Raw genomic sequence first — 54,553 nt, 5'->3', positions numbered from 1 at the left:
AGAAGTTGCCGTGGGTGAGGGCGCAGCCCTTGGGGCGGCCCGTCGTGCCCGAGGTGTAGACGAGGGTGGCGAGGGTGTCGGGGCCCAGGACGCCGCGGCGTACGTCCACCTCCTGGTCCGGGACGTGCGCGCCGGCCTCCGCGAGCCGCTCGACGTGGTCCTTCTCGACGATCCACACGTGCCGCAGGTCGGGCAGGTGGGGGAACTCGGGGCCGAGCGCGGCGGCCTGCGCCGCGGTCTCCGTGATCAGGGCGACCGCGCCCGAGTCGTGCAGGATCCAGCGGGCCTGGTAGACGGAGGAGGTGGGGTAGACGGGCACGGTGACGAGTCCGGCGGCCCACGCGGCGAAGTCGAGGACCGTCCACTCGTAGATCGTGCGGGCCATGACGGCGATCCGGTCGCCCGGCATCAGGCCCTCGGCGATCATCCCCTTCGCCACGGCCATGACCTCCGCGGCGAACTCGGCGGCCGTCACGTCCCGCCAGCCGCCGTCCGCCGTCCTCCGGCCGAGGACCACCGCGTCCCCGGCCGCGCCCGCGTTGTCGAACGGCAGGTCGGCGAGCGATCCGTGCCGCACCGGCTTGGCGAACGGCGGTACGGACACCTCCCGTACGACTCCGTCCAGCCGCCGGATCTCGGGTTCGACCAGGACGGGTGCGCCGTAGACGTCGTCGTCGAGGTCGGAGGAATACGCGGCGGAGGGATGCGCGGCGGACACGGGCGGCTCCTGGGGCGTGCAGGGGAACTGCTTGTTGCCGATGACGTACGGGCCTCGCACGCCGAGGCGCTCACCGGCGGCGCCCGGGAGAGGGGTCGTCGTCGGCCGGTCCCGGGATCGTACGGCTCTGACGTGGGGGGTCTGTGCGGGTACGGGGAGGAACCGGGGACGGGTGTGTGCAGTGTCGGGGGTTACGTGAGGGTCACTCACGTAACCCCCGCGTCGTTCACGCGCGTTCGAGGATCGCCGTCACGCCCTGTCCGCCCGCCGCGCAGATCGAGATCAGTCCCCGGGCGGGGGCGTCCCGTTCGGCGAGGAGTTTCGCCAGGGTCGCCACGATGCGGGCGCCGGTGGCGGCGAAGGGGTGGCCGGTGGCCAGGGACGAGCCCGCCACGTTCAGGCGGGCGCGGTCGACGGGGGCCAGCCCGCGCTTCTCCCAGGCCGCCAGCGTCGCCAGCACCTGGGAGGCGAACGCCTCGTGGACCTCGATCAGGTCGAAGTCCTCCATGCCCAGTCCGGCGCGCTCCAGCATGCGCGGGACCGCGTACGCCGGGGCCATCAGCAGGCCGTCCTCGCCGCCCGCCACGTCGCCGTGCACGAAGTCCACGGCGGCCGTCTCGTACGCGGTCAGGTACGCCAGGGGTTCCAGTCCCCGCGCCGACGCCCACTCCTCGCTCGCCAGCAGCACCACCGCGGCGCCGTCCGTGAGCGGGGTCGAGTTGCCCGCCGTCATGGTGGGGCCGGGGTGGTCGAGGCCGAACACCGGCTTCAGCGCCGCGAGTTTCTCCACCGTCGAGCCCGGGCGCAGGTTCTGGTCGCGGGCCAGGCCGCGGAAGGGCACCACCAGGTCCTGGAACAGGCCGCGTTCGTAGGCCGCCGCCAGCCGCTGGTGGCTGGTGGCGGCGAGTTCGTCCTGGGCCTCGCGGGTGATGCCCCAGGCGCGCGCGGTGACGGCGGCGTGCTCGCCCATGGAGAGGTGGGTGCGCGGTTCGGCGTTGCGCGGGATGTCGGGCACGAGGTGGCCCGGGCGCACCTTCGCGAGGGCCTTGAGGCGGGCGCCGAGGGACTTCGCGCGCCGTGCCTCCAGCAGCACCTTGCGCAGGTCGTCGTTGACGCCGAGGGGCGCGTCGCTCGCGGTGTCGGCGCCGCCCGCGACCGCGGCCTCGGTCTGGCCGAGGGCGATCTTGTTGGCGGCGGCGACGACCGCCTGGAGGCCGGTGCCGCAGGCCTGCTGGACGTCGTACGCGGGGGTGCGGGGGTCCAGGCGCGAGCCGAGGACCGTCTCCCGGGCGAGGTTGAAGTCGCGGCTGTGCTTGAGGACCGCGCCGGCCACGAACTCGCCCACCGCGCCGGGCCCCTGGAGTCCGTACCGCTCGACGAGGCCGTCCAGGGCGGCGGTGAGCATCTCCTGGTTGGAGGCGGTGGCGTAGGGGCCGTCGGAGCGGGCGAACGGCACGCGGCTGCCGCCGACGACCGCGACGCGCCGCACGGCGGCCGGCTTCAGGGGGCTCATCTCGACCTGCTCCTCACCGGTGACATAGGCTTACCTCCGGTAACCTTACTTCAGAGTAAGCGACGGGGTAAGCACCGCAGCGAGTCCCGAGCACGTCCAGAGCGAGCCCTCCACCCCCGCTGGGAGTCCTTCATGGCCGACCGCTACCTGAGCTTCACCGGCACCGCGCCCGGCCGCTTCCTGACGCGCCGCCTGGGACTCCCCCAGCCCGCGGCGCTCCGGCGCTGGTCGCCCGAGCGGCCGGAGCTGGACGGCGGACTGCTCCACCTCACCGCGGGCACCTCCGGCCTCGATCTCGCCCCCGTCCTCGCCCGCGCCGGACGCGGCACGGACGACACCGCCGGCCGGCCCGCCGCCGTCGTCCTGGACGCCAGCGGGATACGGGACGTCGAAGGGCTCGCCGAGGTGCACGCGGCCCTGCACCCCGTCGTCCGGTCGGTCGCCGCGAGCGGCCGGATCGTGGTGCTGGGCGCCCCGCTCGACGCCGCCGACCATCACCAGGCCGCCGCCCAGCAGGCGCTGGAGGGCTTCACCCGCTCCCTCGGCAAGGAGATCGGCCGGGGCAGGACCGTGAACCTGGTCCGCCTCACCGACGCCGCCGCCGCCGAGTCCACCCTCCGCTTCCTGCTCTCCCCCAAGTCCGCCTACGTCAGCGGCCAGGTGATCGAGGTCGGCCCGCACGGTCCCGTCGCCCCCCACGACGGGGAGCGCCCCCTCGCCGGCCGCACCGCCCTGGTCACCGGCGCCGCGCGGGGCATCGGGGAGGCGGTCGCCGAGACGCTGGCCCGGGACGGCGCCGAGGTGGTCGTCCTCGACGTGCCGCAGGCCGAACAGGACGCACGGCGCGTCGCCGAACGGCTCGGCGGCGTCGCGCTCCCGCTCGACATCACCGCCGCCGACGCGGGCGCCCGGATCGCCGACGCCCTCCCCGGCGGCCTGGACGTGCTCGTCCACAACGCCGGCGTCACCCGTGACCGGCGGCTGGTCAACATGCCCGCCGAGCGCTGGACCTCGGTGCTGGAGGTGAACCTGGGAAGCGTGCTGCGCACGACCGACGCGCTGCTCGCCGCCGGGACGCTGAAGCGGGGCGGCCGGATCGTCGCCACGGCCTCCATCGCGGGGATCGCCGGGAACGCCGGGCAGACCAACTACGGGGCGAGCAAGGCGGGCGTCGTCGGCCTGGTCCGCGCCCTCGCGCCGCGCGCGCTCGCCGAGCACGGGGTGACCGTGAACGCGGTCGCGCCCGGGTTCATCGAGACGAGGATGACGGCCGCCGTGCCGCTGTTCATCCGCGAGGCGGGCCGCCGGATGAACTCCCTCGCGCAGGGCGGCCTGCCGGTCGACGTCGCCGAGACCACCGCCTGGCTCGCCCACCCGGCCTCGGCCGCGGTGAACGGCCAGGTCGTACGGGTCTGCGGCCAGAGCCTGCTGGGAGCGTGACCGCCGTGGCACCCGCCGACCCCGCGCCCTCGACGCCCCCCGCCGCCCCGGCGCCCCCCGTCGTGCTCACCGCACCCCCCGCCCTGGCCCCGCTGCTCGCCCGGGGCGCCCTGCTGTCGCCCTTCAGACGGCCCCGCCCCGACGCCGCCTTCCCGCGCACCCGGCTGGTGCTGCCCGGGCTGCGGATCGACCCCGCGCGGCTGGCCGCGTACGAGAGGGTGTGCGGCTTCCCGACCGGGGCGGAGGCGCTGCCGCCGACGTATCCGCACGTGCTGGGCTTCCCGCTGGCCATGCGGCTGATGAGCGGCCGGGACTTCCCGCTGCCGCTGCTCGGGCTGGTCCACACGTCGATCGGGATCACCCGCCACCGGCCGCTGCCGGCCACCGGCACGTACGAGCTGTCGGTGCGGGTCGAGGCGCTGGCGCCGCACCGGCGGGGCACCGAGGCCGCCGTGGTCACCGAGGTGCGGGACGGCGGGGACGTGGTGTGGGAGTCGCGGAGCACGTACCTGGCCCGGCACCGGACCTCCGGGCGGCCCGCCGCGCACCGGGAGGAGCGCGCGCCGCACGAGCCGCTGCCCGCCGTGGCCGAGTGGCGGCCGGCCGGGGACGTCGGACGCCGGTACGGCGCCGTCTCCGGCGACCGCAACCCCATCCACCTGCACCCGCTCACCGCGCGCCTCTTCGGCTTCCCCCGCACCGTCGCGCACGGCATGTGGACCGTGGCCCGCTGCCTCGCCGCGCACGGCACCCCGGACGCGGCGGTGGTGCGGGCGGACTTCAGGGCACCGGTCCTGCTGCCGGGGACGGTGACGTACGCGGCGCGCGGCGGGCGCTTCGAGCTGCGGGGGGCCGGCGGCCGGGTTCACCTGACGGGGGACGTCCGCCCGGTGTGATCCGCCCGGGCGCGGGGCCCGTCCGCGCCGCCGTCCCTGTCGTCCGTGTCGTCCGTGTCGTCCCTGTCGTCCGTGTCGTCCGTGCCGTCGTCGGGCGGTGACCAGCGGCGTCCCGCCATCAGGTCGCCCAGCCCCGCCCAGGCGAAGTTCATCAGCGTGGCCGCGGACTGCCGGGCCGTGACGCCGGGGGTGGCGTTGGCCCAGTCGGCGAGCGACTCGGCGGCGCCGACCAGGGCCTCCGCGAGCCCGGAGACCTCGTGCTCGGGCAGGTCCGGGTCACGGTGGGCCTCGCGGGCCGCGGCGAGGATGAGCTGCGTCACGAACGCCACGATCTCCGCGCGCATCGCGGCGACCTCGGCGGCGAAGACCTCGCCGTGCGTGCGGGCCCGGAGGTGCAGCACGGACCAGCCGTCGGGGTGGAGCGCGGTGTGCGTGAAGAACGCCGTCAGGCCCGACCAGAGTTGGCGGTCGGCGGGCAGGCCCGGGCGGGCACCGGCGCGCACCGCCTCGGTGAGGGCCTTCGCCTCACGGCGGATGCAGGCGGTGAAGAGGTCTTCCTTGGAGTTCAGGTACAGGTAGACCAAGGGCTTGGACACGCCCGCCAGTTCGGCGATCTCGTCCATCGACGCGGCCGTGTACCCCCGCTGGCCGAAGGTCTGTACGGCGGCGTCCAGCATCTGCTGTTCACGGACCGCACGCGGCATCCGCTTGGTCTTCACGGCACCCATGCGGATTAGCGTACGGGCCCGCGGCCGTCCCCCCGTCCGGCGACGGCGCTCGTCGGACACCCGCGGGGGCGCGCCGCGCCCGCCGGTCACGGCAGCGCCCCGTGGACGGACGTCCGCCCGCGGCAGCCGTGCGTCGGGCTGCCGCGGGCGGACGTCGGGGTGGTGCGGAGGGGAGGCGTGGGAGCCGGGGCGGTCAGGCCGCCGCGGGGACCCGCCCGGTCTCGTCGGCCGGGGCCGCGTCGATCGGGGCCTCGTCGATCGGCGAGGCGTGGACCGCGTCGTAGGCGTCGCGGTCCAGCAGGCCCTCGCGGGCGGAGACGACGACCGGCACCAGGGCCTGTCCGGCGACGTTGGTCGCGGTGCGGATCATGTCCAGGATCGGGTCGATCGCGAGCAGCAGGCCGACGCCCTCCATGGGCAGGCCGAGCGTGGAGAGGGTGAGGGTCAGCATGACCGTCGCGCCGGTGAGTCCGGCCGTGGCGGCGGAGCCGACCACCGAGACGAACGCGATCAGCAGGTAGTCGCCGACGCCGAGCTGGATGTCGAAGATCTGGGCGACGAAGATCGCGGCGATGGCCGGGTAGATCGCGGCGCAGCCGTCCATCTTCGTCGTGGCCCCGAACGGGACCGCGAAGGACGCGTACTCCCTGGGCACGCCCAGGCGCTCGGTGACCTTCTGGGTCAGCGGCATGGTGCCGACCGAGGAGCGGGAGACGAAGGCCAGCTGGATCGCGGGCCAGGCACCCTTGAAGAACTGCACCGGGTTGACCTTGGCGACGGTCGCGAGCAGCGCCGGGTAGACGCCGAAGAGGACGATCGCGCAGCCGACGTAGATGTCGGCGGTGAAGGTGGCGTACTTGCCGATCAGGTCCCAGCCGTAGGTGGCGATCGCGTTGCCGATGAGGCCGACGGTGCCGAGCGGGGCGAGGCGGATGACCCACCACAGGGCCTTCTGGAGGAGTTCGAGGACGGACTCGCTCAGGGTGAGGATCGGCTGGGCCTTCTCGCCGAGCTGGAGTGCGGCGATGCCGGCGACGGCGGCCATGAAGACGATCTGCAGCACGTTCAGCTCGGTGAACGGCGTGATCACGTCGGTCGGCACGATGCCGGTGAGGAAGTCGATCCAGGAGCCGGTCTTCTCCGGATCGCCGCCGTCCGCCGGGGTGAGGCCGGTGCCCGCGCCGGGGTTGGTGACCAGGCCGATGACGAGGCCGATGGCCACCGCGATCAGCGAGGTGATCATGAACCAGAGGAGGGTCCGCGAGGCCAGGCGGGCCGCGTTGTTGACCTTCCGCAGGTTGGTGATGGAGACCAGGATCGCGAAGAAGACGAGCGGGGCGACGGCCAGCTTCAGCAGGCCGATGAAGGTCCCGCCGACCTTCTCGAGGGTGGTGACGAGCCAGGAGAGGTCCTGGCTGCGGGCGAGCCAGCCGAGCAGGACGCCCAGGACGAGGCCGGCGAGTATCTGAGCCCAGAAGGGTGCCCGGAAGGACAGCGAGGGCTTCGTGTTCGTGGACACGGACATGCTCCGATGAAGGGGACGCGTGAGGAAGGTGACGTGGGGCGCGGGTCGCGGGACGCCGGGGGACGGCGGTTCGCGAAGGCCTCAGGGGCGACAGTTCGCGGAGGTGACCCGGCAGAGGTCCACGTGCAGGCGCGCCACGAGCGGAACTCTCCGGGGCGTGGGGAACACGGCTGCTGACTTCACCCGAAGACCGTAACACCTGAACTTTGAGACACCCAAAGCCTTGCTTTGACAGGCGCGGGGAGAAAAGTACCCGCACAACGCAAAGCGCCCTGGTTTCCAGGGGATTTCGGAAACCGGGGCGCCGTGGAGGTGACGCGAGGTGTGACGGAGCTTACGAAGCCTGGCCCTGCGCCTGGCCCCGCGTGCGGGCGGCGTCGTCGGCGACGTCCTCCTGGTTGCGGTTGGCCTCCAGGTTGGCCTTGGCCCGGTCCATCCGCTGCACGATCCGCTCGGAGGCCCGGTCCCGCTCCTTGCGGAGCGCGACGAAGCTGATCGGGGCCGAGATCACCAGCGCGAGCAGGACGACCCACAGGCCGTTGGAGTCGCCGAGGCCGCGCGGGGCGAGGCCGGAGTAGACGAGGCCCCAGACGGCCACGAGGCAACCCACGAAGATCCCGAGGCGCATCAGCGTGTAGCGGAGCATCTCATCCACTCTTCCTACGTCCGGCCGGAACACCCCCCAGACCGTCCCAAAGGGACACGGGGGCAGCCTCCAGTGAAACACGCCCGGACCGCCGGCCCTCCAGGGGGGTGCGGCCCGGGGCCGCCTCAGGTCAGCGGCAGCAGCATGATGACGTCGTCCCGCTCGTCGCCGGGGGCCACCCGGATCGCGCCGGGGACGCGGCCGACCTCCTTGTAGCCGCAGGAGGCGTAGAAGCGCTCCAGGCCGAGGCCGCCGCGGCAGGTGAGGCGTATCGCCCGGATGCCGTCGAACCCGCGGGCGGCGCGCTCGGCGGCGGCCAGCAGGTCACGGCCGTGGCCCCGGCCCTGGTGGCGGGGGTGGAGCATCACCGTGTAGAGCCAGATCCAGTGGGTCATCAGGCGGTGGGTGTTGAAGGTGAGGAACGCCGTCGCGGCCACCCGCCCCTCCTCGTCGCGCCCGACGAGGAGGCGGGAACGCCCCTCCGCCATCGCCGCGAACTGCCGCACCAGCTCGGGCCGGATCTCCTCGCGCGTCACCGGCGGCACGAAGCCGACGGCTCCGCCCGCGTTGGAGACGTCGGTCCAGAGGTCGAGGATGCCGTCGCGCAGTTCACGGGTGACGGCGGGATCGAGCGTGAAGGTAAGGGGCATGCAAGGATGCTAACCCTTACCCAAGGGCCTGTGCCGCGATTTTCAGGTCCGCGACCAGCCCCCGGTACGCCGCCTCCCGGTCGTCCGCCCGCAGCACCGCCGACGGGTGCACGGTGGGCACCAGCCGCTCGCGGCGGCCGTGGACCTCCTCCTCCAGCACCGTGCCGCGCACCTGCGTCACCCGGAACGACGGGCCGAGCAGCGCCTTCCCCGCGGTCGCGCCCAGCACGACGATCAGCTCCGGCTCGACGACCGCCAGCTCGGCGGCGAGCCACGGCCCGCACGCCGTCATCTCGCGCCGGCCGGGCGTCTTGTGGATCCGGCGCCCCCGCTCCCCGGTCCGCGTGAACTTGAAGTGCTTGACCGCGTTGGTGACGTACGCCTCGCCGGGATCGATGCCCGCCTCGGCCAGCGCCCGGTCGAGCAGCTTGCCGGCGGGCCCGACGAACGGCTTGCCCTGCCGGTCCTCCTGGTCGCCGGGCTGCTCGCCGACGAGCATGACGCGGGCGTCGGCGGTCCCGGCGCCGAAGACGGTGCGGGTGGCGTCGCGGTGCAGGGGGCAGCCCCGGCAGCCGGCGGCGGCCTCGCGCAGGGCGGTCAGACCACCGCGGTCCGGGACGAAGGGTTCGGCGGTGTAGGCGTCCTCGGGCGCCCGGGTGACGGCCATGCCGGGCGGGTACCCGCCCGGCCACCGGCCTCACGCCCCGGCCCCGGCCCGCGCCGGGCGCGGCGGCGCCTCCCCGCGTCCCGGGTCAGACCCGCATCGGCTGCGGGGACTCCCGGCGTGCCGGGTCGGGGCCGTCGTACTCGCGGATGATCTCGTAGCGCGTGTTGCGCTCCACCGGGCGGAAGCCGGCGTCGCGGATCAGGTCCAGCAGGTCCTCGCGGGTCAGCTTGTCCGGGGTGCCGTAGTTGTCGGCGTCGTGCGTGATCTTGTACTCGACCACCGAGCCGTCCATGTCGTCCGCGCCGTGCTGCAGCGCCAGCTGCGCGGTCTGCACGCCGTGCATCACCCAGAAGACCTTGACGTGCGGCACGTTGTCGAACAGCAGCCGGGAGACGGCGAACGTCTTCAGCGCCTCCGCGCCGGTGGCCATCCGGGTGCGCGCCTGCAGCCGGTTGCGGACCTTGCCGTCCTTCACGTCCACGAAGTCGTGCTGGTAGCGCAGCGGGATGAACACCTGGAAGCCGCCGGTCTCGTCCTGCAGCTCACGCAGCCGCAGCACGTGGTCCACCCGGTGGCGGGGTTCCTCGATGTGGCCGTAGAGCATGGTGCACGGGGTCTTCAGCCCCTTCTGGTGCGCCAGCCGGTGGATGCGCGACCAGTCCTCCCAGTGGGTGCGGTGGTCGACGATGTGCTGCCGCACCTCCCAGTCGAAGATCTCCGCGCCGCCGCCGGTCAGCGACTCCAGGCCCGCGTCGATCAGCTCGTCGAGGATCTGCGAGGCGGACAGCCCGGAGATGGTCTCGAAGTGGTGGATCTCGGTGGCGGTGAACGCCTTCAGCGACACCCCCGGCAGGGCGGCCTTCAGCTCGCGCAGGGAACGCGGGTAGTAGCGCCACGGCAGGTTCGGGTGCAGCCCGTTGACGATGTGCAGCTCGGTGAGGTTCTCCGGCTCCATCGCCTTGGCCAGCCGCACCGCCTCCTCGATGCGCATCGTGTACGCGTCCTTCTCCCCCGGCTTGCGCTGGAAGGAGCAGTACGCGCAGGAGGCGGTGCACACGTTCGTCATGTTGAGGTGGCGGTTGACGTTGAAGTGCACCACGTCGCCGTTCAGCCGCGTCCGCACCTCGTGCGCCAGCCCGCCCAGCCAGGCCAGGTCGTCCGACTCGTACAGCGCGATGCCGTCCTCACGGGTCAGGCGCACGCCCGCCCTGACCTTGTCCTCCAGCTCGCGCTTGAGCCCGACGTCCATGCCGATCCCTCTTTTCCTCAGACAGACTCCGCCCACCGTACGCCCCGGCTAGCGGACCTCTTCGGGCAGCTCACCGACGCGGTTCTCCCACTTCGTGGAGAGCACGATGGTGGTACGGGTCCGGGAGACGCCCTTGGTGCCGGACAGCCGGCGGATGATCTTCTCCAGTCCGTCCACGTCGTTCGCCCGCACCTTGAGCATGAAGGAGTCGTCGCCGGCGATGAACCAGCAGTCCTCGATCTCCCTCAGGTCCTTCAGCCGCTGCGCCACGTCCTCGTGGTCGGCGGCGTCCGAGAGCGAGATGCCGATCAGGGCGGTCACGCCGAGGCCGAGCGAGGCGGCGTCCACGGTGGCGCGGTAGCCGGTGATGACACCGGCCGCCTCCAGCCGGTTGATGCGGTCGGTGACGCTGGGGCCCGACAGTCCGACGAGGCGCCCCAGCTCCGCGTAGGAGGCCCGGCCGTTCTCCCTCAGGGCCTGGATGAGCTGCCTGTCCACCGCGTCCATCGAATCGAAGCCTTCCACTGAAGAGGGATGAAAGTTCCTGAGAGGGTGGTGCGTTGCCGTGCCGTTGCGGCGTGTGCTCAGTCGGAGCGGGATCCGCCGCCGAGTTCGCCCTCCCAGCGGCGGTAGAGGCGGTGCTCGACGCCCGCCGCGTCGAGCACGCGTCCGGCGACGAAGTCCACCAGGTCCTGGATGTGCGTCGCGCCCGCGTAGAAGGCCGGTGAGGCGGGCACCACGGCCGCGCCCGCGTCGTCGAGGGCGACCAGGTGCCGCAGGGTCTGGCCGTTCAGCGGGGTCTCCCGCACGGCCACGACCAGCTTGCGTCCCTCTTTCAGGGTCACGCTCGCCGCCCGCTGCAACAGGTCCTTGGACAGCCCGAGCGCCACCCCGGCCACGCAGGCCGTGGAGGCGGGCACGATCAGCATGCCCTTGCTCGGGTACGACCCCGAGGACGGCCCGGCCGCGAGGTCACCGGCGGCCCAGTGCCGTACGCCGTCGAGGTCCACGGCGAAGGTGTCCGGCTTGCCGTCCGCGCCCCGGGACAGCCATCGGCACAGGTCGTCCCGCCAATGGGCGTCCCGGTAGGAGAGGCCGGTCTCGTCGAGCAGGGTGAGCCGCGAGGCCCGGCTGACGACGAGGTCGACGCTCTCCCCCGCCGCGAGAAGCGCACGCAGCACAGCGGCTGCGTAGGGCGTCCCGGACGCCCCGGACACCCCCACGATCCAAGGCTTGCGCCCCGTTTCTCCTGCGTTCACGCCTTGAGCCTACCGGCGGGCGGAGGGCGGCGGCGCTCAGGACCGGTCGGGGACCTCCGGAAGCGGCTACAGTGCGCGCACGGGCGACGAAGGGGGAACGATGGCCAAGGTGAACATCAGCCTCGACGCGGAACTCGTGGTGGAGGTGATGGTCCTGGCGGGGGTCGGCTCGCCTCAGGACGCGGTCGAGGCGGTCGTGCGGGACTACATCGCCCGCGGCCACCGCACCGAGGCCCGCACCGAACTCAGGGACCAGGGGCTGCGCGAGGTCGACGCCAGGCCGCAGGAGCCGCAGGGCTGAGCCCCGGCCGGCCGCGTGCCGGCGGCCGGACTGCCGGGGCAGGCGCCCAGGGGTTCATCGCGCGGACTTGCCGGACGGCGGGCACGGGACAGCCCGTGAGGACTCCCGGTCGTCGGCCACCCGGGCTCAGGACACCGCCCCGCCACCGGCAGGTCGCACGCCACCGAGGCGTGCGACCGCGAGCGCCGTACTTTCCCGGGGTTTCCCCGCAGGGCGATCCGCAGGGTGCCGGTGAGAACCCGGGCCGGCGCCCGGCGCACCGACTTCTACAGGGTCAGACCGCGCACCAGCAGGTCCAGCAGCGCGCACACGAACAGGGCGATCCCGATGAAGCCGTTGACGCTGAAGAACGCCCTGTTCAGGCGGGACAGGTCGGTCGGGCGGACGATGGTGTGCTCGTAGACGAAGGCGCCGGCGACGATCAGCAGGCCCAGCCAGAAGAAGGCGCCGGCGCCGGTGAGGAGCGCGTACCAGACGAACAGCGCCGTCGTCACGGCGTGGCAGGCGCGGGCGCCCCGGATGGCGGCCGGGACGCCGAAGCGGGCCGGGACGGACTTCACGCCGGTCTCGCGGTCGGTGTCGACGTCCTGGCAGGCGTAGATCAGGTCGAAGCCGCCGATCCAGACACCGACCGCGAGACCGAGGACGACCGCCTCCCAGGACCAGCTGCCGGTGACGGCCAGCCAGCCGCCGACCGGGCCCATCGCCTGGGCGAGGCCGAGGATGGCCTGCGGGAAGTTCGTGAACCGCTTGCCGTACGGATACACCACCATCGGGATCACGGCGACGGGCGCGAGGGCCAGGCAGAGCGGGTTGAGCAGCGCCGCCGCGCCCAGGAAGACGACGAGGGCGACGAGCGCGCCCGTCCAGGCGTGCCTCACCGACATCGCGCCGGTGACCAGCTCGCGGTGCGCGGTGCGCGGATTGCGGGCGTCGATCTCGCGGTCGATGATCCGGTTGGCGGCCATCGCGAAGGTCCGCAGCCCGACCATGGCGAGGGTGACCAGCAGCAGTCGGCCCCAGTGGATGTTCGCGTCCCACTGGTACATCGCGGTGAGCGCGGCGATGTAGGCGAAGGGGAGGGCGAAGACCGAGTGCTCGATCATCACCAGGCGCAGGAACGCCTTCACCCTCCCGGCCGGCCGCGGTGCCGGACCCGGGCCCACGACTCCGTCGGCGGTGGTCATCATGCGAGGCTCCCGAGGAACGTGTCGAGGTCGGCCAGCAGTCCGGCGACGGGCAGCGGACCCGTCTCCACGGTCAGGGGTGTCCCCGCGTCCTCGGGCGGGGTGACGTGCGCCGTGAAGGCGTACGCGTCCGCGCCGGACGGACGGGCGTCCAGCCGCAGCACCGCGCCGCCGTCGACCGTGAACGGCCCGCTCGCCGCGGCGAGCCCGTCGCGCAGCAGCCGGGCGAAGCCGGCGGGTTCCGCGTCGCGCACACCGGGCAGTTCGAAGCCGTCGCCCTCGCCGCCGTGCTCGAAGAGCACCGCCCAGGTGTCGCCGGGACCCGCGAGCTCCTCCGGCGTGACACCCGCCTCGTCGGCGACCCGGCGGACCCCCGGGTCGGCCGGGTCCAGCTCGGGCCGCACCAGGGCCACGTAGTCGGTGCCGGTGCCGATGAAGAGCGCCGGACCGCCCACGGCGAGGGGACTCACAGTCCGTACTCCTTCCAGCGGCGGTCGACCAGGGCGGCGGTGTCCGGGTCGGACTCGACCATGTCGGGCCAGCCCCCGTCGCGCGTGTACCCCTCCTCGGGCCACTTCTTCGTCGCGTCGATGCCCGCCTTGCCGCCCCAGAACTGCTGGTAGGAGGAGTGGTCGAGGTGGTCGACGGGGCCCTCGACGACGGTGAGGTCACGGGCGTAGTCGGTGTTGCCGAGGGCCCGCCAGGCGACCTCGTGCAGGTCGTGCACGTCGCAGTCGGAGTCGACGACCACGATCAGCTTGGTCAGCGACATCATGTGGGCGCCCCAGATGGCGTGCATGACCTTCTGCGCGTGCTTGGGGTACTTCTTGTCGATCGAGACGATCGCGCAGTTGTGGAAGCCGCCGGCCTCGGGGAGGTGGTAGTCCACGATGTCCGGGACGATGATCTTGAGCAGCGGCAGGAAGAAGCGTTCCGTCGCGCGGCCGAGCGGGCCGTCCTCCGTCGGCGGGCGGCCGACGACGATCGACTGGAGCAGCGGGCGCTTGCGCATGGTCACGCAGTCGATGGTCAGCGCCGGGAAGGGCTCCTGCGGGGTGTAGAAGCCGGTGTGGTCGCCGAAGGGGCCCTCGGGCAGCATCTCGCCCGGCTCCAGCCAGCCCTCCAGGACGACCTCCGCCTGGGCCGGGACCTGGAGCGGGACCGTCTTGCAGTCGACCATCTCGATCCGCTTGCCCTGCAGGAACCCGGCGAACAGGTACTCGTCGATGTCGCCGGGGAGCGGGGCGGTGGAGGCGTACGTCACCGCCGGCGGGCAGCCGAAGGCGATGGCGACCGGCAGCCGCTCGCCGCGCCGGGCGGCGACCTGGTAGTGGTTGCGGCTGTCCTTGTGGATCTGCCAGTGCATGCCGATGGTGCGCCGGTCGTGGCGCTGGAGGCGGTACAGGCCCAGGTTGCGGACGCCCGTCTCGGGGTCCTTGGTGTGGGTCAGGCCCAGGTTGAAGAAGGAGCCGCCGTCCTTGGGCCAGGTGAACAGGGCGGGGAGCCGTTCGAGGTCCACGTCGTCGCCGCGCAGGACGACCTCCTGCACCGGCGCGTCCTTCACCTTCTTCGGCGGCACGTGCGTCATCGCGCCGAGCTTGCCGAAGGCCTCGCGCACGCCGACGAAGCCGTGCGGCAGCTCGGGCCTGAGCAGGCCGCCGATCTTCTCGGAGATCTCCGCGTACGACTTCAGGCCGAGCGCCTTCAGCAGGCGGCGGTCGGTGCCGTACACGTTCATCGCGAGGGGCATGCTCGAGCCGCGCACGTTCTCGAAGAGCAGCGCGGGACCGCCGGCCTTCTGCACCCGGTCGACGATCTCACCGACCTCCAGGTGCGGGTCGACCTCGGCCTTGATGCGCTTGAGGTCACCCTCGCGCTCCAGCGCCCTGAGCAGGGAGCGAAGATCGTCGTAAGCCATGCGGTCAAGTATCCCCGAGCGGCTACCCTGGCCCTGTACCTGGGGGCTGTGCCGACGGCCCCGACCCCCTTCCCTCTGGAGAGGTCCCATGCTCCGGGTGCTGATGTTCCTCGTGCCTCTGGCGCTGAGCGTCTACGCGTTCATCGACTGCATCAGCACGGAGGAGGAGGACATCCGTCACATGCCCAAGCCGCTGTGGGCGATCCTCGTGCTGCTGTTCCCGCTCGTCGGCTCGATCTCGTGGATCATCGCCGGCAAGAAGCGGCACCCCGCGGGCGCGGGCGGCGCCGTCGGGTCCGCCTGGAGCCGGGGCGGCCGGCAGCAGTGGGTGGCGCCCGACGACAACCCCGAGTTCCTGAAGTCGCTGGGCGACGACAGGCCCGGGACCCGGGACGGGGACGGGGACAAGGACGTGAGCAGGGACCGGGACGAGGACGGCGACAAGGACGGCGACAAGCGCGACCGGGGCGAGTGACCGGAGCGGGTCGACCGGGGGGCGCCGGTTCCCGCCGCGGGCTACACCTTCGTCCAGCGCTGGGACGCCGTCCCCGGCGCGCAGTTCTGGGTCGCGAGGCCGGAACCGAAGGCCAGGTCGAGGCAGCCGCCGTTGGAGACGCTGCTGAGCGTGTCGCCGGAGCCCCGGCGCCACAGCACCGAGGTGCCGCCCTGGGCGCAGTCCGCGGTGAAGACGGCCTGGCCCTTCATGTTCGCCTTCAGGCAGGAGCCGCTGTCCCCGTTGACGACCTCGACCGCGCCGCCCGCCCCGCTCGCGAACGTCCAGTGGGCGGCCGAGTCGGTGCAGAAGCCCGTGTCGGTGGAGTTGATGACCTCGACGAGGCACTTTGCGGTCCTCGCCGTTCATGAGGCCGAAGTGACCGGAGGCCGGGGCCCCGGTGTCACCGGACCCGCCGTCCGGACCGTCCGGACCGCCCGGACCGCCGGAACCGCCTGACCCCGTGGAGCCCGTGGAGCCCGCGGAGGCGCCCGTACCCCCCGGCGCGCCCGGGTCGTCCGGGCCGCCGGAGCCGCCGTCGCCGCTCCCGCCCGGGCCGTCGCCCGCCGGACCGCCGCCTGCCGCGCGGGCGTCGTCCCCGCCCCCGGAGGGTGACGGGGACGGCGACTTCCGCGGTTCCTCCTTCGCCCGCGGTGAGGAGGACGGCACGGGGTCGAGCGACGCCGGGGCGGAGGCGGACGGTGTGGCACGGGCCTCGGCGCCGGGGCCGGACGTGTGCGGCACGGGCTGGATCGCGATCGTCGTCCCCGCGGCCACGACGACCACCGGAACGACGGCGAACACCACGCGGGTGCGCCGCCGGCGTTCGGGCTTCCCCGACCGCGCGGGAGTGACGACGGGAGCGGCGGGTCCGGCGGGGGTGACGGGCCCGGCGGGTTCCGGCAGTTCGTCGGCGCGGGGCGTCCTCGCGGCGAAGGCGGCCCGCTCGGCCAGCCGCTCCGTGACGGCCCGCGGCCACAGCGGCGGGGTGAACGGGCCGTGCCGCTCGGCGTGTTCGACCAGTTCGGCGGCGGTCGGCCGCCCCTCGTGGTCCTTGTCCAGACAGGCCGCGACCACCTCGGCGAGTTCGGGGTCGAGCGCGCGCACGGCGTCGAGGCCGGGTTCCTCGTGCACGATCCGGTACAGCACGCCGGGTCCCGACTCGTCGCCGAAGGGCGGCCGGCCGCTCGCCGCGTACGCGAGGACCGACCCGAGGGCGAACACGTCGACGGCGCCGGTCGACCGCCGTGCCCCCGAGGCCTGTTCGGGGGACATGTAGGCGGGCGTGCCCACCACCATGCCGGTGCGGGTGAGCCGGCTCTGCTCGGCGGCGCGGGCCACGCCGAAGTCGATGAGGGTGAGGCCGTCGAGGGTGAGCATGACGTTGGACGGCTTCAGGTCCCGGTGCACCATGTCCAGCGCGTGCACCGCCGCCAGGCCCGAGGCCGCCTCGCGCAGCAGCAGCCACAGGGCGTCGGCGGGCAGGGGGCCTCCGTGGACCTCGAGGGCCTCGTGCAGGGTGAGCCCGGGGACGTAGGCGGTGGCGAACCACGGGGGCCGGGCGGTGCGGTCGCCCACGAGGAGCGGGGCGGTCGCCTCCTCGGGTAAGCGCGCGAGGTTGTCCAGCTCGTGCCCGAAGCGGCGCAGGAAGTCATTGTCCTCACCGACGACCGAGGGCAGCAGCTGCTTGACCGCCGCGTAGCGCCCCTCGTGCACGCCGAGGTAGACCCGGCCCATCCCGCCGGCCCCGAGGCGTCCCAGCAGCGGGATCGCCCCGATCCGGCGCGGGTCGTCGTCCTCCAGCGGTTCGGCACCGCTCGACCGACGGCGGCCCGCCCGTTCCCCCGCACCTCACGGGCGGACACGCACGCCGGCTGGGACCAGTCTGAATCAGCCCGGGCTAGGATTGGAAGAGGATTCTAGAAATTCATTCCAGAAGGGGACGACGACCCTGCGATGAGCCCCAAGCAGCACCGCGGCGAGGTCACCGCCGAGCAGCTCCTGGACGCGGCCCTGCGCGTCTACGGGGAGTCGGGCGAGCAGGGACTCACCGTCAGCGCGGTCACCCGGGCCAGCGGGGTCAGCCTGGGCAGCCTCTACCACCACTTCGGCAGCATCGACGGGCTGTACGAGGCACTCACCCAGCGCTGGCTGGGCCGGCTGCTGGGCGAACTGGCCACGGCCCTGGTGTCGGCCCGCACGGCCCGCGAGGGCGTGGACGTCCTCACCCGCACCTATCTGACGTTCGTTCGGGAGAACCGGGCCGCCGCGCTGCTCGTGCACTCCTCGCGGGCGGACCGGGTCGGCATGGAGCGGGGCAGGGAGCTGCGCGACACCCAGGAGGCCAGGGTCTCGGCGTTCGCACAGTGGCTGCGGCCCCGGATCGAGGCCGGCGAGGTGGCTCCGCTCCCGATCCCCCTGATCGAGTCCCTGGTGCTCGGCCCGGTCGTCGGCACGGCACGGCGCTGGCTCGCCGACTTCGGCGACGTCGACCTGGACGAGGCCGCACGCCTCCTGCCGGAACGGATCTGGCGTTCGATCAGCGCGGAGTAGCCTCGCACCGATGTCCGGACAACGCCGCCTGCGCTCCGTCGACCTGGCCCGGCTGGCCGGGGTCTCGACGCAGCAGATCCGCAACTACGAGGAGAGCGGCGTCCTGCCGCCCGCGACGCGGACCCCCTCCGGCCACCGGGTCTTCGGCGAGGCGCACCGGCGGGCGCTGCTGGCCTACCGGGCCCTGCTCGGGGGGTACGGGCCGGTGACGGCGACCCCGGTGATGCGGACCGTGCACGACGGCGACGTGCCGGCCGCGCTCGCCCTGGTCGACGCCGCGCACGCCGCGCTGCACGAGGAGCGGGCCTCCCTGCGCGCGGCGCGCGAGGCGCTGGAGGCACTGGGGGCGCCGGCCGGGGAGGAGCCCGCTCCGGTGCCCCGCGCGGGGCTGCGGATCGGGGAGGTGGCCGCGCTGCTGGGCGTACGGACGTCGGCGCTGCGGGTGTGGGAGGCGGCCGGGCTGCTGGCCCCGCGGCGCGAACGCGGCACGCGGTACCGCGTGTACGGCCCGGCGGAGGTGCGCGACGCCCGGATCGTCCACACGCTGCGCCGCAGCCATCACCTCTTCGACCAGATCCGCCCGGTGCTGGAGGGGATGCGCCGCGAGGGCGGCAGCGAGGCGCTGCGGGCGGCGATCGGCGCGCGGGGCGAGGCGCTCACCGCCCGCACGAGGGCCATGCTGGAGGGCGCGGGCGCCCTCCACGGATACCTGGAGTACCTCAGCGCAGCCGCGACGACGACAGGATCGACAGCAGATGGGCCGGGACCATCACCCACGTGATGACGGCCAGCGCGCCCAGCGCCCAGCGCGTCGGCTCGATGCCGCCGGTCGCCGCGTCGGCGACGGCCGCGGCCAGCAGGACGAGGGAGGCCTCGATGCCGTTGGTCACCCGGTGGATCCTGAACGCGGCGGCGATCCGGCGCACGGTGGCCACACCCTGGGAGCGCGGGCGGGTGGACTCGTCGTCGGCGACGGCCAGTCCGCGCCGGGCGCGGGCCACGTCCACCAGGTCGGTGGACGCCTTGAGCAGGACGACGCCGAGGGCGGTGGCGATGCCGACCGACAGCCAGCCGCCGGCGCCCGACTCGGCCGCCCGGTAGCCGGCGCCCGCCATCAGCGCGGCGTCGGCGAGGTACGCGCCGAGCCGGTCGACGTAGATGCCGGCCGCGCTGTTCTGGCCCTTCCAGCGGGCGACCTCGCCGTCCACGCAGTCGAAGAGCAGGAACAGCTGCATGAGGACCACGGCGAGGACCGCGCCGGTCAGGCCGGGGATCATCAGCGCGGCGCCGGCGGCGACCCCGCAGACCACCATGGTCCAGGTCAGCTGGTCCGGGGTGACCGGGGTGCGCACCAGGTGGCGGGTGGTGCGCAGGGAGATCCTGCGCATGTAGAGCCGGCCGGCCCAGTGCTCGCCGTTGCGGCTCGCCAGCTTGGCCTGCGGCTGGCAGACCTCCCGCAGCTCCTCAAGTACCGGTGCGGCACCCATGACTTCCTCCCACCCGGGGCCAACTGCCGACCATGCGGCGATGATCGGGCCAGGGTACAGAGCGGGTCCGGCGGTCCCGACGCGGGCCCGGCACGGACCGGCGTCCCCGGGGACCGCCCGCTCCGCGCCGGTCCGGGCCGCAGGGAACCGATGGGTCCGGTGACCGTCCGCGCAAAGGCCCGTGCCGGTCCCGCCGGGAGCGACGCCCCCGTCCGGCGCCGGCCGGCCCTGCCCGGGCAGGGCCGGCCACGGCGTGGGGATCGTGCCGCTGGACGGTCCGGAGCGCACCGCGAGGACGCGGGGATCCACCGCGCGTCGTCCACAGCTGTGGAGCGAGGACGCCGGACGTGAGGGGGCGGCCGGTTACGGCCGTCGGCCCGCCTCGTCCACGACCGCGCGGCGGAGCACGGCCGTGTTGCTGGTGACCGTGCCCTTCTCCACGTCCGCGTGGTCCTCGACCGCCACACTGCGCTCCCCGAGGAACTCGAAGGTCCTCCTGTCGAAGATCCACTCATCACGGGTGGGGTTGTCCGGGTCCTCCCGGGTGATCGCGACGCCCTTGCGTCCGACGGCGTCGACCGCGTTCTCGACGAGCGTCACGCCCGGGATCCTCGCGACGGCCCGGTAGAGCGCGGCGCTCTGCTCCGGCGGCACGAGGGCGTCCCGGACCAGGTCGGCGACCAGCACGAACATGGCCTGCTCGGTCTCCTGCCCGCTGTACTTCGACGCCGTGCTCCGCAGCCACTCGTACATCGCGTCCGGGTCGGTGGGGAGCGTGGAGAGGTGGCGGTAGTTGGTGGTGACCTCGTAACCGGGTTCCCCGGGCTGCGCGTCGGGTTCACCGGTCCACTCGCCCCGGCCCGTCTCGCGCACCAGTCCCGCGCGGGTGCCGTCCACCGCGTGCCAGGTCTCCAGCCGGTGCAGCGGCTGGATCTTCGTCTTCGTCCCCTCACCGGTCTGCGAGAAGGACACCTTGCTGTCGATGTACACGTACTGGTCGTCCCTGACGGCGCCGTGGTCCGGCCGGCGCTCGGCCGCGAGGGCGATGTCCTCCAGCAGCGCGACCGTCGCCCTGCCGGGTGGCTGCGCACTCGCTCCGCCGTCACCGGACGGGAGGACCACGAGGGTGACGGCGGCGGCGGTCGCGACGGCCGCCGCGGCGAGCGCGGGCCGGAGCCACTTGCTCCGTCCGGGGGCCGGTGCCGGGTCCTCGCGCCGGATCTCGGTCATCAGATGCTCCTTGAGGAGTCGGTGACGGGCCGGCGGAAGGTCTCTCTCCGGAAGCTCCGGGAGCTCGGGGAGCCGGTTCATCGGTTTTCCTCCCTCAGGGGCCCGACCGCGGTGGTGCGGTCACCTTTCCCCTGTCCGCGGTGTGCGGGGGGTTCCGTTTCTTCGAGGTGTTTCGCGAGCTTCGTCCGGGCGCGGGAGAGGCGGGACCGGACGGTGCCGACGGGCACGCCGAGGGCCCGGGCCGCGGCGGCGTAGTCCAGTCCGGACCACACGCACAGCGCCAGCACCTCGCGTTCGGGGCGGCGCAGCTTCGCCAGCGCGGTCCGCACGAGGGCCAGTTGCGCCGTGTCGTCCACGCGTCCCGCGACCTCGTCGGCGAAGTCGCGCACGGCCCCGTCGCGCGGCAGGCGGGCCACGGCGGCCGCGTGTCTCCGGGCGGCGCGGCGGGTGTTGCGCGTGACGTTGGTCGCGATGCCGAGCAGCCAGGGCCGGGGCGAACCGCCCTCCTCGTCGAGCTTGGCGCGCAGCCGCCAGGCGTCCAGGAAGGTCAGGGAGACGACGTCCTCGGCGCTCGCCCAGTCGCCGGTGAGCCGGAAGGCATGGTTGTAGACGGAGCGCGCGTACGCGTCGAAGAGGTCGCCGAAGGCGTCGTGGTCCCCCGCGCGGATGCGTCTCCGCAGATTCGTGTCCACGCTCCTTGCCTGTCCGCACGGCGAAGGCCGGTTCCCGTGACGTGGGTCACGGGAACCGGCCTCGGCGGTGGGCGGTGCGTCAGAAGCCGGCGGCCTGGAGCACGCCCAGGCCGACGTCGGCGTAGGAGTGCTTGCCGGAGACGAAGATGTTCACGCCGTAGTAGTTGAACAGCCAGCAGCCGAAGGCGAGCAGGGCCAGGTAGGCGGCCTTGCGGCCCTTCCAGCCGGCGGTGGCGCGGGCGTGCAGGTAGCAGGCGTAGGCGACCCAGGTGATGAAGGACCAGACCTCCTTGGGGTCCCAGCCCCAGTAGCGGCCCCAGGCGTCGCCGGCCCAGATGGCGCCCGCGATGATCGTGAACGTCCACAGCGGGAAGACGGCCGCGTTGACCCGGTAGGCGAACTTGTCCAGCGAGGCGGAGGCGGGCAGCCGCTCCAGGACCGAGGTCGCGAAGGTGCCGGGCCTGCCGCCGTTCGCCAGCTTGTTCTCGTAGGAGTCCTTGAACAGGTACATGATCGCGGCGAACGCGCCGACGTAGAACACCGCGCCGCACAGGATCGCCGTGGAGACGTGGATGTACAGCCAGTACGAGTGGAGCGCGGGGACCAGCTGGTCGCTCTCGGTGTACAGGACGGTGACGGCGAGACCGAGGTCGAGGAGGACCGACGTGGTCAGGAACAGCCCGAGCCAGCGCACGTTCTTCTTCAGCACCAGCAGCAGGAGGTACACGCCGACGGCGGTGGTGGAGAAGGTGATGTTGAACTCGTACATGTTGCCCCACGGCGCCCGCTCCACGGACAGCGCGCGGGTGAGCACCCCGCCGAACGCGAGCAGGAACGCGAGCACGGTGAGGGAGACCGCGATCCGCCCGTAGAGGTCGCCCTGCTCGTCCCCGCCGTGCGCCCCGGGCCCGTCGGGCACGTCCCGCGAGCCGGCCGCGGCCCGCACGACGACCTTCGGCCGCTCCAGTACGGCGGTGCCGCCGGCCCTGTCGGTGGTGACCGCCGGCGCCTTCCTCGCCTGCGCGCCGGGGGTGAGCGCGGCGGCGGTGCGGGCGACCTTGCTGCGGCTGCCGAAGATCCACTCGGCGATGTACGCGAAGAACGCCAGGGTGTAGACGGCCATCGCGGAGTAGATGAGCACGTTGCTCATCTCCGCCAGGCTCTCGTTGGTCGCGGCGGCGAGAGTCACTGCTGCTCAGCCCCTTCGGCAGGTGCGGCTTGGGGATCGGTGGGATCGGAGGTGTCCGGGGAGGCGTCCTCCGGGTCGGGGGCGCCGGGGGCCCGGTCGTAGAGGATCGCGGCGAGGTCGCCGAGTTCCTCGGGCACCTTGGCGGACTCGCTGCGGCCGAGCCCGGCCATCTCCACGACGGTGACGCCGTCGGGGCCCTCGACCGCGCGCACCCAGACGCGGCGGCGCTGGATGAACAGGGAGGCGGCGAGGCCGCCGATCGCGGCGACGGCACCGCCCAGGGCCCAGCCGCCGCCCGGCTCCTGGACGACCTGGAAGCCGGCCCACTCCTTGACGTCCTTCTCGAAGGTGACCGAGCCGGCGCCGTTCGGGAGCTTCATGGTCTCGCCGGGCATGAGCAGCTTCTTGAACAGCTCGCCGTCGGCGTCCTTGAACTCCTTCATCTTGCTCTTGTCCATCTGGTACACGCTCTGCGGGATGCCCGAGTCCGCCCTGAGGTCGCCGTGGTAGGCGGACAGCGCGAGCACCGGGTAGTCCAGCGCCGGGAACTGGGAGAGCATCGTGCCGGTGGCCGAGCCGCCGAAGGTGGGCACGAAGAAGGCGTTGAAGCCGAGCTGCTCCTTCTCGCCCTCGGGGTTGCGGTAGCCGTCGAGGACCTTGACCACGCCGGAGGAGGTGACGTTGGCGTCCAGCGGCAGCAGCGGCACGGCGTCCTGGAAGACGATCTTCCCCTTGCCGTCGCGGACGGTGACGACGGGCGCGTAGCCGTGGCTGACGAGGTAGACCTTGGCGTCGCCGATCTCCAGCGGCTTGTTGACCTTGACGGTGGTCTTCTTCTCCTCGCCGTAGGCGCCCTCGCTGTAGGTGAGGCCGGCCTCGTAGGTGCGCGGCGTCCCCTTGTTGGGGCCGCTGCGCTCGTACGTGCCCGTGAACTCCTTCACCGTGAAGCTGAACGGCTCCAGGTCACCGGCGTCGAAGAGACTGCCGGACTTGAAGTCGTCGTACTGCGGGAGCGTGTTGGAGAAGCCGTCGCCCTCGACGATCAGCTTGTTGCCCTCGGACTTGAACAGCTGGCCCCAGCCGAAGGCGATCAGCATCACGATCAGCGCGATGTGGAAGACCAGGTTGCCGGCCTCGCGCAGGTAGCCCTTCTCGGCGGCGACGGCGTCACCGACGACGTGGGCGCGGAAGCGGCGCTTCTTCAGCAGGGCGAGCGCGGCCTCGCGGACCTCCTCGGGCGCGGTCCCGGTGCGCCAGGTGGTGTGCGCGGGCAGCCGGGTCAGCCGCCGCGGGGCGCCCGGCGGACGGCCGCGCAGCTGGTCCACGAACTGCCAGGTGCGGGGCACGATGCAGCCGATGAGGGAGACGAACAGCAGGAGGTAGATCGCCGAGAACCACACCGAGCTGTAGACGTTGAACAGCCCGAGCTTGTCGTAGATCGGCGCGAGGGTCTCGTGCCGCTCGCGGAAGTCGGCGACCCGCGTCTCGTCGATCCCGGTCTGCGGGATGAGCGAGCCGGGGATGGCGCCGAGCGACAGCAGCAGGAGCAGCAGCAGCGCGACCCGCATGGAGGTGAGCTGCCGCCAGAACCAGCGGGCCCAGCCGATGACGCCCAGGGAGGGCAGGTTCGGCGGCTCCTCCTCGGGGGCGGTGGACAGCTGGGAGCCGGCGGCGCCGAGGTCCTGGTCCTGGTCGCGGAGGTCGGTGCCGCCAGGGGTCTCGTCGGTTGTCGTCTTGCTCATCGCGTCAGATCCCCACAGTGAAGCCGTTGGACCAGGTCTGCATCTGTGCCACGAGGCTGTCCCACGCGCCGGTCAGCAGCAGCACACCGGTCACGATCATCATCGTGCCGCCGATGCGCATGACCCAGACGTAGTGCCGCTTGACCCAGCCGAAGGCGCCGAGCGCCTTGCGGAAGGCGACGGCGGCGAGTACGAAGGGCACGCCCAGCCCCAGACAGTACGCGACGGTCAGGACGGCGCCGCGCCCGGCGCTCTCCTGCTGGGCGGAGAGGGTCAGCACGGAGGCGAGGGTGGGGCCGATGCAGGGGGTCCAGCCGATGCCGAACAGGGCGCCGAGGACGGGGGCGCCGACCAGCCCGGTGGCCGGCCGCTTGTGGAAGCGGAACTCGCGCTGGGTGAGCCAGGGCATCAGGCCCATGAAGAAGACGCCCATGAGGACCATGAAGACGCCGAGCACCTTGGACAGGACGCCCGACTGCTCCTGCAGCGTCTGCCCGAAGTAGCCGAAGAAGGCTCCGCCGGAGACGAACACGACGGTGAAGCCGAGCACGAACAGGGAGGCGCCGGCGACCATGCGTCCGCGCCGGGCCTCGGCCAGGTCGGTGCCGGAGACGCCGGTGACGTAGGAGAGGTAGCCGGGGACCAGCGGCAGCACGCAGGGCGAGAAGAAGGAGACGAGCCCGCCGAGCAGGGCGATGGGCAGGGCGACCAGCAGGGCGCCGTTGAGCACGGTGTCGTTGTAACCCGGGCCGGCGGCCAGCGTGTGCAGGGCCGTCACGTCACTTCTCCGCGAGGACCGGCTTGAGCATCTTCAGCAGCCGTACGTCGTCGAGCTGGGACAGCGAGCGGGCCGCGATCTTCCCGTCCCGGTCCAGGACCAGGGTGGAGGGGATCGCCTGCGGGTTGAGCGTGCCCTTCTCGAAGCGGAGCATCAGCTTGCCCGTCGGGTCGTACAGGCTCGGGTAGGTGATGCCGAACTCCTCCTCGAACGCGAGGGCGGAGCGGGTGCTGCCGTCCCGGGTGTTGATGCCGACGAACTGCACGCCCCGGTCGGCGTACTCCTTCGAGACCTGCGCGAAGTACTTGGCCTCCGCGCGGCACGGGTTGCACCAGGAGCCCCAGACGTTGAGGACGACGACCTTGCCCCGGTAGTCGGCGACGTCGAGCTGCTCGCCCTCGAGGGTCTTGCCGGACAGGTCGGGCGCGGCGTCGCGCTTGCCCTCGGCGACCGTGGAGATGCCGTCGGTGCCGGTGACGAAGCCGGTGTCGCCTCCCCCGCCGGACGTTCCGCCGGAGCTGCACGCGGAGACGAGCAGTGCGACCGCGGCGGCACCGGCGGTCAGGGCGGCGCGGCGGCGGACGCGGGTGGCGCGGTTCGAGCGCTGGGGGGCGCGGCTGGCGGCACTCATGTGAAAAGTTTCGCATGCCCGTTCTGGGGATCTTGCGCACCCCCCGTGCCGGTGGAAACCCGCACATCAGGCGGCGTTCCGGTCTCCCGTCCCGGCGGTGGCGCCCGTCCCGGCGGTGGCGCCGCCGGCGTCCTTCAGGAAGTCCTTCCAGCCGCCGGCCGGCTCCTCGCCGACCTCCAGGGTGCGGAGCCGGTCGAGGACCTCCGGCTTCTGCGCGTCCAGCCAGTCGACGAACTGCCGGAAGGAGACCAGGCGCACGTCGCCGCCCTTCTCCCGCTCGCGCGCGATGTGCTTGAGCGCCTCCTCCACGGCGTCCATGTAGATGCCGCCGTTCCACTGCTCGAAGTGGTTGCCCACGAAGAAGGGCGCCCGGTTCGTCTCGTACGCCCGCCTGAAGCCGGATATGTACGCCTCGGTCGCCTGCTCCCGCCAGCGCGGGTGGTTGTGGGCGGGCGCGTTGGTCGAGTTGAGCGACTGGTTGGCGAGGATGTTGTAGTCCATCGACAGGACCTCGAAGGAACGTCCGGGGAAAGGTATCTGCTGGAGGGGGAGGTCCCACATGCCCTGCTTCTTCGCCGGCCAGACCTGACGCCCGCCGGGCGAGGAGGCGTCGTAGCGCCAGCCGAGCTCCCTGGCGGTGGGCAGCAGGTTGTCCTGGCCGAGCAGACAGGGCGTACGGCCGCCGACGAGCTCCTTGTCGTAGTCGAAGGGCAGCGGCTCCAGGTCGGTCCAGCCGGAGTTGGTCCGCCACTGCTTCACGAAGGACTTGGCCTGCTCGATCTCGCTGCGCCACTGCCGCGGCGTCCAGGTGCCGACGCTGCCGGGGCCGGCGCAGAAGTGGCCGTTGAAGTGGGTGCCGATCTCGTGCCCCTCGAGCCAGGCACGGCGCAGGTTCCTCAGCGTGTCCTTGATGTGGCCGTCGGTGAGGTAGCCGATGTCGGAGGCGCCGCGCGGGTTGTTCGGCGGGTCGTAGAGCCGCTTCTTCGACTCGGGGAGCAGGTACAGGCCCGAGAGGAAGAAGGTCATGTGCGCGCCGTGCTCCTCGGCGAGGTCCAGGAAGCGCGGGAAGAGCCCGTTGCCGACCTCGCCGGCCCCGTCCCAGGAGAAGACGACGAACTGCGGCGGGGCCTGACCCGGCTCCAGCGGCACCGGGCGGGCGGGCTGGCGGGGCTGTCCGCCGGTGAAGGAGGTGGAGCCGTCGCCGATCGGGCGGGCCGTCCTCGTCGGCCCCGGCCCCGGCTTCCCGGGCCGGTCGCCGCTCCCCCCGGGACGGGAACCGCCGGCGGGGCCCGCACCGTCCGACCCCGTGTGGCTGCCGCAGCCGGCCAGCGGGACGGCGGCCGCGGCACCCGCGCCGAGCCCGAGCATCCCCCTGCGAGTGAGAGCGCGCATGACATCCCCGATCGTCACGTCCTGAAAGTGGTCACCCACTCAGAGGACGTGACGCAGACGGAGGTTCCCGTCGACTGCGGAGGTTTCGCAACGAACGCGGCGACGGTGTGCGGACGGCGTGGGCTACGCCCCGTAGGCCTTGCCCTTCCCCTTCACCGGCTTGGCGCCGGCGAGCAGATGGGCGGGGACGAGGTCGCGGGCCGGCTCGCTGTAGCCGACGGAGACGATCCGGTCGCCCCGGTAGGTGAAGGTGGTCAGCGAGGCGAGCGTGCACTGCCGCCTGCGCGGGTCGTGCCACAGCCGCCGCTTCTCGACGTAGGACCGCACGATCCAGATCGGCAGCTGGTGGCTGACCAGCACCGCCTCGTGGCCGCGCGCCGCGTCCCTGGCCGCGTTCAGCGCGCCCATCATGCGGATGACCTGGTCGACGTACGGCTCGCCCCAGGACGGCTTGAACGGGTTGACGACGTGCCTCCAGTTGGCCGGGCGGCGCAGCGCCCCGTCACCGATGCCGAAGGTCTTGCCCTGGAAGACGTTCTCGGCCTCGATCAGCCGCTCGTCGGTGGCGATGTCCAGCCCGTGCGCCTTGGCGATCGGCTCGGCCGTCTCCTGCGCCCGCTCCAGCGGGGAGGCGGCGACGTGGACGACGTCGCGGGGGGCGAGGTGCTCGGCGACCCGGTCGGCCATGCGCCGGCCCAGCTCGGAGAGGTGGTAGCCGGCCAGGCGGCCGTAGAGGATCCCGTCCGGGTTCTCGACCTCGCCGTGCCGCATGAGGTGGACGACGGTGACGTCACCGTCCCGGTTCTTCTCCCGCGCGCTCACGCCGTCGCCTCCGCCGCGGCCCGGGCCGCCGCCGGCAGGGCGTCGGCGATCCGCTGCACGGCCCGCTCGTCGTGCGCGGTGGACACGAACCAGGACTCGAAGGAGGACGGCGGCAGGTAGACGCCGTGTTCGAGGAGGGAGTGGAAGAAGGCGGTGAAGCGGAACGACTCCTGCGCCTTGGCGTCCTCGTAGTCGCGCACCGGGCGGTCGGTGAAGAACACGGAGAACATGTTGGAGGCGTTCTGCAGCGTGTGCGCCACGCCCTCCTTGGTCAGCGCCTCGGTGACCAGGGACTGGATCTGCGCGGAGACGGCGTCGACCTTCTCGTACGCGGCGTCGTCGAGCAGCCGCAGCTGGGCGAGGCCCGCGGCGGTGGCGACCGGGTTCCCGGAGAGGGTGCCGGCCTGGTAGACGGGCCCGGCCGGGGCGAGGTGCGCCATGACGTCGGCCCGCCCGCCGAAGGCCGCGGCCGGGAAGCCGCCGCCCATCACCTTGCCGAAGGTCATCAGGTCCGGACGGACGCCGTCGACGCCGTACCACCCGGCACGGCTGGTCCTGAACCCCGTCATCACCTCGTCGGAGATGTACAGCGCGCCGTTCGCGGCGCACGCGTCCTTCAGACCCTGGTTGAACCCGGGCAGCGGCGGCACGACGCCCATGTTGCCCGGCGACGCCTCGGTGATCACGCAGGCGATCTCGCCGGGGTGCGCGGCGAAGGCCGCGTGCACGGCGTCGAGGTCGTTGTACGGCAGCACGATGGTGTCGCCGGCCTGGGCGCCGGTGACGCCGGGGGTGTCGGGCAGCGCGAACGTGGCGACACCGGAGCCGGCGGAGGCGAGCAGCGAGTCGACGTGGCCGTGGTAGCACCCGGCGAACTTGATCACCTTGGTGCGCCGCGTGAAGCCGCGGGCGAGCCGGATCGCCGACATGGTGGCCTCGGTCCCGCTGGACACGAGCCGCACCTGCTCCAGCGGCTCGATCCGGGCGACCATCTCCTCGGCGAGCGCCACCTCGCCCTCACCGGGCGTACCGAAGGACGTACCGCGCGCGACGGCCTCCTGCACGGCGGCGATCACCTCGGGGTGCGCGTGCCCGAGGATCATCGGCCCCCAGGAGCACACGAGGTCGACGTACTCCCGCCCGTCGGCGTCGGTCAGGTACGGCCCGCTGCCGGACACCATGAACCGGGGCGTGCCGCCGACCGCGCGGAAGGCGCGCACCGGCGAGTTCACACCGCCCGGCGTGACGGCCGCGGCACGGTCGAACAGCGCCTGCGAGGCTTGGGCTTCGTATGGGTATGGCAGTTCGCTCATGACCTGCGACTTCTCCGACCTTCTCCGACTTCTCGGGTTTCCCGGGCTCCGGGTGCGAGGACCTGTCCAGGGTAGGCCAGGGGCGGTGCGCGCCCACGGAGCGAGCCCCCCGCCCCCGGGCATCCGGCCCCGGAACCGCCGTGATCTGCGAAACTGGCCTCCGCTACACAGCCCACACGGCCCGGGCCGGCCGGAGGCTGCGAAGTTCCCGCGGGCAGATGTTTCACCGCACGTTTCGGCGGGCGGCCGTGGGGGAGGTCACTGACACGATGATCGGGTTGCGCGGCGGGGGCCGCGCGCCTTAGAAAAGCAGTCGGGTGGAGATATGCATCGCGGTGGCGGACTGGGCGAGGGGACCGATGACCTGGGTCCTCGACGTGCCCGGCGGGGAAGGCACCGACGCGAGGCGGAGAACGCGGAGAAAACGGAGAACACGGACGAGGCGCGCCGGACACGCGGTGTACCGGGTGAGCCCAGGCGGATCGACAGACGTATCGAAGAACGGTTCGACGGACGGACCGGCCCGCTGAGGGCGGGAAGCGGGAATGGTGGTCGGGTGGGGGTGACGTACAAGTACTTCGGCGCGCCGGACGGCGCCACCGCGGCCCGCGTCCCGATCTCGATGCGCCCCGAGGAACTCGGCGGCGACGAGCTCGGCATGAACGGCATGTTCACCAAGATCAAGCCGGAGACCATGGCCGCCATGGTCCTCACCGGCATCGAGGGCGTCCCCCTGCACAAGGTCCCGCCCCTGGAACTGGTCGTCCTGCACCCCGACTACGCGGTCGTGAAGCTCCCCATGACGGTCGTCGACCCCCTGCGCGACATAGGCGAGGAGGCGGTGGGCGCGGCGGCGTTCATCTGGTCGACGGTCCCGGACCGGGGCGGACCGCGGGACGCGTTCAACGTGTACCAGCTGCTGCACGAGTGGCAGGACTTCTCGCACCGGCTGCACGAGGCGGGGCACCAGGCGTACTGCCTGGTGTGGCCCTGACCCGGGGTTTCGGTGCTCGTGGGCGGGGCCTTCGGGCCTCGCCCTCTTCCGTGCCCGGGAGGAGCCGTCGAACGGCCGGGGCGCACCGGTTCTGCCGGGAGGTGCCGATGTGCCCTGAGCGGCGGGCGGCCGCCGTCGTCCGCCGCTGACCGCCGTGCCGTCCGGTGAGGCGGGACATGCTCGCCGATGAGCACGGTGTCCGCCCGCCCGGTTGACCCACAGAGGGGAACCGCGCGGCCCGCGGGTGTGAGCGGTGGCTGGAAAGCACCCGTCGTGAACAGACTGAGGACCACGTCCGTGCTCGTCGCCTGAAACGGGGTACCCCAGCGGCGCGCGAGTCCCCCCCTCGTCCTCAGGAGGCACGCCTTATGACGTTCAATCCCCTGGAGCAGCGGGGCATCCCGCTGGACCGGCAGCTGCGCAGCTGGCGTGAGCTGAACGTGGACCCGATCGACCCGGACCACTGCGACCCGTACACCCGCTGCCGGATCATCACGATGAACGGGATCGAGGTGGAGGCGATCCTCTTCAGCCACCAGCTCGCCCGCCACACCGCCGACCCCGAGGTCAAGCGGCAGCTGGCGCGGGTGCGCTACGTCGAGGCCCAGCAGCAGAAGGTCGTGAACTGGCTGCTGCCCGGTGTGTCGTCGGTGCTGGAGACGACGATCGCCTACGAGCAGGTCGCGGTGGACCTGACGGCGTGGGTGGCGCGGATGGAGCCGGACCCGTACCTGAAGCAGGCGTACCAGTTCGGGGTGCTGGAGGACTTCGACCACCTGTACCGGTACGCGAACCTGTACGAGATGATCGAGCACCGCAAGGCCGAGTCGATCGTCGACAACCTGACCGAGGTCATGCCCGGCCGGCCCACGAGGTTCCACCACCGCGACCCGGTCGACAACGTCCGCGACCCGTACGCCAAGGACCGGACCGACCCGCTGTCGAAGCTGCACGCGCTGACGATCATGTCGGCGGAGCAGCAGACCATGAACTTCTACATGAACACCGGCCCCACCTACATGGAGCCGATCGCCCGCCAGCTCTACCAGGAGATCGGGCTGATCGAGGAGGAGCACGTCACCCACTACGAGTCCCTCGTGGACCCGGGCGAGACGTGGTGGGAGCAGCTGGTCAACCACGAGTACAACGAGTGCTACCTCTACCACTCCTTCATGGAGCAGGAGAGCGACCCCAAGGTCAAGGCGATCTGGGAGCTGCACCTGAACATGGAGCTGGAGCACCTGCACGCCGCCTGCGACCTGATGCGCCGGCACGACGGCCGCGACCCCGCCTCGGTGCTGGCCCCCGAGCTGCCCGACGTGCTCACCTTCGAGCCGAACAAGCAGTACGTGCGCGAGCTGCTGGACACCCAGATGGACCTGACCACGCTCGGCGCGGGTTACGTCCGCGAGGCGCACGAGCGGTTCGAGCAGATGCAGGAGCGGATCCACGGCGGGGAGGCACCGCCGAGCGACCGGGTGATCACCGAGCACGACGAGATGTTCGGCCGCGAGTACCGCGTCCAGACCGAGGGCGAGCACCCCGACCCCGCGCAGCGCGAGAAGTAGGGGGCCGGGATGACCGAGCTGAAGACTCCGCACGCCGGGGACGACAGGGCCAAGGACGATGACGTCGTCGCCCTGCTGATGCGCCAGCACGGCGACATCCGCAACCTCTTCGACGAGGTCGAGGCCGCCGGGGGCGAGGAGCGCCGGGACGCCTTCCGCCGTCTGGTGCGGCTGCTGGCCGTGCACGAGACCGCCGAGGAGGAGGTCGTCCACCCCTTCGCCCGGAAGGGTCTCCCGGGCGGCGAGCAGGTCGTGGAGGAACGCCTCGCCGAGGAGAGGGCGGCCAAGGAGACGCTGGCCGCGCTCGACGAGATGGACACCGACGACCCGACGTTCATGCCCCGGCTGCTGAAGCTGCGCAAGGAAGTCCAGGAGCACGCGCGGGCCGAGGAACGCTACGAGTTCACCCACATCCGCCGCAGCACCGACACCACCGGCCTGGCCACGATGGCGAAAGCCGTCAAGGCCGCCGAGGCGATGGCGCCCACCCGGCCCCACCCGGGCGTCGAGTCCGGTGCGAAGAACGTGGCCCTCGGACCGGTCGCCGCCCTCATGGACCGCACCAAGGACGCCGTCCGCAAGGCCATGGGCAAGGGCTGACTCCGCGTCCTCCGGCGCCCGCTGTCCGGGGCACGGTCGCCGGCGGGTGTGTCCGCTGCCCGCCGGCCCGTGCCCCGGGACGTGGCGCTGACCGCGGCGGCGGCGTTCCGGCCGAGCCGGTCGCTGGGCAAAGCGTCGGTCACCCGTCCGCTGCGAGCCCCCTTCACCGTGTTCCACGGCCCGCAGGGGCCGGCCGAGCCGCACGAGGAGGCACAGCCCCCGAAGGCACCGGGGACACGGTCGGCGAACTCGTGACGCGCCCGTTCTGCACGAGCGTGCGGGCGGCCTCGGCCCTCACCGCCGGACAGCTGCTCCGGCCGCGCGCCGCCCGCACCACCGCGGGGGCACTCACCGCGCCGGCCGGCGCGGACGCCCTGCAGCCGGCGTGCAGCGCGCCGGTGGCCGGGACGGCCGGCGAGCGGCCGCGTCCTCTCACACGCCTGAACGCCTCGCGGCGGCGGCGCGGCGGTCACCGTCCCCGGGGCGGAGGACCCACGTCGGAGTGGCGGCCGGGGCGCACGGCGGCGTGCCGTTGCCCCGGCCCGGGGCCCGACCTGGCGGCCAGGGCGTCGGCCACGGCACCGGTGGCGAAGGCGTACACCGTCTTGTGGAGCAGGTCGACGACGAGTTCGCGGCGCGGCCAGGTCGAGGGCGGGGCACCGACGCCGGTGGCGTTCTCCAGGACCTGGTCGCTGGTGAGCCGGACGACGGCGAACTTCGCCGACGACCAGGGCCCGCGCAGCCCGGCCTGCGACATCACGGACCGCAGGACGCCGAGGAGGGCGCCCTGCCCCACGTGCATGGCCAGGTTCACCGGCACGGGCTGGCGGCCGGGACGCTCCCGCGTGCCGGTCAGGCGTTCCAGTGTCCGGGCGGGCACGTGGGAGTCGGGCCGGCCGGTCAGCCGCTGCTCCGCCTTCTCGCCCAGCGTCATCGCCAGCACCCCGGTCGTACCGGCCAGCAGTCCCTGCCACAGCGCGCGCTTCATCATGCCGCGGCGAGTACCCAGGGCTCCGCGGCTCACCTGCCCCGTCCCCTCGCCGCCGCCGTTTCCCTCGGGAGGCCGCGGAAAAACGGCGGTGCGGGCCGCCGCCGTGGCCGGGACCGGCGCCCGGATCGATCACCCGCTCACCGTCGGGGGGCCGGCGGCGCGGGGCGGTCCAAGGTTCTCCCAAGGTTTCCCCCAACCCGTCCCGGCATCGTGGGTGGCCGGCACAGAGGTGGCCCATTCACCGAGGGGGAAAGCATGGCAAGACGCATCGTCCGGGCGCTCGCGGTCTGCGCGTCAGCCGTCGGAGCGCTGGTCCTCGCTCCGGCCCAGGCCGAGGCCGCGGCCTCGGCCTGCCCGGCTCCGCCCACCGTGGACGTGTTCTACGGGTACCAGGGAAGCGTGAAGAGCGGCACGCCGCTGCGGACCGGGCCCGCGAGCACCTGCGGCGGCAGCTACATCAGCGGGGCCGTGGCGGTGAGCTGCTGGTACGCGAACAGCGCCGGGAACATCTGGTACGCCACCACGCACTACGGGACGCTCCGGGACGGCTGGGTCTACGGCGGCAACTTCACCGGACTGGACATGACCCTCGACGAGGAAAACTACTGCGACGGCTGGTGATCCGGATGATGCGCAACGTCTCCCGGTTCGCGGTGGCCGCCGTCGGCGCGACCGCGACGGTCCTCTGGTTCGCCACGTCGGCGCAGGCCGACGCGGTGGTGGACAACGGGTACGCCAGGGGCGGGTTCATCGGCTACGGCGACAAGATCTGGGTCGAGCACTACGAGGGCCGCACCAGTTCCGTCGAGTGGTACACCGACTACGGGCGCTCGGGCTCGTGCGGCGTGACCGTCCCGCGGGTCAGCAGGACCTGCGACTACGACATGCGCGAGGACGGCACCGTCACCCTCTGGATCTGCACGACGGGTCCGGATCTCGGTTCCGACGAGTGCAGCGTCGCCGTGACCGACCGCATCGACAGCTGAGCCGACGGCCGGACGCCACGGCCGGACGCCGGTGAAGGGCCCCGGTGCCACGAGGGGTGCACCGGGGCCGCACCGAGCGGGGTCGCCGGCCGCCGGTCGTCGGTCGTTCCACGACGCCCGGGGCCGGTGACGGCTCAGGCGGGCGCGGGGCCGTGGGGCAGGATCAGCGCCGAGTCCGCGTGGAGCGTGACGCGCACCGGTGTGAAGGCGGTGGCGTCGACCGGCGACTCCCCCGTGCCGGGGCTGCGGGCGTAGCGGGGGTGGGCGCCTCCGCTGACCTGCCAGCGCATGCGGTGGCCGGCGGCGAAGCGGTGAGCCGTGGAGCTCATCGGCACGGTGAGGTGCGCGGGCGCCCGTTCGCCCGTGCCGAGACGGCCCAGCCCGTCGCAGACGTTGACGGAGCGGCCGGCCGCGTCCACGTCGCACAGGCGGTGAAGAGGTCGGCGTGGCCGGTGTCCGCGGAGACGGTCAGCCGCGCCGAGACCGGGCCGACGACGTCCACGGGCTCGGTCAGCGGGGGGCCGGTGAACGTCAGGACGTCGTCCCGGGCCTCCAGGGTGCCGTTGTCGCGCGGACCGGCGGTGCGGGAGAGCAGCGGGCCGCCGAGGGAGGGCGTGGGGTCGGCCGGGTCGTAGCGGAACGACGTCAGGGGTCCGGAGTCCGTGGGGGCCTGGCGGGTGAGGTGCCCGTCCGGGGTGGGGAACCACGCGGCGCCGGCCGTGGCCGGCGGCCAGTCGTCGAGGTCCCGCCAGGCGTCCTCGCCGCCGACGTGCACGCGCACCCCGGTGGGGCGCAGGCCGGAGGGGTCGGCGCACAGGTGCGCGCGCAGCCAGGCGAGGCTCTCGGCGAACACCTCGGGCCACCCCTGCCGCAGCGCGGAGGTGTGGGTCCAGGGGCCGACGAGCAGGGCGGTCTCGCACCCGGCCCGGCGGAGCCGTGCGTACTGCTCGAAGGTCTGGTCGACCAGGACGTCGTGCCACCCGGTGATCAGGCCGGTCGGGACGGTCAGCCGCTCCGCCGCCCGCGCCGTCGACGCGCCGTGCCAGTACGCGTCATCGGGGTCCGGGTGGGTCATCACCTCGTCCAGCCAGGGCACCTCGCCCCGAGGGCGGACACGTACGCACCGCGCAGCGGCTGCGCGGTGGTGGCCTCGCGCAGGCGGCGCCGCAGGCGCAGCGTGGCCCTCAGGAACGGTGCCGCCCCCTGGTGCTGGTGGGTCATGCCCGAGCCGACGGCGAGGACGTTCTCCAGGCGGAGGGCGCCCTGTGCGTGGAACAGGGCGCAGGGGTCGTGGAGTCCCACCTGCACCACCATCGCCTTCAGTTCGGGCGGCGGGTCCAGGGCCAGGGCCCACTGCGCGTAGCCCAGGTAGCTGGGGCCGACCGTCCCCAGCGTCCCGTCGAACCAGGGCTGTCGCCGCAGCCAGGAGACCGTGGCCCGGCCGTCGGCGGCCTCGTTGCGCCACAGGTCGAACGCGCCGCCCGAACCGCCCGTGCCGCGGCAGCTCTGCAGGACCACGTGGAAGCCCTGTTCGGCGAAGAGCATGCCGTACTGGGGGACCACGGCAGGCCCCGGCCGTAGGGCGAGCGCACCAGCAGGGTGGGGAAGTCGCCCCGGGCGCGCGGGAAGTAGTGATCGGTGATCAGCGGGCTGCCGTCGGCGGCCGGAACCACCAGCCCCGGCTCCCACCCGGCCTCGTGCCGCTCGGCCGGGAGGCCGCGCCAGGCGGCGCGCATCATCCGTGCGGCCAGGGGCGGCCTGCCGGACGGCGGCACCCAGGCCGGGGCCGGTGCGGGGTCGTGCGTGCGTGATGCCATCGTTCGTTCCCCTCCTCATTTCCGTACAGTGTACGAGAATAGAGGATGGTTGGATGACGCCGGCAGGCGCTGCCGCATGCGCGGGGACGGGGAAAGGAGCACGAGGACCGTGACCGGTGACGGAGGGACCGGCGCCGCGGGCGTCGATCCGCAGCAGCTCTGGCTGGGCCACCCCCGGCCCCGCAGGGGCCGCCGGCCCGCCTACAGCCGGGAGGCGATCACGGCGGCCGCCGTCGCCCTGGCGGACGCGGAGGGGCTGGACGCGGTCACCATGCGGCGGGTCGCGGCACAGGTCGGGGCCGGTGTCATGTCGCTCTACAGCTACGCCCCCGACAGGGAGACGCTGGTGGAGCTGATGGTCGACCACGTCAGCGGCGAACTGTCGCCCGCGGCCCCGCCCACGGGCGACTGGCGCGCCGACCTGAAGGCCGTCGCCCACCTCCAGCGCTCCCACATGCTGCGCCATCCCTGGCTGCCGGCGGCCCTGGCCACCCACCGCACCCCCGGCCCCAACACGCTGGCCTTCCTGGAGCACGCGCTCGCCGTCCTGCGGCCCACCGGACTGGACGGCGGGACGAAGCTGGAGATCTTCGCCCAGCTCACCGCGTTCGTGGCCGGGCACGTCGCCCACGAGATCGCGCAGGCGGCGGCCTCGCGGTCCTCCGGCCGGGCCGCGGCCGAGGCCCGCTACCTCGCCGCCGTCGCCGCGGACGGCCACCACCCCGAACTCGCCGAGGCACTCGCCTCACCCGGGCGGTCCCTCACCCCCGAGGCGACCTTCACCCGGTTCCTCGACCGCCTGGTCGACGGCCTCGACACCCGCTGACTCAGGCGGGTTCCGCCGCGCGGTGGACGACCGTGACGTGGCGTTCGGGACCGGGCGTCTCGAGTTCGTCGACCACGGCGACGGCGAGGTCCTCGGCGCTGATCCACGACCGCCCGTCGGCGCCGGTGAGCAGGGTGTCTGTGCCGCGCCGGTAGCGGCCGGTGCGTTCACCGGGCCCGAGCAGGGCCGGCGGGCTCAGGTACACCCAGTCCGCGCCGGCGTGGGCCCGGCAGGTCCGCAACTGGGCGACCCCGGCGGCGGCGACGGCCCGGTGCTCGGCGGGCACGTACGCGGGGTCGTCGGCGACCAGCCGGTCACGGTCGCCGGGACTGCGCAGGGCGCCGGCGCCACCGACCACGAGGACGCGCGTCCCGCGCCGGGCGGAGACGTCCAGCACGGTGCGGGTCACGCCGACCAGGAACTCCCGGTCGGCCGGAAAGGTCCGGACGGCCACCACCACGGCGTCCGGGGCGGTGCCGTGAGCCGCGGAGCCCGCCAGCGCCTCGCGCAGGGCGCGCGGGTCGCCCGCGTCGACCGCGGCCGGCACCACGCCGGGGCCCTCGCCCGCGGGCTTCCGGGACAGGGCGAGCACCCGGTGCCCGCGCGCGCCGGCCTCGGTGGTCACCCGGCTGCCGACCGTCCCGGTGGCACCGAGCACGGCGATCGTCATGCCGGCCCCCGTCGAACGGGGCCTCGTGGAGCGGTACTTCATCGAGCGGGTCCTCCTCGCACCTGGTCTTCTCGGGCCAGGTCTCCTCGGATCGGGTCTTCTCGGGCCAGGTCTCCTCGGACCGGGTCCTCCCGGACGCGGGCCGTCGCGGGCAGGCCGCGTGCGATGCGGCCGGGCAGGCCGGGAGGATCGAGTTGGGCGGCGAGCAGGGCCGCCAGGGCGAGGACGAAGCCGAGGCTCTGCGGCAGGTTCAGCGACTCGCCCAGCGCGATGCCGACGACGGCCGCGACCAGCGGGGACAGCAGCACCAGCGGCGCGGACGCGCCGACCGGCAGCTCCCCGATCCCGCGGAACCAGAGCGTGTACGCGATCAGCCCGCCCATGCTGCCGAGCCACACGTACCCGCCGACGGCTCCGGCGTCGATCCGCTGCGGCACCCCCTCGATCACGAGGGTGAGCGGGAGCAGCAGCAGGCCGCCGACCGTCAGTTGCCAGCCGGCCAGGGCCAGCGGACCGACCCCCGCGGGGCGGCCCCAGCGCTTGGTGAGGACGACGCCACCGGCCATGGCGGCCGTACCGCCGAGACCGGCGAGCACCCCGACGGCGTCCAGCCGGGCTTCCGGCCCGAGCACGACGAGAGCGACGCCGGCCACTCCGAGCACGCCCCAGGCCCACCGCCAGGCCGACGGCCGGTCGTGGAGCACCGCGATGGCCAGCCCCGCGACCAGCAGCGGCTGGGCGGCGCTGAGGGTGGCGGCGACCCCGCCGGGGAGCCGTTCGGCCGCCAGGAACAGCAGGGGGAACAGCGCGCCGATGTTGAGCACGCCGAGGACGGCGGCCTTCCACCACCAGTCCCCGCACGGGAGCACGCGGGAGACCGCCAGCCCCACCAGTCCGGCGGGCAGGGCACGCATCAGCCCGGCGAACAGCGGATGCCCGGACGGCAACAGTTCCGTGGTCACGGCGTACGTCGTGCCCCAGGCAGCGGGGGCGAGGGCGGTCAGCGCGACGGTCGCCGCCCGCCGTCCGTACGAAATCCGCGGCGGGCCCGGTGACCGGGCGGTCGGTGAGGTCATGCGACGAGTCTGGTCAGCGGTTCACCGATGCGTCCAAGACATGGTTGTCATGGCAGCCATGAACCAGGACGATGCTCGGTGTGGATCTCCAGCAGATGCGCTACGTCGTCGCCGTCGCCGAAACCCGCAACTTCACCCGCGCTGCGGAGCGCTGCTTCGTGGTGCAGTCCTCGCTCAGTCACCGGATCGCCGCCCTGGAACGGGAGCTCGGGACCAGACTGTTCGCCCGGTCCAGCCGCCGCGTCGAACTGACCAGCGCCGGAGCGGCGTTCGTGGCCGGCGCGCGTGCGTGCCTGGCCGCCGCCGACCGCGCGGTCGCCGACGCCGCCGCCGCGACCGGTGTGGTGCGCGGACGGCTCGCCGTCGGCGTGATCGTGACCGCGGCCGCCGTCGACGTGCCCGAACTGCTGCAGCGGTACCGCGCCCGGCATCCGGACGTCCGCGTCGTGCTCCGCTCCGGCCGCAGCGACGAACTGGCGGCAGCGGTCCGCGGCGGGGACCTGGACATCGCCTTCCTGGGCCTGCCGGAGGACGAACGGCCGTCCGGGGTGGAGACCGTGGTGCTCGGCCACGACGAGCACGTCCTGGTGGTGCCGGCCGGGCACCGGCTCGCGGGCGCCTCCCGGGTCGGGCTGCGGGAGATCGCCGAGGAGACGTTCGTGGACTTCGCGGGCGGGACACCCGCCCGGGCCCAGTCCGACCGGGCGTTCGCCGCCGCGGGCCTGGTCCGCGACGTCGCGTACGAGGCCGGCGTCGTCGAGCTGATCACCCGGCTGGTCGCACGCGGGCTCGGCGTCGCGCTGCTGCCGTCGGCGTTCGTCCGGCCCCGGGCCGCCGGCGACCCCGGACTGGCGCTGGTCCCGGTGACCGACGGGCCGCGCCGCGTCGAGTGCCTGGTGTGGAGCCGGTTCAATCCCGGTCCGGCCACCCGGGCGATGCTCGACGTCCTCGGGGTGCGGGGTGCACGGGGGACGCCGGAGGTCCGGGGCGGGTCGCCGGCGGCGTCCTGACGGCCCGGCGCGGGCGGGTCAGCAGCAGCCGTCCGCGGCGGGTGCCGGGGTGCCGGTGTCGGCCGGGTCGGTGCAACAGGCGCCGCCCTGCTGCCGGGTGAGGGTGCCGGCGTCGGCCTTGACGACGTACACCTCCCACGGTTCCCGTCCGGGGCCGTGCACCCAGACCTTGTCCTGGAGCGCGTAGCAGCAGGTGGTGTCGTTCTCCTCCGTGGTGGCCAGGCCGGCCCCGGCCAGGCGGGCGGCGGCGGCGCGGACGGCCCCGGTCGACGTCACCTCGACACCGAGGTGGTCCAGGCGGGTGGCCTCGTCCGCCGCGCCCTCGATGAGGACGAGCTTGAGCGGAGGCTCGGTGACGGCGAAGTTGGCGTAGCCGTCGCGGAGTGTGGCGGGGCCGGTGCCGAACAACTTGCTGTAGAAGGCGACCGAGGCGTCGAGGTCCGGGACGCGGAGGGCGAGTTGGACGCGGGACATGACGTACCTCCTGGAGGAAGGGAAGGGCCGGCCGGTCAGCAGCCGCCGGAAGGGGTGGTGGTCGGGGCGCCGACGCCGATCCGCAGGGTCGCCGGGGCCGCGCAGCAGCCGCCGCCTTCGCCGCCCCGGGCGGCGTCGGGCCCGTCGTACAGGCCCGCGCCGCCGCACACGCCGGTCTCCGGCAGGGTCAGTTCGACGCGCTCGGCGGCCTCGCGGTCGCCGGCGAGGGCGGCGGCGACGGAGCGGACCTGCTCGTAGCCGGTCATCGCCAGGAAGGTGGGGGCGCGGCCGTAGGACTTCATGCCGACCAGGTGGACGTCCTTCTCCGGGTGGGAGAGCTCGTTCACTCCGTGCGGACGGACGGTGCCGCAGGAGTGGACGTTCGGGTCGATGAGCGGGGCCAGCGCGGTCGGCGCCTGGAGGCGTTCGTCGAGGCCGAGCCGGACCTCGGAGAGGAAGGACAGGTCGGGGCGGAAGCCGGTGAGGACGACGATCTCGTCGACCGGGTCCGGGCGCCGCCCGTCCTCGGCGACCAGGACGAGCCGGTCCCCGTCGCGTTCCACGGCCCGGGTGCGGAAACCGGTGACCGCGCTCGCGTGACCGGCCTCGACGGCGGCCCTGGCGCGCAGGCCCAGGGCACCGCGGGCGGGCAGCTGGTCAGCCTCGCCGCCGCCGAAGGTGTTCGCGCCGATCCCGCGCCGCAGGACCCACACCGCGTGCGTCCCCGGCTCCTCCCCGGCCAGGTCGGCCAGGAGGGCGAGCGCCGTGAAGGCCGAGGCGCCGGAGCCGACGACCGCCGTGCGCCGGCCCGCGTAGCGGGCCCGGACGGCCGGGTCCCTCAGGTCGGGCACGCGGTAGGAGATGCGGTCGGCCGCCGCCTTCTCCCCGAGGGCGGGCAGGCCGTCGGCGCCCATCGGGCCGGGGACGGACCAGGTGCCGGAGGCGTCGACGACCGCGCGGGCGGTGATCCGCTCCTCGCGTCCGTCGGCCCGTTCGACGTGCACGGTGAAGGGCTGCGCGTCCCGGTCGGCGTCGACGACGCGGTCGCGGCCGGCGCGGGTGACGCCGGTGACCGTGGCACCGTAGCGGACCCTGTCGCCGAGCGCGTCGGCGAGCGGCTGCAGGTACCGCTCGGCCCAGTCGCCGCCGGTGGGGCAGGAGGCGCCGTCGGGGCGCGTCCAGCCGGTGGGGGCGAGGAGCTTCTCGGCGGCCGGGTCGGTGACCTCGGCCCACGGGGAGAACAGCCGCACGTGCGCCCAGTCGCGTACGGCGGTGCCGGCCGAGGGCCCGGCCTCCAGGACCAGGGGTTCGAGGCCGCGCTCGACGAGGTGGGCGGCGGCTGCCAGACCGACGGGCCCGGCACCGATGACGACGACGGGCAGACGGTCGGCGGTGGGCACGCCGTCGAGGGACACAGCCACTGGACTCCCCTTTGCTTCGACATTCGTCGATGTCTTGTGCGGCCAGCATGGCACCCGCATCGACGAGTGTCAACATAGACAAGTATCGAATCCAAGTGCGCGCGACGACCGCGCACATCCACCTGGTTCGACGTGTGTCAACATAGATGCATGCCGAACACCAAGGTGCTGCCGCTGCTCGGGCCCGAGGGGAGCGGGGCCGTGGCGCCGTGCTGCCCGCCGCTCACCGAGCGCCCCTTCACCGCGGAGGAGGCCGAGACGGCCGCCCGGATGTTCAAGGCCCTGGGCGATCCGGTGCGGCTGCGGCTGTTCTCGGCGGTCGCCTCGCACGAGGGCGGCGAGGCGTGCGTGTGCGACATCTCCGACGTCGGCGTCTCCCAGCCGACCGTCTCCCACCACCTGAAGAAGCTCAAGGAGGCCGGCCTGCTCACCTCCGAGCGGCGCGGCACCTGGGTCTACTACCGGGTCGAGCCGACGGTGCTCGCCGCGATGGGCAGGCTGCTGACCGCCGCGCCCACCGCCGTCTGAACCGGCCCGGGCCCGCCCGGACGGGTCCCGCCGCTCCAGCCCGGGCGGCTGGCGCTCGTCGCTCACCGAGGTGGCCCAGTCGCGGAACAGGCGCAGCACTTCGCCGAGGTCGAGCGGACCTCGCCGAGGTCGAGCGGACCGCGGGACGCCCTGAGGACGTCGTCCGACACCCCGCCGTCACCCGGTCGGAGTCGCCGCGCCGGACGTCCGCTCCCCCGTGGGGCCGCGTCCGGCCCGAAGAAGGTGGACACCGCGGGGCCCTCGGCCCGGGAAGCTGCGGTCGTTCGAGGGCGGTCCGGGCGCTGAGCTGGGTGAGCGGCCGGGGAGCGGCCTCACCGGGCTCGGTGGCTTTCACCGTGGTTCCCCCCGTTCCCCGCTCGGTCCGGTGGGTCTGCGGTGCGGGGCTGGCGCGCCGCATGCGGGGTGTCCGTCCCTGCGTGCCGGCCCTCGTGTACCGGTCCCACGACGCGGCGACGACTACCAGTCCCGCCAGTCGTCCGTGATCTCGGCGCGGCCGATGCCCCGCCTCGCCGCCAGAGCGGGGACGTCGATGCCGTGCTCCGTCAAGGTCTGGTCGATGTAGAGGCACAGCTCTTCGCGCTCCTCCGTCTCGTAGCCGGCGCCGCCGTGATCCTCGTTGATCCGGTTCAGCACCAGGACGACACGCTTGATCGCTTCGAAGACCTGCTCGTCGCCCCGGTCCCGGAGCGCCTCCACGTCCGACTCGAACGAGCGCAGTGCCCCATCCGTCGCCGCCAGCAGTGACCGGGGGAAGAGCTGCGACAGGAAGGCGTCGCTCAGGGCCCGTGTCCCGGCCGCGACCTCCGTTGCCTCTTCGTCCACGCGCGCACGCCAGCGCGCCGATGGTCTGATCGCCACGTCCAGGACCATAAGCCCAGGCTCTGACAGCGCCGTGGCCGAGCACGCTTTCCGACTGCGGTGGTGGGGTGCCGGGCCGTGTGCGGCGGCCCGCGGTCGTCTCAGTAGCCGAAGACCTGGGTCCACGTCCAGTCGCTGGTGACCACGCCGACGCCCAGCGTCTTGAGCGAGCAGTTGAGTATGTTCGCGCGGTGGCCCGGGGAGTCCATCCAGGCCTGCATGACGCTCGCGGCGGAGTTCTGGCCCCGGGCGATGTTCTCGGCGCCCGGGCTCGGGTGGCCCTGTGCCTTGGCCCGGTCGGCGAAGCTGCTGCCGTTCTGCCCGGTGTGGGAGAAGTAGCCGTTGGCGGACATGTCCTCGCTGTGCAGCTGGGCCGCCCTGGCCAGACGGTCGTCCAGCGTGACGGGGCCGCAACCCGCCTTGGAGCGCTCGGTGTTGGTGAGGGCCAGGACCTGGGCGGCCGGACCGCCGGCGGCGGGGGCGGCGGGCGCGGACGGCTGGGCCTCCTGCGGCCGCGCCGATGTCTTCGCGGGCGCCGGGGTGCGTGCGGGGGAGGACTTCGCCTCGGACTCGTCCGGACGCGGTGTGGCCGGGGACCTCGGCTTGCGGGACGCGTCGGCCGAGGCGGTGGCCGACGGCGAGGACGAGGGGGAAGAGGATGAGGTGGTGGCCGGGCTCGAAGCCGCGGGCGTGGGTACGGCGGACTGCGAACCGCCCGCGGACGCCGGTCGCACCGTGTCCCCTTCGCCGTCCGGTGTCAGAACGGCTATCCCGGATATCGTGCCGCCGGTGACCAGCAGCACCGCGGCCACGGCCGCGACCGTCCTGCCCCGCCGCCTGCGGTCACGGCCCCGCGCGCGGCGGCTCGTACGACGGTCCGCGCCCGCCGCCGGCCCGAGGGTCGTGGCCGGGGAACCGGCGGGCGCCGCCCCCGCGCCTCCGGACGCCGTGACCTCGAAGGCCGGGTCGCCGAACGCCGTACCGCCGGACATCGGACCGCCGGACGCCGGGTCGCCGGGCGCCGTGCCCGGGTCGGTCGGCGCGCCATGCCGTTCCGTCGGCGCCGGCCCCGGCTCCCTCCACCCCGCCGGATCCATCACCCCGGCGGACGTCTCCCCCGGGTCTCCCGGCCCGAACGCGGCCCCCGGCCCGTCGGGCACCGCCCCCGGTCCTCCCGCCGCGTCCCCGGTGAAGGACAGCGGTGTCGCGTCCGCCGTTCCGGCGCCGAGGCCGGTGAGCAGGCCGGCCGCGCCGAGCAGGCCCGCCCCGACCGGCACCAGTCCCAGTCCGACCAGCAGGCCCTCCGCCGGCACCAGTCCCGACTGGAAGCCCGCGCAGACCGTGCAGTCCCGGGCGTGGCGCGCGATGCGCTTGCGCCACAGGGCCGAGGGGACGGCGTCCCAGGCCGCGACCACGTCGTCCAGCAGCACGCAGCGCGGCCGCGCGGACAGCGCCCGCACCACCAGCCGGGCCGTCTCCAGCTGCGCCTTCATCCGCTGCACGCGCACCGCCGTGTGCTGCGGCGACAGTTCCAGCGCGGCCGCCACCTCCGCCCGCGTCAGCTCGCCCGCCGCCTCCAGCCACCACAGCGACAGCAGCGCCTGGTCGTCGGGGTCCAGCCAGCGGGTGGCCTCGGCGGCCTCGCGCCGCTGGCCCTCCAGCCCGAGCCGCACGATCGTCAGGTCCACGAAGTCGGCGCCCGGGTCGGCGACGTCGTACGCGTCGTGCAGCCCGGAACGGGCCTGGACCGTACGGTGATCGCGCCAGTGGTGCCGCAGCTGGTTCATGGTGATGGCGACCAGCCAGGACCGGAAGCCGCCGGGGTCGTTCAGCGAACCGAGCGAGCCGAGGGCGCGGAGCATGGTCTCCTGCACCACGTCGTCGACGTCGGGGTGCCCGTTCAGGGCCCGGCCGACGATGTTGTAGACCAACGGGAGGTAGGCGGAGACGAGTTCGTCCTGGGCCCGCATGTCACCACGCTGTGCCGCCTCGACCGTCGCCCTGCCGGGTCCGCTGCTCGCCGCCACGCTCGTCCACGCTCCTTCTCGATCCTGGACCGTTCTGCCCTGTCACAGGAGGAGAGCCACCGCGCAGGGCCGGATAACGAAAAACCCGGGGGTCATTCCAGAACGTGCCGCAGGTACGCCCGCGGGTCGGTGAGGTAGCGGCGCCAGTGGTCGACCAGGGCCAGGTCCCGCCAGGCGGTGCGGCGCATGCCGTGGTCGCCGACCTCGACGATGTCCGCGCCGGGCAGCGCGGTCAGCAGCGGGGAGTGGGTGGCGCAGACGACCTGCGCGCCGTCGCGGGCCAACCGGTCGATGTGGCCGACCAGTTCGAGGCAGGAGGAGAAGGACAGGGCCGCCTCCGGCTCGTCCAGGACGTAGAGGCCGGGGCGCAGGAACCTGTCCCGGAACGCCGCGAGGAAGCCCTCGCCGTGACTGCGCGAGCCGGGTGCGAGCCCTTCCCGGTCGAGCGCGTCCAGTGCCGTTTCGGCGCGCAGGAAGAAGCCCTGGCGGGCGGACCAGGAGCCGAGCATGCGGCGGCCGCGCGGGGCCGCGTCGAAGCGGACGCGTTCGCCGAGGGGGGACTTGGCGCGGTGGCTCGCGTAGCGCCACTCGTGCGAGCCGCCCCAGGGGTCCAGCCCGAAGCCCTCCGCCAGGGCCTCGACGAGCGTCGACTTCCCCGAACCGTTCTCGCCGACGACGAAGGTCACCGGCGCGGTGAACCGCAGTCCGTCACGCAGGAGTTGCCGCACGCAGGGGACCGACCAGGGCCACTCCCCCTCGTCGTGCGGGCCCACGTGTGCGTACGCACGTTCGACAATCACGGGCCGAGTCTCGCACAGGGGCCGTGTGCGACGGACGGGCGACGCACCGCCCCCTCACTCCGTCCCCGCCGCCCGCCCTCACTCCGTCCCCGCCGTCCCGACCGGCCCTCCGCCTTGCTCCCTCCCCCCGTTCGCCCTACTCCCTCCCCGCCGTCCGCCTCACTTGGTCCCCACCGTCCGCAGCACCGTGAGCACCAGCGTCCGTGCCGCCGTCACCACCTCCCGCACCGAGACGTGTTCCCGCTCGCTGTGCGCCACCGCGATGTCCCCCGGGCCGTACTGCAGCGTCGGGATCCCGGCGCCGGCGTAGAGGCGCAGGTCGCTGCCGTACGTCGCCCCGCGCTCCCTGGGCCGCGGGCCGCCCGTCGCGTCGGCGTGCGCGGCCCCGACCACGTCCGCGAGGGCGTGTCCCTCGGGCAGCCGGCCGCTCGCGAACTGCCCGCCCGGCCAGCTCACGACGGCCGGGTGGTCCCGCAGCCAGGGGTCGGCGGCGCAGACCTCGGCCACGCACCGCTCCAGCGCGGCGCGCGCGTCGGCCGGGTCCTCGCCGAGCCGCACGCCGAGCCGTCCCTCGGCGACCAGCAGGTCGGGCACGCTGCTCGCCCAGTCCCCGGCGTGCACCGTGCCCACCGACAGGCCGTACGGGATCGGGTACTCGGCCAGCAGCGCGGACGGGTCGCGGTTGCGCTCGGTCTCCAGGTCGGCCAGCGCCCGGTGCAGGGGCAGGTAGGCGTCGACGGCGCTGACCCCCCGTTCCCGCGAACTGCCGTGCGCCGCCTTGCCGGGCACGGCGATGCGGAACGTCAGCGCGCCCGCGTTGGCGGTGATCAGCGTGGAGGCGGTGGGCTCGGCGATGACGCAGGCGTCGCCGCGGTGGCCGCGCCGCAGGGTGCCGAACGCGCCGAGGCCGCCGTCCTCCTCGCCGACGACGCAGTGCACGGCCACCCGGCCGCGCAGCCGCGTCCCGGCCGCCCGTATCGCGGCGAGCGCGGCGAGGTGCGCCGCGAGACCGGCCTTCATGTCGCAGGCACCGCGCCCGTGCACGAGGTCCCCGGTCACCCGGGGCACGAACGGGTCGCCGTCCCAGGCCGCGAGGTCGCCGGGCGGGACGACGTCGACGTGGCCCTGGAGGATCAGGGTCGGCCCGTCACCGCCGTCGGGGGTGGTGCCGACCAGGCCCCACGCCTCCTCGCGGGGCGCCTCCGTGCCCGGGAAGTCCGGATGGGCGCGCAGCGCGGGCAGGTCCATCGGCCACAGGTCGGTCTCCAGGCCGAGCCGTTCCAGCCGCCCGGCCAGCAGGTGCTGGAGCTCCGACTCGGCGGCGCTCCCGGTCACGCTCGGCACCTCGATCAGTTCCAGCAGGGTCCGTCCCAGAGCCGCCTCGTCGATCGCCGCCAGCGCGGCGCCCTCCTCGTCGGTCAGCATGCTGCCGCCCCTCCCCTCGCCTCACGGGGCGGCGACGTCCGCGGCCCCGCACGCATACCTGCGCATCCCGGCCCGCTCGTACGCCTCCGGGGCGGCGGCGTTCGCCCCGCGGCCCGCACCGGCTGCGCCGACCCCCCGACGCCCCGCACCGGATGCGCCCCCGGCGGGCACCCCGCCGCCCGATGACGGCGCCGGCGCCGGTGCCGTCACCGCGCCTCGTCCTCGCCCGTCCGCTCCACGGTGCCGCCGCCCACCGTGAACCCGATCACCGTCCCGCCGCCCTCCCGCCGGAAGGCGTACGGTGCTCCCCCGTGCGCGAGGGCCACCTCGCGCACGATGGACAGGCCGAGTCCCGAACCGGGGAGGGAGCGGGCGTCGGCGGCGCGGTAGAAGCGGTCGAAGACCCGGATCAGGTCGTCGTCGGCGATGCCGGGCCCCCGGTCGCGCACCTCCACCCGCACCGTGCCCGGCCGGGCGGGACCGGCGACGCGGATCTCCACGGGCGCGTGGCCGTCCCGGTCGAACTTGACGGCGTTCTCGACCAGGTTGGACAGCGCCCGCGTGAGCATCCCCGGCCGCCCGTCGGTCGTGGTGTCGCCGCTCGCGCCGACCACGATCTCCCGCCCGGTGCGGCGCCGGGCCAGTCCCGCCACGTCCTCGGCGACGTCGGCGAGGTCGATCCGCTGCGGCGGCTCGGTGTCGGACTGCCCGGCCGCGAGGTCGACGAGCTCGTTGACCAGGTCGGTCAGCTCGCGGGCCTCCTGGGTGAGGTCGGCGACGAGTTCCTCACGGGTGCCGGGCGGCAGCTCGTCGATGCGGCGCAGCAGGGAGATGTTGGTGCGCAGCGAGGTGAGCGGGGTGCGCAGCTCGTGTCCGGCGTCCTGCACCAGGCGGCGCTGGTCCTCCTCGGACTGGGCGAGCCGGCCCAGCATCCGGTCGAAGGCGCGGCCGAGGCGTCCCACCTCGTCGTAGCCGGCGACGGGCACCTGGATGCCGAGCCGGCGGGTGCGGGCGACGTCCTCGGCGGCGTGGGTGAGGACGACGAGCCGGCGGGTGATGCGCCGGGCCAGCCACCAGCCGAACAGCCCGGCGGCGACCACCACCGCCGCCATCAGGACCAGCGTGCGCCGCTGGAGGGCCCGCAGCAGGTCCTCCGTGTCGCTGAACTCCTGCGCGACCTGCACCGCGCCCCGGCTGCCGCCCAGGGAGACGGTCGCGACGCGGTAGACGTCGTCGCCGACGTCGACGTCCGCGTGCACGACCACCTCGCCGGCCGCGGCGGCGCCCGCGATCCGGCGGTCGGCGGCGACCACCGGCAGCCCCGGGCTGCCCGGGTCGAAGACGCTGCCGTCCGGCCCGAGCACCTGGACGTCGGTGCGGGCGGGCCGCACCAGGTCGTGGCCGGGGGCGGTGGAGGAGAAGTCGACCGGTGTCATCCGGTTCTCCCGCACCTCGCCGCGCAGGTCCTGCACGACCTCGTCGAACACGGACTGCTGGTCCACCCGCACCAGCCGGGCGGCCGCGTTGTAGGACAGGATGCCGACCAGGACGGTCACCGTGGCGGTGACCGCCGCGAACGCCACCGCGAAGGTGGTGCCCAGCGACAGCAGCCGCAGCCGCCGTCGCGCGGCCCGCGGCCGGTGCGCGCGGCCCGGAGCGCCGGGAGCGCCGGAGGCGCCCGAAGCCCCTGCGGCACCCGGGGCGTCCGGGGCGTCCGGAGCACTCGGGGACACGTCAGTCCTCCCGCAGCACGTAACCCACCCCGCGCACCGTGTGGATCAGCTGCGGCGCGCCGGGCTGGTCGAGTTTGCGGCGCAGGTAGCCGACGTAGACGGCGAGGTTCTTGGAGCCGGGGCCGAAGTCGTAGCCCCAGATGCGGTCGTAGATGGTGGAGTGGTCCAGGACGACGCCCGCGTTGCCGACCAGCAGCTCCAGCAGCTCGAACTCGGTGCGGGTCAGCTCCAGTTCCCGCTCGCCCCGCCAGGCCCGGCGGGCCTGCGGGTCCATGCGCACCCCGGCCGCCTCGACGAACCGCCCGGGGGCCTCCGGCTTCGGCGGCTCGGCGGCGGGGGCCGCGCCGCCGTTCTCCGGGTCGGGCCGGGCCCGGCGCAGCAGGGCGCGCAGCCGGGCGAAGACCTCCTCGACGTCGAACGGCTTGACGACGTAGTCGTCGGCGCCCGCGTCCAGTCCCGCGATCCGGTCGGCGGTCTCCACCAGCGCCGTCAGCATCAGCACGGGCGTGCGGTCGCCCTCGGCGCGCAGCACCCGGCACACCTGGAGCCCGTCGATGCCGGGCATCATCACGTCCAGGACCAGCACGTCGGGCCGGCTGCGGTGGACCTGGGCGAGGGCCTCGACGCCGTCGGCGACGGCCGTGACCCGGTAGCCCTCCAGGGTCAGGGCGCGCTCCAGGGCGTTGCGGATGGCGCGGTCGTCTTCGGCGAGCAGAACGGTGTGCGGCACGGGCCCAGTGTGCCAACCGCCGCCGGCCCGGGCCACGGCGAACGGCGCCGGGCCCGCTTCCCGCGGGCCCGGCCGGCCTCCGCTCCCGGGGCGAGCGGCGGATGCCGTCGGAGCGGGTCCGGGGCGGCGCGGCAGGAGGCCGTCGGACGTTCGGCGGCGCACCGGTCTCCGGGCGCGGTGGCGCACCGGTCTCCGGGCGCGGCGGCGCACCGCGCCGACGCGCCGGCCTCCGGGTGCGGGCGCGCGGCCCGCGAGCCCGGCTCTCACCCGGTGGGCCGCAGTGCCGCCAGTCGCTCCTCGAACGGCACCAGCGCCGGTTCGCCGGACGTGTCCCCGCCGCTCGCGTCACCACCGCTGGCGTCCCCGTCCGCCGGCCGGACCGCGGGCAGCGCGCCCATCAGTGCGGCCAGCTCCCCCGCCGCCCGCGCGACGCGCCCGTCCAGGCCCTCGGCGCCCCAGTCCTCGGAGGCGGCGTACACGCCGGTCGGGACGACGACGGCCTTCAGGTGGGCGAAGAGCGGACGCAGCGCGTGGTCGAGGACGAGCGAGTGCCGGGCCGTGCCGCCGGTCGCGGCGATCAGCACCGGCTTCCCGGCCAGGGCGCCCTCGTCGCTCACGCTGAGGGTGTCGAAGAACGACTTGAACAGTCCGCTGTACGACGCCGAGAACACCGGCGTGACCACGATCAGCCCGTCGGCCGCCGCCACCGCGTCGAACGCGTCGGCCAGCTCCCGTCCCGGGAAACCGCTGGTGAAGTTGTGCGCGATCGCCACGGCGAGGTCGCGCAGCTCGATCACCCGCACCTCGGCCGACGTCCGCCCGGCGGTCGCGGCGGCCAGCCGGTCGCCGAGCAGCCGGGTGGACGACGGCACGCTCAGCCCTGCGGAGACGACGACGAGCCTCATGCCCGGACCCCTTCCTTGGCGGCGGCCAGCAGCGAGGTGTGGGTGGGCGCGTCCGGCACGTGCGCCGGGCGGTCCTTGGCGAACTCCCTGCGCAGCACCGGCACGACCTCCTCGCCGAGCAGGTCGAGCTGCTCCAGCACGGTCTTCAGCGGCAGCCCGGCGTGGTCCATCAGGAACAGCTGGCGCTGGTAGTCGCCGGCGTACTCGCGGAAGGACAGCGTCTTCTCGATGACCTGCTGCGGGGAGCCGACCGTCAGCGGGGTCTGCTCGGTGAACTCCTCCAGCGAGGGCCCGTGCCCGTAGACCGGCGCGACGTCGAAGTAGGGGCGGAACTCGCGCACCGCGTCCTGGCTGTTCCTGCGCATGAACACCTGCCCGCCGAGGCCGACGATCGCCTGCTCGGGGGCGCCGTGCCCGTAGTGGGCGTACCGGGTCCGGTACAGCTCGACCATCCGCTTGGTGTGGTCGGCCGGCCAGAAGATGTTGTTGTGGAAGAAGCCGTCGCCGTAGTACGCGGCCTGCTCGGCGATCTCCGGCGAGCGGATCGAGCCGTGCCAGACGAACGGCGGCACGCCGTCCAGCGGGCGGGGCGTGGAGGTGAAGCCCTGCAGCGGGGTGCGGAACTTCCCCTCCCAGTCGACGACGTCCTCGCGCCACAGCCGGTGCAGCAGGGCGTAGTTCTCGACGGCGAGGTTGATGCCCTGGCGGATGTCCTGGCCGAACCAGGGGTAGACCGGCCCGGTGTTGCCGCGGCCCATCATCAGGTCCACCCGGCCGTCGGCCAGGTGCTGGAGCATCGCGAAGTCCTCGGCGATCTTCACCGGGTCGTTGGTGGTGATCAGGGTGGTGGAGGTGGAGAGGACCAGCCGCTCCGTGCGCGCCGCGATGTAGCCGAGCATGGTGGTCGGCGAGGACGGCACGAACGGCGGGTTGTGGTGCTCACCGGTCGCGAAGACGTCCAGGCCCACCTCCTCGGCCTTCAGCGCGATGGCGACCATGGCCTTGATCCGCTCGCGCTCGGTCGGCGTACGCCCCGTGGTCGGGTCGGGCGTGACATCCCCGACGCTGAAGATCCCGAACTGCATGGCCGCTCACCCTCCAGATTGTTGACCGTTCAACTATACCTCCGAACGGCCGCCCCGCTCCCCCTATTCCCCACCCTCCCCCGTCCCCGTTCCCCCCGCCCTCCCCGTCCTCCCCCCCGGCCCCGCCCGGAGGGTCACGGCACCAGCACCAGCCTTCCCCGCACCCCGCCCTTCGCCAGCCGGGCGTGGGCCCCGGCCGCGTCGTCCAGGGCATGGGTCCCGGCGACCCGGAGGGTCAGCACGCCCTCGTCCACCAGCCGGACCAGCTCCGCCAGGCGGGCCCCGTCGGCGGCCACCTCGACGGCGGCCACCCGCACCCCGCGCTCCGCCGCCGGGGCCGCCTGGGGGATGACGCCGGCGTAGGCGCCCCCGTCCCGCACCCACGCCAGGGCCCGCTCGCCGAGGACCGCCGCGTCCAGCACGGCGTCGAAGCCCCCCGCCTCCGCCCCGCCGTCCCGGAAGTGCTCGGCGCCGAGGGAGCGCACGAGCTCCTCGTCGCCCTCCCGGGCGAGGGCGGTGACGGTCACGCCCCGGTGGGCGGCGAGCTGGACGGCGTATCCGCCGACCGCCCCCGCCGCGCCCGTCACCAGCAGCGACCCGCCCGCGGGCACCTCCAGCAGATCCAGGGCCTGGGCGGCCGTCAGCGCGTTCAGGGGAAGGGTCGCCGCGTGCACCGCGTCGGCCGTCCGCGGCGCCCTCGCCACCGCGTCCGCGGGCACGACGACGTACTCGGCGTGCGTGCCCAGCGGCTTGACCATGCCGTGGTCGAGCGCGACCACCTCGTCACCGACGCTCCACGCGGTCGCCGTCCCCGTCGCGTCGACGGTCCCCGCGACGTCCCAGCCGAGCCCGATCTCCTTGCCGGCACCGCCGAAGACCCCCTCCCGCACCCCCGCGTCCACCGGGTTCAGCGCCGCCGCCGCGACCTTGATCCGCACCTGCCGCGCCCCCGGCTCCGGCACCCGGGCCTCCACGACCCGCACGGCCTCGGGCCCACCGAACGACGTCACCACTGCAGCACGCATGACCGAACTCCCTGGTTGTGGACCTCCACCGCGGTGTCTCCGCGGCTGACCGCAACCCTAGGAAGAGCTACTATCCACCAGGAAGTAGTTACCTGAGAGTGCGTACGTCTCCCGGAGGTGAGCCATGGCAACCATGACGGCGGCCCAGCGGCGCGAACGGGCGCGGCTGGACTACGACGCGTTCCTGAAGAGCTGCCCCACCAACCAGCTCCTGGACCGCATCAGCGACAAGTGGGTCAGCCTGGTCGTCAGCGCCCTCGCCGCCGGCCCCATGCGCTACAGCGACCTCGGCCGGAAGATCGCCGGCGTCAGCCCCAAGATGCTGACCCAGACGCTGCGTTCACTGGAGCGCGACGGCCTCCTCACCCGCACCGTGACCCCGTCCGTCCCGGTCCGCGTCGACTACGAGCTCACCCCGCTCGGCCACAGCCTGAGCCTGCTCCTGACCGCCGTGAAGGACTGGGCGGAGACCCACTTCGACGAGGTCCACCGGGCGCGGGAGCGCTACGACGCCGGGGCGGACGGGACCTCCTAGCCCTCCCCCGCCCGCAACCGCGCCGCCTGCTCCGCGCCGAAGTCCGTCGCGCGCCGCATGTGGTCGATGAACAGCGCGAGTTCGGAGTCGTCCAGGTCGTCGAAGAGTGCGATCCAGCCACCGCCGAGACGGCTCCACACCCGCCCGAACTCGGCGGCCCTCTCCGGCACCGTCGCCACCAGAACCCGCCGCCGGTCGCCCGCGTCCCGCTCCCGCACGACGTATCCGGCCCGCTCCAGCCGGTCCACCAGCCGCGTCGCCGAGCCGGTCGTCAGCCCCGTCAGCTCCGCGATCCGGCCGGTCGTCACCGGGCCGTCCTCCAGCGTGAGCAGGTTCAGGCACTGCAGGTCGGTGGGGTGCAGGCCCAGGTGATCGGCGAGCGCCTGGTTGAACAGGGCGTAGGAGGCCATGTGACGCCGGGACACCACGGCCAGCTCCGCCAGCAGCCCCGACCGCGTGTTCCCCGGCATCCCGGCTCCTCTCCGTCCGCGTCCCCCGGGTGGATGTATCCCCCGCCGGGCCCGCGCCAGGCGCACCCCGTCAGGTGACACCCGGGTGCCCCGCGGACGCGTGCGAAGCTTCCCGCATGCCGATCCTGCGTTCCGCCGCCCTGTTCGTCCTCGCCGCCCTGCTCGAGATCGGCGGCGCCTGGCTGGTCTGGCAGGGCGTGCGCGAGCACCGCGGCTGGATGTGGGCGGCCGGCGGCGTCCTCGCCCTCGGCGCGTACGGCTTCGTCGCCACCCTCCAGCCCGACGCCCACTTCGGCCGCGTCCTCGCCGCCTACGGCGGCATCTTCGTCGCCGGCTCGATCCTGTGGGGCGTGGTCGCCGACGGCTACCGCCCGGACCGCTGGGACGTCACCGGCGCGCTGGTGTGCCTCGCCGGCATGGCCCTGATCATGTGGGCGCCGCGCAACGGCTGACGGGCGGACCCCGGCCCGCCGGGCGCGTCCGCGGCGGCTCAGGACGACGGCTCCGGCGGCAGCCCCAGCTGCTCGAGGAGGGCCAGCCGGTCGAAGTACAGCCGGTAGTCGACGATCAGGCCGTCCGCGACCGTGGCGATGTCCACCCCGCGGATCCTGACCGCGTTCTGCGTCGCCGGCAGCGTCCGGCCGTCGGGTGTCCGGACCGGACCGGTGTTCCGGCCGCTGTAGTACCCCTCGTCGACGGCGGTGTCACCGCACTCGTAGGCGCTCACCGACTCGAACCGGGCGTCGGGCAGCGCCGTCGTCATCCGGCGCCAGTACTCGGCGATCTCGTAGCGCCCGTGGAGCTCCCCCGCCTCGGGGGTGAGGGCGACGGCGTCCTCCGCGAACAACTCGGCGACGGCCTCGGCGTCCTGGTTCGTGGTGACCGCCTCGGTGAGCCGGTCCATGGCCTCGCGCGCCTGCCCCATGATCCACCTCCTGCCCCGGAGGATCACCTCCCCC

The 54,553-nt window shown here is 73.8% G+C and carries 56 protein-coding genes and 3 pseudogenes (1 of these 59 only partly in view); 18 read left to right on the top strand and 41 right to left on the bottom strand.

Annotated elements, in window-relative coordinates:
* Together GL259_RS22405 and GL259_RS22400 are read right to left on the bottom strand one after the other, a co-directional pair.
* On the bottom strand, positions 1 to 718 hold the 5' end (the start) of the coding sequence (locus tag GL259_RS22405) for an AMP-dependent synthetase/ligase (protein ID WP_159538870.1). Its footprint begins 1,217 nt before the window's first position; only the first 718 of its 1,935 coding nucleotides appear in the window; its start codon is at positions 716 to 718; the stop codon falls past the left edge of the window.
* Positions 719 to 944: 226 nt separating this feature from the next.
* Entirely contained in the window at positions 945 to 2,231 is a 1,287-nt protein-coding gene (locus GL259_RS22400) for an acetyl-CoA C-acetyltransferase (protein WP_159535145.1), read from the bottom strand.
* Between the two features lie 132 nt (positions 2,232 to 2,363).
* Between GL259_RS22400 and GL259_RS22395 the strand changes: the two genes are divergently transcribed.
* Positions 2,364 to 3,671, top strand: coding sequence for a 3-oxoacyl-ACP reductase (locus tag GL259_RS22395; protein WP_159535144.1), 1,308 nt, complete (start codon positions 2,364 to 2,366; stop codon positions 3,669 to 3,671).
* 62 nt (positions 3,672 to 3,733) lie between these two features.
* On the top strand, positions 3,734 to 4,567 hold the full coding sequence (locus GL259_RS22390; RefSeq protein ID WP_159538868.1) for a MaoC/PaaZ C-terminal domain-containing protein: 834 nt from the start codon (positions 3,734 to 3,736) through the stop codon (positions 4,565 to 4,567).
* Here the strand turns inward: GL259_RS22390 and GL259_RS22385 are convergent.
* The 8 genes from GL259_RS22385 to GL259_RS22350 form a co-directional block, all read right to left on the bottom strand.
* Complete coding sequence (locus GL259_RS22385) at positions 4,537 to 5,295, bottom strand: TetR/AcrR family transcriptional regulator (RefSeq protein WP_159535143.1); 759 nt, start codon at positions 5,293 to 5,295, stop codon at positions 4,537 to 4,539. The two genes, GL259_RS22390 and GL259_RS22385, sit on opposite strands and share 31 nt — an antisense overlap.
* Before the next feature lie 193 nt (positions 5,296 to 5,488).
* Positions 5,489 to 6,820: a dicarboxylate/amino acid:cation symporter gene (locus GL259_RS22380; RefSeq protein ID WP_159535142.1), complete on the bottom strand. Its 1,332-nt coding sequence runs from the start codon at positions 6,818 to 6,820 to the stop codon at positions 5,489 to 5,491.
* Positions 6,821 to 7,154: 334 nt separating this feature from the next.
* Positions 7,155 to 7,466, bottom strand: a complete 312-nt coding sequence (locus GL259_RS22375; RefSeq protein ID WP_159535141.1) for a DUF4229 domain-containing protein — start codon at positions 7,464 to 7,466, stop codon at positions 7,155 to 7,157.
* Positions 7,467 to 7,591: 125 nt separating this feature from the next.
* On the bottom strand, positions 7,592 to 8,116 hold the full coding sequence (locus GL259_RS22370; RefSeq protein WP_159535140.1) for a GNAT family N-acetyltransferase: 525 nt from the start codon (positions 8,114 to 8,116) through the stop codon (positions 7,592 to 7,594).
* Between the two features lie 16 nt (positions 8,117 to 8,132).
* Positions 8,133 to 8,783, bottom strand: coding sequence for a UdgX family uracil-DNA binding protein (locus tag GL259_RS22365; RefSeq protein ID WP_159535139.1), 651 nt, complete (start codon positions 8,781 to 8,783; stop codon positions 8,133 to 8,135).
* 85 nt (positions 8,784 to 8,868) lie between these two features.
* Positions 8,869 to 10,032, bottom strand: coding sequence for an aminofutalosine synthase MqnE (mqnE, locus tag GL259_RS22360; RefSeq protein ID WP_159535138.1), 1,164 nt, complete (start codon positions 10,030 to 10,032; stop codon positions 8,869 to 8,871).
* A 48-nt stretch (positions 10,033 to 10,080) separates the two neighbouring features.
* The gene (locus GL259_RS22355) at positions 10,081 to 10,539 is read right to left on the bottom strand and encodes an Lrp/AsnC family transcriptional regulator (protein WP_159538866.1); all 459 of its coding nucleotides are present in this window, start codon (positions 10,537 to 10,539) and stop codon (positions 10,081 to 10,083) included.
* Positions 10,540 to 10,616: 77 nt separating this feature from the next.
* Positions 10,617 to 11,291: a UbiX family flavin prenyltransferase gene (locus GL259_RS22350; RefSeq protein WP_208026503.1), complete on the bottom strand. Its 675-nt coding sequence runs from the start codon at positions 11,289 to 11,291 to the stop codon at positions 10,617 to 10,619.
* A gap of 100 nt (positions 11,292 to 11,391) precedes the next feature.
* Here GL259_RS22350 and GL259_RS22345 point away from each other — a divergent pair, with 100 nt between their 5' ends.
* Positions 11,392 to 11,592, top strand: coding sequence for a type II toxin-antitoxin system VapB family antitoxin (locus GL259_RS22345; protein WP_159535137.1), 201 nt, complete (start codon positions 11,392 to 11,394; stop codon positions 11,590 to 11,592).
* A 266-nt stretch (positions 11,593 to 11,858) separates the two neighbouring features.
* Here the strand turns inward: GL259_RS22345 and mqnP are convergent, their stop codons facing one another.
* Genes mqnP through GL259_RS22330 form a run of 3 tightly spaced genes read right to left on the bottom strand, consistent with a single transcriptional unit; the run spans position 11,859 to position 14,697 of the window.
* On the bottom strand, positions 11,859 to 12,782 hold the full coding sequence (gene mqnP / locus GL259_RS22340; protein ID WP_208026502.1) for a menaquinone biosynthesis prenyltransferase MqnP: 924 nt from the start codon (positions 12,780 to 12,782) through the stop codon (positions 11,859 to 11,861).
* A complete protein-coding gene (locus GL259_RS22335) occupies positions 12,779 to 13,249 on the bottom strand; it encodes a hypothetical protein (protein WP_159535136.1) in 471 nt (156 codons plus the stop codon). Before GL259_RS22335 ends, mqnP begins: the two co-directional genes overlap by 4 nt.
* Entirely contained in the window at positions 13,246 to 14,697 is a 1,452-nt protein-coding gene (locus GL259_RS22330; protein ID WP_159535135.1) for a menaquinone biosynthesis decarboxylase, read from the bottom strand. Before GL259_RS22330 ends, GL259_RS22335 begins: the two co-directional genes overlap by 4 nt.
* An 88-nt stretch (positions 14,698 to 14,785) precedes the next feature.
* Here GL259_RS22330 and GL259_RS22325 point away from each other — a divergent pair, with 88 nt between their 5' ends.
* A complete protein-coding gene (locus GL259_RS22325; protein ID WP_159535134.1) occupies positions 14,786 to 15,172 on the top strand; it encodes a PLD nuclease N-terminal domain-containing protein in 387 nt (128 codons plus the stop codon).
* A gap of 41 nt (positions 15,173 to 15,213) precedes the next feature.
* Here the strand turns inward: GL259_RS22325 and GL259_RS22320 are convergent.
* Positions 15,214 to 16,993: pseudogene (locus GL259_RS22320) on the bottom strand (protein kinase).
* Positions 16,994 to 17,146: 153 nt separating this feature from the next.
* Here GL259_RS22320 and GL259_RS22315 point away from each other — a divergent pair.
* Positions 17,147 to 17,743 carry a TetR/AcrR family transcriptional regulator gene (locus GL259_RS22315; protein ID WP_159535133.1) on the top strand — a complete coding sequence of 199 codons (597 nt, stop codon included), beginning with the start codon at positions 17,147 to 17,149 and terminating at the stop codon, positions 17,741 to 17,743.
* A gap of 10 nt (positions 17,744 to 17,753) precedes the next feature.
* On the top strand, positions 17,754 to 18,524 hold the full coding sequence (locus GL259_RS22310; RefSeq protein ID WP_159535132.1) for a TioE family transcriptional regulator: 771 nt from the start codon (positions 17,754 to 17,756) through the stop codon (positions 18,522 to 18,524).
* Here GL259_RS22310 and GL259_RS22305 read toward each other — a convergent pair.
* From GL259_RS22305 to hemL, 10 genes are all read right to left on the bottom strand, one after another.
* A complete protein-coding gene (locus GL259_RS22305) occupies positions 18,463 to 19,230 on the bottom strand; it encodes a CDP-alcohol phosphatidyltransferase family protein (protein ID WP_159535131.1) in 768 nt (255 codons plus the stop codon). The genes GL259_RS22310 and GL259_RS22305 overlap by 62 nt on opposite strands.
* Before the next feature lie 363 nt (positions 19,231 to 19,593).
* Positions 19,594 to 20,541, bottom strand: coding sequence for a CU044_5270 family protein (locus GL259_RS22300; protein WP_159535130.1), 948 nt, complete (start codon positions 20,539 to 20,541; stop codon positions 19,594 to 19,596).
* Positions 20,538 to 21,152 carry an RNA polymerase sigma factor gene (locus GL259_RS22295; RefSeq protein WP_159535129.1) on the bottom strand — a complete coding sequence of 205 codons (615 nt, stop codon included), beginning with the start codon at positions 21,150 to 21,152 and terminating at the stop codon, positions 20,538 to 20,540. The genes GL259_RS22300 and GL259_RS22295 overlap by 4 nt, the downstream gene beginning before the upstream one ends.
* A 79-nt stretch (positions 21,153 to 21,231) precedes the next feature.
* Positions 21,232 to 22,341 carry a c-type cytochrome biogenesis protein CcsB gene (gene ccsB / locus GL259_RS22290; protein ID WP_159535128.1) on the bottom strand — a complete coding sequence of 370 codons (1,110 nt, stop codon included), beginning with the start codon at positions 22,339 to 22,341 and terminating at the stop codon, positions 21,232 to 21,234.
* Positions 22,338 to 24,083, bottom strand: a complete 1,746-nt coding sequence (locus GL259_RS22285; RefSeq protein ID WP_159535127.1) for a cytochrome c biogenesis protein ResB — start codon at positions 24,081 to 24,083, stop codon at positions 22,338 to 22,340. Before GL259_RS22285 ends, ccsB begins: the two co-directional genes overlap by 4 nt.
* Before the next feature lie 4 nt (positions 24,084 to 24,087).
* A complete protein-coding gene (locus GL259_RS22280) occupies positions 24,088 to 24,861 on the bottom strand; it encodes a cytochrome c biogenesis protein CcdA (RefSeq protein WP_159535126.1) in 774 nt (257 codons plus the stop codon).
* A gap of 1 nt (position 24,862) precedes the next feature.
* Positions 24,863 to 25,492, bottom strand: coding sequence for a TlpA disulfide reductase family protein (locus GL259_RS22275; protein ID WP_159535125.1), 630 nt, complete (start codon positions 25,490 to 25,492; stop codon positions 24,863 to 24,865).
* A 66-nt stretch (positions 25,493 to 25,558) separates the two neighbouring features.
* Entirely contained in the window at positions 25,559 to 26,860 is a 1,302-nt protein-coding gene (locus tag GL259_RS22270; protein WP_208026624.1) for a hypothetical protein, read from the bottom strand.
* A 147-nt stretch (positions 26,861 to 27,007) separates the two neighbouring features.
* Complete coding sequence (locus GL259_RS22265; RefSeq protein WP_159538860.1) at positions 27,008 to 27,655, bottom strand: histidine phosphatase family protein; 648 nt, start codon at positions 27,653 to 27,655, stop codon at positions 27,008 to 27,010.
* Positions 27,656 to 27,702: 47 nt separating this feature from the next.
* Positions 27,703 to 29,019 (bottom strand): glutamate-1-semialdehyde 2,1-aminomutase, encoded by a 1,317-nt coding sequence (gene hemL, locus GL259_RS22260; protein ID WP_159535123.1) that lies wholly within the window; start codon positions 29,017 to 29,019, stop codon positions 27,703 to 27,705.
* Between the two features lie 556 nt (positions 29,020 to 29,575).
* On the opposite strand from hemL, the gene GL259_RS22250 reads away from it, so the two are divergent.
* The 5 genes and pseudogenes from GL259_RS22250 to GL259_RS38875 all read left to right on the top strand — a co-directional run.
* Complete coding sequence (locus GL259_RS22250) at positions 29,576 to 30,013, top strand: hypothetical protein (protein WP_030745488.1); 438 nt, start codon at positions 29,576 to 29,578, stop codon at positions 30,011 to 30,013.
* Positions 30,014 to 30,381: 368 nt separating this feature from the next.
* A complete protein-coding gene (locus GL259_RS22245) occupies positions 30,382 to 31,581 on the top strand; it encodes a hypothetical protein (protein WP_159535121.1) in 1,200 nt (399 codons plus the stop codon).
* 9 nt (positions 31,582 to 31,590) lie between these two features.
* The gene (locus tag GL259_RS22240; RefSeq protein ID WP_159535120.1) at positions 31,591 to 32,181 is read left to right on the top strand and encodes a hemerythrin domain-containing protein; all 591 of its coding nucleotides are present in this window, start codon (positions 31,591 to 31,593) and stop codon (positions 32,179 to 32,181) included.
* Between the two features lie 48 nt (positions 32,182 to 32,229).
* Positions 32,230 to 32,436, top strand: a complete 207-nt coding sequence (locus GL259_RS38880; RefSeq protein WP_347814622.1) for a DUF1360 domain-containing protein — start codon at positions 32,230 to 32,232, stop codon at positions 32,434 to 32,436.
* Positions 32,433 to 32,504 (top strand): annotated as a pseudogene (locus GL259_RS38875) (hypothetical protein); the annotation flags it as partial. The gene GL259_RS38880 and the pseudogene GL259_RS38875, both read left to right, overlap by 4 nt.
* Before the next feature lie 146 nt (positions 32,505 to 32,650).
* Here GL259_RS38875 and GL259_RS22230 read toward each other — a convergent pair.
* Complete coding sequence (locus GL259_RS22230) at positions 32,651 to 33,172, bottom strand: hypothetical protein (protein WP_159535119.1); 522 nt, start codon at positions 33,170 to 33,172, stop codon at positions 32,651 to 32,653.
* 255 nt (positions 33,173 to 33,427) lie between these two features.
* Between GL259_RS22230 and GL259_RS22225 the strand changes: the two genes are divergently transcribed.
* Both GL259_RS22225 and GL259_RS22220 read left to right on the top strand, forming a co-directional pair.
* Positions 33,428 to 33,793: a hypothetical protein gene (locus tag GL259_RS22225; RefSeq protein WP_159535118.1), complete on the top strand. Its 366-nt coding sequence runs from the start codon at positions 33,428 to 33,430 to the stop codon at positions 33,791 to 33,793.
* Between the two features lie 5 nt (positions 33,794 to 33,798).
* The gene (locus GL259_RS22220) at positions 33,799 to 34,158 is read left to right on the top strand and encodes a hypothetical protein (RefSeq protein WP_159535117.1); all 360 of its coding nucleotides are present in this window, start codon (positions 33,799 to 33,801) and stop codon (positions 34,156 to 34,158) included.
* 134 nt (positions 34,159 to 34,292) lie between these two features.
* On the opposite strand, the pseudogene GL259_RS22215 reads toward GL259_RS22220, so the two are convergent.
* Positions 34,293 to 35,894 (bottom strand): annotated as a pseudogene (locus tag GL259_RS22215) (CocE/NonD family hydrolase).
* Positions 35,895 to 36,084: 190 nt separating this feature from the next.
* Between GL259_RS22215 and GL259_RS22210 the strand changes: the two are divergent.
* A complete protein-coding gene (locus tag GL259_RS22210) occupies positions 36,085 to 36,801 on the top strand; it encodes a TetR/AcrR family transcriptional regulator C-terminal domain-containing protein (protein ID WP_243762357.1) in 717 nt (238 codons plus the stop codon).
* Position 36,802: 1 nt separating this feature from the next.
* Here GL259_RS22210 and GL259_RS22205 read toward each other — a convergent pair whose 3' ends face one another.
* Positions 36,803 to 37,471, bottom strand: coding sequence for an NAD(P)H-binding protein (locus GL259_RS22205; RefSeq protein ID WP_159538858.1), 669 nt, complete (start codon positions 37,469 to 37,471; stop codon positions 36,803 to 36,805).
* A 38-nt stretch (positions 37,472 to 37,509) separates the two neighbouring features.
* A complete protein-coding gene (locus GL259_RS22200) occupies positions 37,510 to 38,547 on the bottom strand; it encodes an EamA family transporter (RefSeq protein WP_159535115.1) in 1,038 nt (345 codons plus the stop codon).
* A gap of 80 nt (positions 38,548 to 38,627) precedes the next feature.
* On the opposite strand from GL259_RS22200, the gene GL259_RS22195 reads away from it, so the two are divergent.
* On the top strand, positions 38,628 to 39,557 hold the full coding sequence (locus GL259_RS22195; RefSeq protein WP_159535114.1) for a LysR family transcriptional regulator: 930 nt from the start codon (positions 38,628 to 38,630) through the stop codon (positions 39,555 to 39,557).
* A gap of 18 nt (positions 39,558 to 39,575) precedes the next feature.
* Here GL259_RS22195 and GL259_RS22190 read toward each other — a convergent pair whose 3' ends face one another.
* Positions 39,576 to 40,031, bottom strand: a complete 456-nt coding sequence (locus GL259_RS22190) for an ArsI/CadI family heavy metal resistance metalloenzyme (RefSeq protein WP_159535113.1) — start codon at positions 40,029 to 40,031, stop codon at positions 39,576 to 39,578.
* A gap of 35 nt (positions 40,032 to 40,066) precedes the next feature.
* On the bottom strand, positions 40,067 to 41,452 hold the full coding sequence (locus GL259_RS22185; protein ID WP_243762356.1) for an FAD-dependent oxidoreductase: 1,386 nt from the start codon (positions 41,450 to 41,452) through the stop codon (positions 40,067 to 40,069).
* A gap of 150 nt (positions 41,453 to 41,602) precedes the next feature.
* Here GL259_RS22185 and GL259_RS22180 point away from each other — a divergent pair, with 150 nt between their 5' ends.
* Complete coding sequence (locus GL259_RS22180) at positions 41,603 to 41,980, top strand: metalloregulator ArsR/SmtB family transcription factor (protein ID WP_159535111.1); 378 nt, start codon at positions 41,603 to 41,605, stop codon at positions 41,978 to 41,980.
* Between the two features lie 477 nt (positions 41,981 to 42,457).
* On the opposite strand, the gene GL259_RS22175 is transcribed toward GL259_RS22180, so the two are convergent.
* The 9 genes from GL259_RS22175 to GL259_RS22135 all read right to left on the bottom strand — a co-directional run bounded on the left by GL259_RS22175 (position 42,458) and on the right by GL259_RS22135 (position 52,589).
* Entirely contained in the window at positions 42,458 to 42,859 is a 402-nt protein-coding gene (locus GL259_RS22175) for a hypothetical protein (RefSeq protein WP_159535110.1), read from the bottom strand.
* A 101-nt stretch (positions 42,860 to 42,960) separates the two neighbouring features.
* On the bottom strand, positions 42,961 to 44,829 hold the full coding sequence (locus tag GL259_RS22170) for a sigma-70 family RNA polymerase sigma factor (RefSeq protein ID WP_159538856.1): 1,869 nt from the start codon (positions 44,827 to 44,829) through the stop codon (positions 42,961 to 42,963).
* A gap of 149 nt (positions 44,830 to 44,978) precedes the next feature.
* Positions 44,979 to 45,686: an AAA family ATPase gene (locus GL259_RS22165; protein WP_159535109.1), complete on the bottom strand. Its 708-nt coding sequence runs from the start codon at positions 45,684 to 45,686 to the stop codon at positions 44,979 to 44,981.
* 159 nt (positions 45,687 to 45,845) lie between these two features.
* Positions 45,846 to 47,111: an ArgE/DapE family deacylase gene (locus tag GL259_RS22160; RefSeq protein WP_159535108.1), complete on the bottom strand. Its 1,266-nt coding sequence runs from the start codon at positions 47,109 to 47,111 to the stop codon at positions 45,846 to 45,848.
* Between the two features lie 206 nt (positions 47,112 to 47,317).
* Entirely contained in the window at positions 47,318 to 48,727 is a 1,410-nt protein-coding gene (locus GL259_RS22155; protein WP_159538854.1) for a HAMP domain-containing sensor histidine kinase, read from the bottom strand.
* A gap of 118 nt (positions 48,728 to 48,845) precedes the next feature.
* Positions 48,846 to 49,574 (bottom strand): response regulator transcription factor, encoded by a 729-nt coding sequence (locus GL259_RS22150; RefSeq protein ID WP_159535107.1) that lies wholly within the window; start codon positions 49,572 to 49,574, stop codon positions 48,846 to 48,848.
* Positions 49,575 to 49,837: 263 nt separating this feature from the next.
* Positions 49,838 to 50,479: a CE1759 family FMN reductase gene (locus tag GL259_RS22145; protein WP_159535106.1), complete on the bottom strand. Its 642-nt coding sequence runs from the start codon at positions 50,477 to 50,479 to the stop codon at positions 49,838 to 49,840.
* Positions 50,476 to 51,564: an LLM class flavin-dependent oxidoreductase gene (locus tag GL259_RS22140; protein WP_159535105.1), complete on the bottom strand. Its 1,089-nt coding sequence runs from the start codon at positions 51,562 to 51,564 to the stop codon at positions 50,476 to 50,478. Before GL259_RS22140 ends, GL259_RS22145 begins: the two co-directional genes overlap by 4 nt.
* Positions 51,565 to 51,698: 134 nt before the next feature.
* A complete protein-coding gene (locus GL259_RS22135; RefSeq protein ID WP_159535104.1) occupies positions 51,699 to 52,589 on the bottom strand; it encodes an NADP-dependent oxidoreductase in 891 nt (296 codons plus the stop codon).
* A 124-nt stretch (positions 52,590 to 52,713) separates the two neighbouring features.
* Here GL259_RS22135 and GL259_RS22130 point away from each other — a divergent pair, with 124 nt between their 5' ends.
* Complete coding sequence (locus GL259_RS22130; RefSeq protein ID WP_159535103.1) at positions 52,714 to 53,124, top strand: helix-turn-helix domain-containing protein; 411 nt, start codon at positions 52,714 to 52,716, stop codon at positions 53,122 to 53,124.
* Here the strand turns inward: GL259_RS22130 and GL259_RS22125 are convergent.
* A complete protein-coding gene (locus tag GL259_RS22125) occupies positions 53,121 to 53,594 on the bottom strand; it encodes a MarR family winged helix-turn-helix transcriptional regulator (RefSeq protein WP_159535102.1) in 474 nt (157 codons plus the stop codon). The two genes, GL259_RS22130 and GL259_RS22125, sit on opposite strands and share 4 nt — an antisense overlap.
* Before the next feature lie 116 nt (positions 53,595 to 53,710).
* Between GL259_RS22125 and GL259_RS22120 the strand changes: the two genes are divergently transcribed.
* Positions 53,711 to 54,046, top strand: a complete 336-nt coding sequence (locus GL259_RS22120; RefSeq protein ID WP_159535101.1) for a YnfA family protein — start codon at positions 53,711 to 53,713, stop codon at positions 54,044 to 54,046.
* 38 nt (positions 54,047 to 54,084) lie between these two features.
* Here GL259_RS22120 and GL259_RS22115 read toward each other — a convergent pair whose 3' ends face one another.
* Complete coding sequence (locus GL259_RS22115; RefSeq protein WP_159535100.1) at positions 54,085 to 54,519, bottom strand: nuclear transport factor 2 family protein; 435 nt, start codon at positions 54,517 to 54,519, stop codon at positions 54,085 to 54,087.
* Positions 54,520 to 54,553: the final 34 nt, after the last annotated feature.

Source organism: Streptomyces sp. Tu 3180 (genome assembly GCF_009852415.1).
Classification (GTDB): domain Bacteria; phylum Actinomycetota; class Actinomycetes; order Streptomycetales; family Streptomycetaceae; genus Streptomyces.
This window is presented reverse-complemented; position numbering and strand designations above follow the sequence as displayed.

Bases quoted from the DNA above. Each gene is read 5' to 3' on its own strand.
- GL259_RS22305 (WP_159535131.1), bottom strand. From the start codon at position 19,230: ATGGGTGCCGCACCGGTACTTGAGGAGCTGCGGGAGGTCTGCCAGCCG.
- GL259_RS22115 (WP_159535100.1), bottom strand. From the start codon at position 54,519: ATGGGGCAGGCGCGCGAGGCCATGGACCGGCTCACCGAGGCGGTCACC.
- GL259_RS22120 (WP_159535101.1), top strand. From the start codon at position 53,711: ATGCCGATCCTGCGTTCCGCCGCCCTGTTCGTCCTCGCCGCCCTGCTC.
- GL259_RS22330 (WP_159535135.1), bottom strand. From the start codon at position 14,697: ATGGCTTACGACGATCTTCGCTCCCTGCTCAGGGCGCTGGAGCGCGAG.
- GL259_RS22370 (WP_159535140.1), bottom strand. From the start codon at position 8,116: ATGCCCCTTACCTTCACGCTCGATCCCGCCGTCACCCGTGAACTGCGC.
- GL259_RS22365 (WP_159535139.1), bottom strand. From the start codon at position 8,783: ATGGCCGTCACCCGGGCGCCCGAGGACGCCTACACCGCCGAACCCTTC.
- mqnE (WP_159535138.1), bottom strand. From the start codon at position 10,032: ATGGACGTCGGGCTCAAGCGCGAGCTGGAGGACAAGGTCAGGGCGGGC.
- GL259_RS22395 (WP_159535144.1), top strand. From the start codon at position 2,364: ATGGCCGACCGCTACCTGAGCTTCACCGGCACCGCGCCCGGCCGCTTC.
- GL259_RS22345 (WP_159535137.1), top strand. From the start codon at position 11,392: ATGGCCAAGGTGAACATCAGCCTCGACGCGGAACTCGTGGTGGAGGTG.
- GL259_RS22220 (WP_159535117.1), top strand. From the start codon at position 33,799: ATGATGCGCAACGTCTCCCGGTTCGCGGTGGCCGCCGTCGGCGCGACC.
- GL259_RS22170 (WP_159538856.1), bottom strand. From the start codon at position 44,829: ATGCGGGCCCAGGACGAACTCGTCTCCGCCTACCTCCCGTTGGTCTAC.
- GL259_RS22205 (WP_159538858.1), bottom strand. From the start codon at position 37,471: ATGACGATCGCCGTGCTCGGTGCCACCGGGACGGTCGGCAGCCGGGTG.
- GL259_RS22265 (WP_159538860.1), bottom strand. From the start codon at position 27,655: ATGCGGCACGGCGAGGTCGAGAACCCGGACGGGATCCTCTACGGCCGC.
- GL259_RS22240 (WP_159535120.1), top strand. From the start codon at position 31,591: ATGACCGAGCTGAAGACTCCGCACGCCGGGGACGACAGGGCCAAGGAC.
- GL259_RS22380 (WP_159535142.1), bottom strand. From the start codon at position 6,820: ATGTCCGTGTCCACGAACACGAAGCCCTCGCTGTCCTTCCGGGCACCC.
- GL259_RS22325 (WP_159535134.1), top strand. From the start codon at position 14,786: ATGCTCCGGGTGCTGATGTTCCTCGTGCCTCTGGCGCTGAGCGTCTAC.
- GL259_RS22270 (WP_208026624.1), bottom strand. From the start codon at position 26,860: ATGCTCGGGCTCGGCGCGGGTGCCGCGGCCGCCGTCCCGCTGGCCGGC.
- GL259_RS22130 (WP_159535103.1), top strand. From the start codon at position 52,714: ATGGCAACCATGACGGCGGCCCAGCGGCGCGAACGGGCGCGGCTGGAC.
- GL259_RS22375 (WP_159535141.1), bottom strand. From the start codon at position 7,466: ATGCTCCGCTACACGCTGATGCGCCTCGGGATCTTCGTGGGTTGCCTC.
- GL259_RS22245 (WP_159535121.1), top strand. From the start codon at position 30,382: ATGACGTTCAATCCCCTGGAGCAGCGGGGCATCCCGCTGGACCGGCAG.
- GL259_RS22385 (WP_159535143.1), bottom strand. From the start codon at position 5,295: ATGGGTGCCGTGAAGACCAAGCGGATGCCGCGTGCGGTCCGTGAACAG.
- GL259_RS22315 (WP_159535133.1), top strand. From the start codon at position 17,147: ATGAGCCCCAAGCAGCACCGCGGCGAGGTCACCGCCGAGCAGCTCCTG.
- GL259_RS22200 (WP_159535115.1), bottom strand. From the start codon at position 38,547: ATGACCTCACCGACCGCCCGGTCACCGGGCCCGCCGCGGATTTCGTAC.
- GL259_RS22125 (WP_159535102.1), bottom strand. From the start codon at position 53,594: ATGCCGGGGAACACGCGGTCGGGGCTGCTGGCGGAGCTGGCCGTGGTG.
- GL259_RS22145 (WP_159535106.1), bottom strand. From the start codon at position 50,479: ATGAGGCTCGTCGTCGTCTCCGCAGGGCTGAGCGTGCCGTCGTCCACC.
- mqnP (WP_208026502.1), bottom strand. From the start codon at position 12,782: ATGATGACCACCGCCGACGGAGTCGTGGGCCCGGGTCCGGCACCGCGG.
- GL259_RS22275 (WP_159535125.1), bottom strand. From the start codon at position 25,492: ATGAGTGCCGCCAGCCGCGCCCCCCAGCGCTCGAACCGCGCCACCCGC.
- GL259_RS22225 (WP_159535118.1), top strand. From the start codon at position 33,428: ATGGCAAGACGCATCGTCCGGGCGCTCGCGGTCTGCGCGTCAGCCGTC.
- GL259_RS22400 (WP_159535145.1), bottom strand. From the start codon at position 2,231: ATGAGCCCCCTGAAGCCGGCCGCCGTGCGGCGCGTCGCGGTCGTCGGC.
- GL259_RS22160 (WP_159535108.1), bottom strand. From the start codon at position 47,111: ATGCTGACCGACGAGGAGGGCGCCGCGCTGGCGGCGATCGACGAGGCG.
- GL259_RS22285 (WP_159535127.1), bottom strand. From the start codon at position 24,083: ATGAGCAAGACGACAACCGACGAGACCCCTGGCGGCACCGACCTCCGC.
- hemL (WP_159535123.1), bottom strand. From the start codon at position 29,019: ATGAGCGAACTGCCATACCCATACGAAGCCCAAGCCTCGCAGGCGCTG.
- GL259_RS22140 (WP_159535105.1), bottom strand. From the start codon at position 51,564: ATGCAGTTCGGGATCTTCAGCGTCGGGGATGTCACGCCCGACCCGACC.
- GL259_RS22300 (WP_159535130.1), bottom strand. From the start codon at position 20,541: ATGAACCGGCTCCCCGAGCTCCCGGAGCTTCCGGAGAGAGACCTTCCG.
- GL259_RS22190 (WP_159535113.1), bottom strand. From the start codon at position 40,031: ATGTCCCGCGTCCAACTCGCCCTCCGCGTCCCGGACCTCGACGCCTCG.
- GL259_RS22310 (WP_159535132.1), top strand. From the start codon at position 17,754: ATGTCCGGACAACGCCGCCTGCGCTCCGTCGACCTGGCCCGGCTGGCC.
- GL259_RS22355 (WP_159538866.1), bottom strand. From the start codon at position 10,539: ATGGACGCGGTGGACAGGCAGCTCATCCAGGCCCTGAGGGAGAACGGC.
- GL259_RS22180 (WP_159535111.1), top strand. From the start codon at position 41,603: ATGCCGAACACCAAGGTGCTGCCGCTGCTCGGGCCCGAGGGGAGCGGG.
- GL259_RS22135 (WP_159535104.1), bottom strand. From the start codon at position 52,589: ATGCGTGCTGCAGTGGTGACGTCGTTCGGTGGGCCCGAGGCCGTGCGG.
- GL259_RS22230 (WP_159535119.1), bottom strand. From the start codon at position 33,172: ATGATGAAGCGCGCGCTGTGGCAGGGACTGCTGGCCGGTACGACCGGG.